Here is a 41,184-nt window from a genome sequence, read left to right as displayed (position 1 = left end):
ACCCAGGCGCTGCGCGACGACCCGGCGCGCAGCACGGCGATCCTGGACCGCATCCCGGCCGGACGGTGGGGCAGCGCCGACGACCTCGCGGGCGCCACCGTCTTCCTCGCCTCGGACGCCGCCTCCTATGTGCACGGCGCGATCCTGCCTGTCGACGGGGGGTGGCTGGGCCGGTGACCGACGTGGTGGCCCTCGGCGAGGTGATGCTCCGCTTCGACCCGGGCGAAGGGCGGATCGGCACGACCCGCACCTTCCAGGTCTGGGAGGGCGGCGGCGAGTACAACGTCGTACGGGGACTGCGCCGCTGCTTCGGGCTGCGCACCGCCGTCGTCACGGCCCTCGTCGACAACGCGGTCGGCCGCCTCGTCGAGGACCTGATCCTCCAGGGCGGTGTCGACACCTCCCTGATCCGCTGGGCGCCCGGCGACGGCATCGGCCGCAGCGCCCGCAACGGCCTGAACTTCGTGGAGCGCGGCTTCGGGGTCCGCGGTGCGCTCGGCGTCAGCGACCGCGCCAACACCGCCGTCTCCCAACTGCGCAAGGGCGACATCGACTGGGACGCGGTCTTCGCCGCAGGACCCCGCTGGTTCCACACCGGCGGTGTCTTCGCCGGCCTGTCGGACACCACAGTGGACGTCGCCGACGAGGCGATGGCTGCCGCGAGAAGGCACGGCGTGACGGTCTCCTACGATCCCAACTACCGCGCCAGCCTGTGGGACGGCCGAGGCGGAGCCGACCGCGCACGCGAGGTGGACCTGCGGCTCGCCCGACACGCGGATGTCGTCGTGGGCGCCCTGGGCCTGGCGGGGGAGCGCCCCGGGCAGACACGCGTCGCCATCGACGAACTCCCCGACGCCCTCGCGGGGTTGGCGCGCCGACTGCCCGGCGTACGCGTTCTGGCCACGACGCTGCGCGAGGTGCCGTCGGCGGGCGTGAACGACTGGTCGTCGGCGGCCTGGTCACCCGAGAGCGGCTTCGTCACCGGCCCCACGATGGCCGGACTGCACGTACTGGACCGCATCGGCTCCGGCGACGCCTTCGCCGCCGGACTGATCCACGGCCTGCTGACCGGGGCCGGCCTGGAACGCGCCCTCGGCTACGGCACCGCCCATGGCGCCCTCGTCATGACCACGCCGGGTGACGTCTCCATGGCCTCGCTCACCGAGGTCGAGGCCCTGATGACGGGCGGCTGCCCCCATGTCAGACGCTGACCGCAGGCGCGGGGAGCGCGACATGCGACACAGGAAGATCACGAACACCTCCGTCGAGGTCAGCGAACTCGGCTTCGGCGCCTCCGTCATCGGCAACCTCTACCGCGTCACCCCGGCCGAGGAGGCGGCAGCCGCGATCGAGGCGGCCTGGGCGGCGGGCATCCGGTACTTCGACACCGCACCCCACTACGGCCTCGGCCTCTCCGAGCGCCGCCTGGGAGCGGCCCTGCGCGAGCGTCCGAGGCAGAAGTACGTCGTCTCGTCCAAGGTCGGCCGACTCCTCGTGCCCAACGAAAAGCCGCACGGCATGGACACCGAGGGCTTCGTCGTACGGGACGACCTGCGCAGACAGTGGGACTTCAGCCGCGACGGAGTCCTCCGCTCCATCGAGGACACCCTGCGGCGCACCGGACTGGACCGCCTCGACATCGTCTACCTGCACGACCCGGACGAGCACTGGCCGCAGGCCGCCGACGAGGCCATGCCCGCACTCGCCGAACTGCGTGACCAGGGCGTGATCGGAGCCGTCGGCGCCGGCATGAACCAGTCGGCCATGCTCGCACGCTTCCTGCGCGAGACGGCCGCCGACGTGGTGATGCTCGCCGGGCGCTACACCCTGCTCGACCAGTCGGCGCTGGACGACGTCCTGCCCGCCGCGCAGGAACACGGCAAGAACGTGGTCGCGGTCGGCGTGTTCAACTCAGGACTCCTCTCACGCGACCGGCCCGCCGAGGGGATGAAGTACGACTACCGGGAGGCGCCCGCCGACCTGGTCAGCCGTGCACTGGCGATCGCCGGGGTCTGCGAACGGCACGGCACCACTCTCCCCGCGGCGGCGATCGCGTTCCCCTTCACACACCCCAGTATCATCAACGTCACCCTGGGCATGCGGAGTCCGGAACAGGTCGAGCGGAACGCGGAACTCCACCGTCGGCACCTCCTCGAAGGCCTCTGGGACGATCTTCGCTCCCAGGGCCTCCTCAGGCCGGACGTGCCGACGGAGAACGACGGCGGAAGGAGTCCCAGGTGTCCCTGACGGACAAGGCCATCGCGCAGATCCGTGAGCTGATCGGCTCCGGCGCGCTGCCTCCCGGTTCCAAGCTGCCCCCGGAGCCGGACCTGGCCGCCCAGCTCGGCCTGTCCCGCAACCTCGCCCGCGAGGCCGTCAAGGCCCTGGCCGTCGCCCGGGTCCTGGAGGTACGGCGCGGCGACGGCACGTACGTCACCAGCCTCGCGCCGAGCCTGCTCCTGGAGGGGCTGGGCGGCGCGGTGGAGCTCCTGCAGGGCGACGCGGGCGCGCTGCAGGACCTGATGGAGGTACGACGGCTCCTCGAACCGGTCGCCACCGCGCTGGCCGCGACCCGTATCACCGACGGCCAACTGGCCACGATAAAGCAGCACCTGGACGCCATGCGCGATGCCCGCGACGACGTCGAGCAGCTCAACGCGCACGACGCCGCCTTCCACCGCGCGGTCGTCGCGGCCACCGGCAACGAGTCGCTGCTCACCCTCCTGGAGGGCATTTCCGGCCGCACCCTGCGTGCCCGCATCTGGCGCGGCCTGGTCGACTCCGACGCCTCGGGCCGGACCCTCGCCGAGCACGAGGCGATCTACACGGCGCTGTCCCACCGCGACGCAGCACTCAGCCAGGCCGCGGCGTTGCTGCACGTGAGCAACACGGAGCAGTGGCTGAGAGAACACCTGCGCGCCACCGAACCCCCGGCTTCGAACGGGCGTGGCCGAGTGACCCCGGCGGCGGACTGAGGACCCCGCTCCTGCGTAGGGCGTGAACCGGTCACCGCACCAGGGATGGCGCGGTGCGCCGCTGGGCCGGCCGGGTGCGTCTGATGAGGGTCTCCGAACCCATGCCATGAAGCAGAACGCTGCCCAGGACGCACAGGACGGTGGTCTGCAGGACGGTGTCGGCGCCGGTGCCGTCCGGGAGGCCGTTGTAGGCGATGAGGCCGAAGACGATGGTGGTGGTGCCGCGCGGGCCGAGGAGACCGATCAGGAGTCGGTCGCGGTGGGGCAGGGACGAGCCGGTGAGGGCCGCCAGGACCGGGACGATACGGACGATCGTGAGGGCCGTCAGGCAGAACAGGACGGCCGGCCAGCTCACGCCGATGGAGAAGGTGACGACGGCCGCGAGGCCGACCACGAACCACATGGTCATCGTCATGAGGGCGGTGGCGTCTTCCAGGAGGCCGACGTCCTGGGGGCCGGCGGCCGAGTGACGGGCGGATCGCGGCGCGGGCGAGGTGCGGATGCGGCGGGCGGCGAGGACACGGTGGACGTAGCGGAACGCGATCCCGCACACGAAGGACGTGACGAAGCCGTTGCCCCCGATCTCGACGCCTGCCGAGTAGGCGATCAGGGGCGTGAGCAGCACGGCGGTGCGGCGCGACTGCTCGGTCGTCCACCCGGCCCGGTCGGCCCGGTGCAGCAGCCAGGCGACGAGGCCGCCCAGGACGAGCCCCGCGACCACGGCCTTCGCGGCCTGCGCGGCGGCGGTCGTCAGGGCGTCGACCGGCGTGTGGACGGTGGAGCTGCCGCCGGCCAGCAGCAGCGCGAACAGGAAGAGGGGAGAGACGATGCCGTCGTTGTAGCCGCTCTCGACGTTCAGCACGCTCCGCACCCGCGCCGGCAGCCGGGGATCGCGCACGACATGCTCACTGGGAGCGAAGTCGATCGGTACGACGACGCAGGCGACCACCAGCATCAGCGCCCAGGGCAAGGCCGGGAACGCCAGCTTGCCCAGCAGCATCGCCGCGCCGACGCTCACCGGGAGCGCCACCAGTAGCACCCTGGAGACCAGCCGGGGCGAGTTGCCCCACAGCCTGCCGCCGCGCACCTCCGTGGCATCGACGAACAGCAGAAAGGCCAGGATGATCTCGGCGACGTGCTGCGCCACTTCCGTGTTCAGCACGGCTACCACCGAGTCCTCCACGCTGAGCCCGACCAGGATGCCGGCCAGCACCATGGTCGCGGGCGCGCCGAGGTGCCAGCGCTGGAGCCGGAGCGCGGCGAGCGAACGGATCAGGGCCATGACCGCGGCGGCCAGGATCGTGGGGAGCACTGTGGTCGGACTTTCGTCGAGTGTGCGGAGGGGGCCGGCCTGAACGACCCGGTTGCAGCGAGCGTGACCGTCGGCCGGGGATCGGGCAAGCGGAGGGATCCGGCTGCCCTCCGGCAGATGGCCGGAACACCCCGCCGGTCGGCGGGGGCTCATCCCCCGGCCGGGGGATGGTTCGGACGCCGCAAGGGCTCACCGACAATTTCAGCCGAACGGGCCCTGAGCGCCGCCCAGTCGGCGGTGCCGGGGCGCGTCGGGACGGCGGGTGGTATCAACCGGAGGCGCCCGGCATCACGGGTCACCAGGCACGTCTCCGGTCGCCGGGGCACCCGTACGTGGTCACCGATTCAATGGAGCCATCTTCAGATCTCAAGCACAAATTCCACACGTTCCCCTCTTCAGACCGGTTCCGATGGTCTAGATTGATCGTGCTTCACATGCTGGGACACGAGGCGACAAATGATGATCTATGGGCTGGTGATACAGGCGGCCCGTAGCCGCATCTCTGGCGCTGACGTGGGGGTGATCGATTCTTGTAGCCCGAGAGGGGCTTCGGGTGCGGGGAGCACCTGAGGTTTCGACGGGTTTCCGTGCAGCCCGGGTCCGGCCGGACAGGCGAGTCTGCTGTGGCCGGAGTGGGTTGCTCAGGCAGCGCTGACGTATCCGGGATGTCGTGCGCGGGAGGCGGGGGTCTCTCGCGGGAAGGGGCAGCGCGTCGCGGGGGGCGGGGGCCTCCCGAAGGAAGCGTGCGGGAGGCGGGGGCCTCCCGGGGGGAGGGGCAGTGATGGACGAAGACGTCGTACCACTGGGGACCGGGGGGTTTCTGTGCGGCAGGGGGGAATAGTCGACCCTTTTTCGTCGGCGCGCGGGCGTCTGGCGGAAGAGGCGATCAGCACGCCCGCGAGCGACTGGGAGCAGCGGTACCGCCGTACCGTCATCACCAGCGACACCGTGGCCACCGCCTGCGTGGTGGCAGCGATCGGCAACTTCTTCGGGGCACGGGACGCGGCCAACTGGCATGAGAAATGGGGAATTCTCGCCTTCGGCACCCAACTGCTGGTGCTCGGAGCGCTTGCCGTGAGCCGGGCATGGGCTCCGGCCGTGCTCGGCCAGGGCGCCGAGGAATTCCGCAGGCTCGGACGCTCACTGTTCACAGCGACCGTCGTCCTCGCGCTCGGCGGCATCGCCCTCACCTCGCGCAACATCAAGCTCTGGATATTCGTCGCGGTTCCCGCGATCGCGCTCGTCACCATGACCGAGCGCTATCTGCTCCGCCTCGGGCTGCACAAGCAGCGCAAGGAAGGGCGGTGTCTCAGACCGGTGCTCGCTGCCGGGAGCCCGGCCACCGTGCGCGATCTGATCACCCGGACCCGGAAGTTCCCGCACCTCGGATGGCGGGTGGACGGAGTGTGCACGACGGACGGTCGCGGGCACGACGGTGACCAACTGGACGGCGTGCCGGTCGTCGGGCGGCTGACGGACGTCGCCAAGCACGTCCACCACGACGGCTACCGTGTCGTCGCGGTCACCCCGGACCCGCACTGGACACCGGACCGGCTGCAGCGGCTGGCCTGGAACCTCGAGGGCAGCGATGCCGAGATGGTCGTGGCCCCCGTGCTGATGGAGGTGGCAGGCCCGCGGCTGCACGTCGACGCCGTGCTCGGGATACCGCTGTTGCGGGTCAGCATGCCGACCTTCACCGGTGGCCGACGGGCGATCAAGGGGGTCGTCGACCGGGTGGGCGCGGCGGTCCTGCTGATGCTCTTCGCGCCGCTGATGGCGTTCGTCGCGCTGCTCGTGCTGGCGGACAGCCGGGGCGGGGCGTTCTACCGCCAGCGCAGGGTCGGCAAGGACGGCCGCGAGTTCACCATTCTCAAATTCCGCACGATGGTGTCCGGGGCGCACGGCGCACGTGCCGAGCTCGCCGACCGCAACGAGGGCGCGGGGCTCCTGTTCAAGGTCCGCCGGGATCCGAGGGTGACCCGGGTGGGAGCGGTGCTGCGCCGGTACTCGATCGACGAACTCCCGCAGCTTTTCAACGTACTTGCCGGATCGATGTCGCTCGTCGGTCCACGGCCTCCACTGCCGGAGGAGTGCGCCGCGTACGACCCGGACATCCGGCGGCGGCTGCTGGTCAAGCCCGGGCTCACCGGCCTGTGGCAGATAAGCGGACGCAGCGACCTGCCGTGGGAGGAGGCGGTCCGCCTCGACCTGCGGTACGTGGAGGACTGGTCGCTCGCCCTCGACACGGTGATCTTGTGGAAGACGATGCGTGCGGTGCTCCACGGGCAGGGGGCCTACTGATGCGCGGGGGGCGTCGGCCGGCCGACGCGCGGACCGCAGGCCACCAGGGCCTGACGTGGGGGACCGCAGGCCACCAGGGCCTGTCTGGGGGGAGGAACGGGACATGAGAGTCAGCGTTTTCGGGCTCGGCTACGTGGGCTGCGTGTCGGCCGCGTGCCTGGCCAGCATGGGGCACGAAGTCATCGGGGTGGACGTCAACCAGGTGAAGGTCGACCTGGTCAACGACGGCAAGGCCCCGGTGGTCGAGGAGCGGATCGGCGAGCTCATCGCCGACGTCGTGCGGACCGGAGCCTTGCGCGCCACCGCCGACGTCCGCGAGGCGATCATGGACAGCGAGATCTCGCTGATCTGCGTGGGCACGCCGTCGGAGCCCAACGGCAGCCTGTGCACCACGTACTTGGAGCGGGTCACCGAGCAGATCGGCGCCGCGCTCGCCGAGCGCGGCGGACGCCACACCGTCGTGTTCCGCAGCACCATGCTCCCGGGCACCTGCCTGAACCTGCTGGTGCCGATCCTGGAGAAGAACGTCGGCGGCATGGCCGGGGTGGACATCGGGGTCGCGGTCAACCCGGAGTTCCTGCGCGAGGGCACCAGCGTGCGGGACTTCTTCGACCCGCCCAAGACCGTGATCGGCGAGCTCGACCCGGCCAGCGGCGACGCGGTGCTGGCCCTGTACGACGGCCTGCCCGGCGAGGTGTTCCGGGTGCCGGTCCCGACGGCAGAGGCGATCAAGTACGCGGACAACGCGTTCCACGGCCTCAAGATCGGCTTCGCGAACGAGCTGGGCGCGGTGTGCCAGGCACTCGGGGTGGACTCGCACCAGGTGATGGACGTGTTCCTGGCCGACCGCAAGCTGAACATCAGCCCCGCCTATCTGCGGCCCGGCTTCGCCTTCGGCGGCTCCTGCCTGCCCAAGGACCTGCGCAGCCTGGTCCACGCGGCGCAGCGGGCCGACGTCTCGGTGCCCATCCTCTCCCACGTGCTGCCCTCCAACTCCGACCATCTGCAACGTGCGGTGGAACTGGTCGAGCGCACCGGCAAGCGCCGGGTGGGAATGTTCGGGCTGTCCTTCAAACCCGGCACCGACGACCTCCGCGAGAGCCCGCTCGTCGAGCTGGCGGAGCGTCTCTTCGGCAAGGGGTACGACCTCAAGATCTACGACGCCAATGTGAGCCTGTCCCGGCTGCTCGGCGCGAACCGCGAGTACATCGAGAACCGGCTGCCGCACCTCGCGCAGCTGCTCGCGGAGTCCGTCGAGGAGGTGCTCGACCATGCCGAGGTGTGCCTGGTCGGGACCAGGGACCCGGCCGTGCTGTCGGTGCTGCCCCATGGGAACGCCCCGGTGATCGTCGACCTCATCCACCTTCCCGACGCCGATGCGCGCCGGACCGAACCGGGGTACGTGGGCCTTGCTTGGTAACGCAGTCAGCGGTGACGGGTCGGGGCGACGCGCTCTGATCCTGGTGGAGAACCTGTCGGTGCCGTTCGACCGGCGGGTGTGGCAGGAGTGCACGACGCTGCGCGACGCGGGCTGGACGGTGCACGTCATCTGCCCGCAGGGCACCAAACGCGACACGGAGCCGGAGGCCGTGATCGACGGGGTGCGGATCCACCGCTACCCGCTGCGCGCGGCCACCGGAGGACCGGCCGGCTACCTGAAGGAGTACGGAACGGCGTTGTGGCACACGGCCCGGCTGGCCCGCAAGGTCGGCCCGGTCGACGTGGTCCACGCCTGCAACCCGCCCGATCTGCTGTTCCTGCCGGCCCTGTGGCTGAAGCGGCAGGGCGCGCGGTTCGTCTTCGACCAGCACGACCTGGTGCCCGAGCTGTACCTCTCCCGGTTCGACCGCGGCAAGGACCTGCTCTACCGCGGCGTGTGCGCGCTGGAACGGCGGACCTACCGGGCCGCGGACATCGTGCTCGCCACGAACGAGAGCTACCGGGACGTCGCGGTGCGCCGTGGCGGCCGGCGGCCGGAGGACGTGTTCGTGGTGCGCAGCGCGCCCCAGATCGACCGGTTCCAACCGGTGCCGCCGGAGCCGGAGTTGAAGCGCGGCAAGCCTCATCTGCTGTGTTACCTCGGCGTCATGGGCCCCCAGGACGGAGTCGACTACGCCCTGCGGGCCCTCGCCAAGCTGCGCGACCAGCTCGGACGGACCGACTGGCACGCGGTGTTCGTCGGCTCCGGTGACGCCTTCGACGCGATGGTGGAGCTGTCCAAGCGGCTCGGGCTCACCGAGCAGGTGCAGTTCACCGGGCGCATTCCGGACGCCGACCTGGTGCGCTACCTGTCCACCGCGGACGTGTGCCTGTCTCCCGACCCGCGCAACCCGCTCAACGACGTGTCGACCATGAACAAGGTCCTGGAGTACATGGCGATGGGCCGGCCGATCGTCTCCTTCGACCTGAAGGAGGCGCGCGTGTCCGCCGGCGACGCCGCCGTCTACGCGCCCGCCAACGACGAGGCCCGGTTCGCCGAGCTCGTCGCGGCGCTGCTGGACGATCCGGACAAGCGGGCCCGGATGGGCAAGATCGGCCAGGAGCGGATCAGCGGGCCGCTCTCCTGGCAGAACTCGCAAGCGTCGCTGCTCGCCGCCTACGCCGCCGCCTGCCGTGATCAGACCCCGGTGTCGGCGGGCGACCCGGTCCGCACAGGGAAGAGGCAGCGCAGTTGAGCGAGGACACGATACGCCTGGTCACCATCGGGCGAATATTCCGTCGGCGCTGGCGGCTGCTCGCCGTCCTCGCCGTCGTAGGTGCGCTGGTCGGCTACGGCGCCTCAGTCGTGGTGTTCCCACCGCGTTACACGGCGTCGGCACCGGTACTGCTGCCGGGCCTGTGGGAGGAGCGCGAGCTGCTCACCCAGGTGGACCTCGCGACCAGTTCGGCGGTGATCGACCGCGCGGCCGACGCCCTGCACTGGTCCGGTGTCAGCACCGCCGGGCTACGGGACCAGGTGAGCGCCAAGGCCGCCGACGGGAACATCATCACCATCTCGGGTACGGCCGACACCCCGAAGCGTGCGCAGCAGCTCTCCGACGAGGTGGCCCGGCAGTTCGTGCAGTACACCGCGCAGATCACGGGCAGCAGCACCGACTCCGCGTCAACCACGGTCTCCGACACGCTGCGGAAGCAGGTCGATGAGACCAACCGCCGCATCAGCGACCTGGCCAAGGCGGCCGACCCGGGTCGGACCGTGGAGAGCGTGCAGGCCCGCACCGCGCTGGAGAACCTGCGCACCTCGCTGGAGGAGGCCATGAAGAAGGTGGACGAGGCCAACCCCGCGACCAACAAGGCCGGCATGGTCGTCATGGGGCCGGCCGCCCCGCCGACCGGCGAGGCGGCGCCGACGAGGATGCAGCTCATCCTCGGTGGAGCGCTGCTGTTCTTCCTGCTCACCGTCATCGGCCATCTCGTCGCCGCACGGATGAACCGCCGACTGCGCACCGAACCGGACATCACCGCGGCACTGGGCTCGACGCTCCTCGGCACCGTCGACGTCCCCGGCGAACGGCGCACGCACCAGCCGGACGGCGGTGGCTCACGAGCCCGGATCCGCCGGCTCCTCGGCGTCGACACCCGGTGGGACACACCGGCTCCGCAGAAGTCCGGCGACGAGGCCGGCAGACGGCTCCGCTACCGGCGGGTGTGCGCTCGCCTGCGGGACCGACTGCCCGGCGCCCAGCGGCTGTTGGTCGTCGTACCGGAAGGCGACGAGATCGCCCGCCGAGCCGCAGGGCAGCTCGTGGCGGAGGCCAGGAGCGGTCCGACGCTGCGGGTGGTGGAGGTCTCGGTGGACCGGCCGATCGTGCCGGACCGCGACATCGAGTCCGGCGCCGTGGTGGTCCTCAGCGCCGACAGCTGGACCGCGGAAGAGCTTGCCGGCATCGCGGAGGCGTGCGCGGACGGCAGGCACGAGATCGTCGGCATCGTCGTCGCCGGCCTGGTCCAGTCACGCCCCACGCGGGCTGCCGGCCAACTCCCGGACGACGCCACTCTGGCGCTCGCCGTGCGCGGCCACGCGACGGGAGGTTCAGCGTGACGACGAGCACGACTTCGGAGGCCTCGGCCGCCACTCCGCTCATCGACCTGCAGGGTCTGGTGGTGGCGGTGCGCAGGCGCCGTCGCCTGTGGACCGCCCTGGCGCTCCTCGGCCTGCTGGCCGGCGCCGCGGTGGCGGTCCTGATGCCACCGCCGCCGACCGCGGTGACCAAGGTGCTGGTCGCTCACGCGGAGGACCAGCCGAACGACACCGGAACGCTGATCCGCACCGACGCCCAGCTGCTGCAGACCACCCAGATCGCCGACAAGGCCCTGCAGTCCCTCAAGTCCCCGGAAAAACCGGCGGACTTCATGCGGGAGTACTCGGGTGCCGGCCTGACCAACAACCTGCTGCAGATCACCGTGACAGGCGACAGCGACGCGCAGGCGGTGTCCCGTGCCAAGGCGCTGGCCGACGCGTTCGTCGCGGACCATGTGCGGCGGATGCAGGAAACCGCGCAGGCCGAGTCCAAGGCCCTGCTCGACCAGCGTGACCGGATGCGCGTCGAACTCGCCCAGGTCAACAAGGAGATCGGAAACCGGTCGCCGGACGCCGACCCGAAGGCGTCGGCTGGCATCGAGTCGCTCTTCGCCCGCCGCGCCGAACTCAACTCGCGCATCTCCGATTTCGACCAGCGTGCCGCGGACGCGCGCACCGGCACGCCCCAGGTCATCGCCGGCACGCAGACCGTGGACGCCGCGCGAGCCGTGCCGCACTCCCTGCCCAAGGCCCTGGCCACCGACGCCGCGGTCGGGTTCGTCCTCGGGCTCGTCCTCGGGCTCGCGCTGGCCGCGGTCGGCACGGTGGTGGCGGACCGCCCCGTGCTGCGCCGGGACATCGCCGCGAACCTGGGCGCCTCGGTCATCGCGGAACTGCCCCGCCGGTCGGGCAGGCCGTGGCAGCGCCGACGGACCCGGGTGACACGCGAACGGCTCACCACGACCCTGGCCCGCACGACGCGTGACTCCACGGAACCGGTGTCGCTGCTGGAACTGGGCTGTGCGCGCGGCACCAGCGTCATTGCCCTGGACCTCGCCAGGGCCATGGCGGGGGAGGAGCCGGTGACCGTCATAGACGGCCTGCCCGGCTCGGAGCTCGCCGGCCGCCGCCCGAAGCCAGGGGACCCGACGGTGGTCAGCGGCGAGCGTGCCGCGACCGTGTCGCCTCAGGCGCGCCGGATCGGCGTCGGCTCGGTGGCGCCCGGCACGGCCTGGACCGACCTCCGGTACCTCGGCACCCAGACCGTGCTCGTCGTACGCGCCGGACACGGCAGCGCCGCATGGCTGCACACCGTGGCGCGGCAGCTCGCGGACCAGCGCATCCCGGTGATCGGTGTGGTGCTGATCGACCCCGATCCGCGCGACCGGACCGACGGCACACTGTGGGACGGCCTGCACACCGCGCTGCGCGGCCGCGCCGAGCGGCTGCCCCAGCAGAACGGCACGAACCAGCCGCGGACGGAGCGGCAGCCGATGTGGGCCGCACACGCTCCGGGCAACGACCAGGAGGCGCGGTAGCACATGTGTGGCATCGCAGGCACTTACCGATGGCCCGACGGCAAGGCCGTGACCGACCGGCTCACCGACACCCTCGCCCACCGCGGCCCGGACGGCGCGGGCCGGTACGGCCACCCCGTCGGTGACGGCGAAGTGCAGCTCGGGCACCGCCGCCTCTCCATCATCGACCTGTCCGAGGCCGGCGCCCAGCCGATGGTCTCGGACGGCCTCGCCCTGACGTACAACGGCGAGCTGTACAACGCGCCCGAGCTGCGGGCCGAGCTGGCCGCCACCGGGGTGCGCTTCCGTGGCACCTCCGACACCGAGGTGCTGCTCGAGGCCTGGCGGCGCTGGGGCACGGACTGTCTGCCCCGGCTGCGCGGCATGTTCGCGTTCGGCATCTTCGACGAGCGCACCGGTGAACTGGTGCTCGCCCGCGACCAGTTGGGCATCAAGCCGCTGTTCCTGCTCCGGCGCGGCGAGGGCCTGGTGTTCGCCTCCGAGCTGAAGGCACTGGCCGTCGCGACCGGCGGAAAGCTGGAGGTGGACCACGCGGCGCTGGTGGCCTCGCTCCTGTACTACTGGGTGCCGGACTCACGCTGCGCGTTCCGCGAGGCGGAGAAGCTGCCGCCGGGGAGCTGGCTGAGACACCGCCCCGACGGCCGCGTGGAGAGTGGCCGGTTCTGGAACCTGAAGGACGTCGCCGCCGAGGGCCGGGAGCGGGCCCGGGCCGGCGAGCGGCCGGACCTGGCAGCCATCGTCGAGGAGTCGACCCGGCGCCACCTGCTCTCCGACGTACCGGTGGCGACCTTCCTCTCCGGCGGCCTCGACTCCAGCTACCTCACCGCTCTGGCGGCCCGCCACCAGCCCGGGATCTCCGCCTACACGATCGGCTTCCGCGCCGAGGACGCCAGGTTCGAGGCGATGCCGGACGACCTGCGCTACGCCCGGCAGGTGGCCGAGCGGTTCGGCGTCGACCTGCACGAGATCGAGATCGCCCCGAACGTGCTCGACCTGCTGCCGCAGATGACGTACTCCCTGGACGAGCCGATCGGCGACCCCGCCGCGATCAACACCTTCCTGATCTGCTCGGCCGCCCGGGAGGCCGGGGTCAAGGTGATGCTCTCGGGGATGGGCGCAGACGAGCTGTTCGCCGGGTACCGCAAGCACCTGGCCAACCTGATCGCGCTGCGCTACCAGCGCGTCCCGCGACCCCTGCGGCGCGGCCTGTCCGGGGCCGTGGACCGGCTGCCGGTCGCCACCTCCCGCCGCGGGTACCGGTCGGTGCGCTTCGCGAAGCGGTTCCTGTCCTTCGCCGACCTGCCCGAGGAGACCGCCTTCCGGCGCAGCTACACCATGTACGACCAGGCCGAGCTGCTCGCGCTTCTCGATCCGGACCTGGCCGGAACGGTCGACGACGTGCTCACCGAGCACGCGGACGTCTACCAGGACAACGACCTCGACGACTTCGTCAACCGCATGTGCCTGACCGACGCCCGCATGTTCCTGCCGGGCCTGAACCTCACGTACACGGACCGCTCCAGCATGGCCGCGTCCACCGAGGTACGGGTGCCGTACGTGGACGTCGAGGTGGTCAAGGCGGCGTTCGCCGTGCCCGGCGATCGCAAGATCGTCGGACGGCAGGGCAAGCACGTCCTCAAGGAGGCGGCCACCTCCATCCTGCCCCGGGAGATCGTGTACCGGCCCAAGGGTCTGTTCAGCGCCCCGCTGCGCGCCTGGATGAGCCGGGACCTGGCGCCGCTGGTACGCGAGGTGGTCAACGACGGGGAGCTCGTCCGCTCCGGGTTCCTGCGCCGCGACGCGCTGACGCGGATGGTCGCCGAGGACGCCGCCGGGCAGCAGGACTACTCCAAGCATCTGTGGCACGTACTGACCCTCGAGTACTGGTATCGCGACGCGACCTCTGGGTCCGGCCAGAGCACTCGTTTGACGGCTTAGGAATTTCAGAGGAGTTCGGGTGAAGCAGGTAGTACAGAACTACAAGAGCGGCGAGCTGGCGGTGCTCGACGTTCCGGTGCCGGGGTGCAAGCCGGGCGGTGTGCTGGTCCGCAGCGCCTATTCGCTGATCTCCACCGGCACCGAGCTCATGAAGGTGTCCGAGGCCGGCATGTCGATGCTGGGCAAGGCCCGCTCGCGCCCGGACCAGGTGGCCAAGGTCATGCAGAGCGTGGCCACCAACGGGGTGCCCGCCACCTACCGCAAGGTGATGGGCAAGCTGGACTCCTACACGCCGCTGGGCTACTCGCTGTGCGGGGTGGTCGAGCAGGTCGGCGCCGGCATCGACGACGTGAAGGCCGGCGACCTCGTGGCCTGCGCCGGCAACGAGCACGCGCTGCACGCCGAGCTGAACTGGGTGCCGAAGAACCTCTACGCCCCGGTGCCGGACGGCCTCGCGCCGCAGCACGCGGCCTTCGGCACCGTCGGGTCGATCGCGATGCAGGGTGTCCGCCAGGGCGAGCCGCAGCTCGGCGAGGTGGCACTCGTCATCGGCCTCGGCCTGATCGGGCAGCTGGTGGTGCAGCTCCTCACCGCCGCGGGAGTCCGCGTCCTCGGCGCCGACCCCGACCCGGCGCGCTGCGAACTCGCCGAGCGCCTGGGCGCCGACGCCTGCGGCGACCCCGCGTCCGCGGCCCTGGAGACCGCTGTCGCCGAACTCACCGACGGTCACGGTGTGGACCAGGTGTACCTGGCCGCCGGCGGCGGCAGCAACCAGCCGGTCGAGCTGGCCGCCCGGCTCTGCCGGGACCGCGGCCGGGTCGTCGACATCGGCAAGTGCCGCCTCGACCTGCCGTGGAACGCGTACTACGAGAAGGAACTCGACGTCCGCTTCTCCCGCTCGTACGGTCCCGGGCGCTACGACCCGTCGTATGAACTGGAGGGGCGCGACTACCCGATCGGCTACGTGCGCTGGACCGAGCGCCGCAACCTGGCGTGCTTCCTCGATCTCGTCGCCTGCGGCAAGGTCGACGTGGAGCCCCTGATCTCCCACGTCGCCGACTTCGACGACGCCGTCGAGACCTATCAGCGCCTGAAGGACGGCGAGCTGAAGGCCATCACCGCGCTGTTCCGGTACCCGGAACAGGCGCAGGACACGGAGGATGCGGCGGCCCCGACGGTGGCCGTGCCGACAGTGAGCGTGAAGCCGGGGCCGGGCCGTGCCACCAGGACTCCGGTGAAGCTGGCGTTCGTCGGCGCGGGCAACTACGCGACGTCGATGCTGCTGCCGCACCTGGCGCAGCGCGACGGAGTGGAACTGTCGACGGTCGTCACGACGACGGCGCTGTCCGCGGCCAACGCGCAGCGGAAGTTCGGCTTCGCAGAGGCGACCACCGACCTCGACGCCGTGCTCGGCGACAAGTCCGTCGACGCGGTCTTCGTGGTCACCAGGCACAGCTCGCACGCCGAACTGACCCGCAAGGCACTGCTGGCCGGCAAGACGGTGTTCGTGGAGAAGCCCCTGGCCCTCACCGAGGACGAGCTGGCCGGCGTGCTCGCGGCGGTGGAGGAGTCCGGCAACGACCGGCTGCAGGTCGGCTTCAACCGCCGGTTCGCGCCGCTGCTGCAGGAGGCCCGGAAGCAGTTCGGCGCCCGGACCGGACCGGCGAGCCTGCGCTACCTGGTCAACGCGGGCCGACTGCAGCACGGCAGCTGGTATCTGCAACAGGGCACCGAGGGCTCGCGGTTCGCCGGTGAGGGCGGGCACTTCATCGACACGGCGAGCTGGCTGCTCGACGCCGACCCGGTCTCGGTCTACGCGGTCGCCCCGGCCGGCAACGAGGACCTCCAGGTCGTACTGCGCTACCCGGACGGATCCACCGCCACGATCAGCTATGTCACGACCGGCGCGCCCGGCTTCCCCAAGGAGACGCTGGACCTGGTCGCGGACGGCAAGGTGCTGCGGCTCGACGACTTCGTACGTGCCTCGGTGTACGGCCGCAAGAAGTGGGTCAGTTCGCGGCTGCCCAAGGCCCGGGACAAGGGCCAGAACGCCGAACTGGCCTCGTTCATCAAGGCCGTTCGGACCGGTGGGCCGATGCCGGTGCCGCTGGAGTCGCTGGTCGCCACCACGGCGGCCACCCTGGCCGTGCAGGCCGGCCTGGCCGGCGGTGCGCCGGTGACGTTGGAGCGGGCACGATGACCATGAGCGCGAGCTGGTACCTGCGGCGGCTGTCCCGGATGGGACCGCAGGAGGTCGCGGGCCGGATGGGCGACACGGTGCGCAGACGGCGCTGGCGGTCGGCGCCGTCTGACTGCCCGAGCGTGACCGGCGCCCGGTTCACCGCGGTACTGCCCGCGGGGACGATCGCGGACATCCCCCCGGACGCCGCGAAACATCTCATCGCCGAGGCGGACCGGCTGATGGCCGGGCACGCCGAGTACTTCGGCGTGGTCCGCGACGACCTGGCCGACCCGGACTGGTGGTACGACCCGAAGACCGGTCGCCGGGCCCCGTCCGGCTACGCCTTCGACGTGCCGTACCGCAGCGAGGACGCGGTCGGGGACGTCAAGCAGATCTGGGAGCTGTCCCGGCACCACCACCTCACCCAGCTCGCCGCCGCCTACGCGATCACCGGGGACGAGCGCTACGCCGAGCGGGTGACCGAACATCTGCGGTCGTGGTGGGCGGCCAACCCACCGCTGCGCGGCGTGCACTGGATCAGCGGCATCGAGCTGGGCATCCGCCTGCTGTCCTGGGTGTGGGTCCGCCGGCTGCTCGACGGCTGGCCGGGCGCGGCCGGGCTGTTCGAGGACAACCCGGTGGCACTGAACCAGATCTGGCACCACCAGCGCTGGCTGGCCGCCTTCCCCAGCCGGGGATCGTCGGCGAACAACCACGTCATCGCGGAGGCCGCCGGGCAGTTCGCCGCGGCCTGCGCGTTCGGCTGGTTCCCCTCCTCGGAGCGCTGGCGGGCCGACGCCCTGCGGTCGCTGGATCGGCATTTGCGCGGCAACACCTTCCTCTCCGGCCTCAACCGCGAGCTGGCCTCCGAGTACCACGGACTGGTGCTGGAGCTCGGTCTGGCCGCGGTGGCCGAGGCGGACGCCGCGGACGTGCCGGTCCCCGCGACCGTCCGCCTGGTGCTGCTGCGGATGACCGACGCGCTCGCGGCCGTCGTGGACAACCGGCTGCGGCCGCCGCGCCAGGGCGACGCGGACGACGGTCACGGTCTGGTCCTGGACGGCGCGGGCACCGACCGCTGGGGCTCGCTGCTGGCCACCGGGGACGCCGTGTTCGGCCGGCTCGACTGGTGGCCGACGGTGACCGCCACCGATGTGCGCACCCCGCTGCTGGCCGCGCTCATCCGGCCGCACGCGAAAAACGGAACCGGAGGGGCCGTGTCCCGCCCGGCAGGCAGGCCGGCCCACTTCGCCGACGCGGGGCTCACCATCCTGCGCGGCCCGGAGGAGATCTGGTGCCGCTGCGACGGCGGTCCGCACGGTTTCCTGTCCATCGCCGCGCACGCCCACGCGGACGCGCTGTCCGTGGAGGTCCGGCACGACGGGGTCGACGTGCTCGCCGATCCGGGGACGTACTGCTATCACGGGCAGCCCGAGTGGCGGCAGTACTTCCGCTCGACCCTCGGCCACAACACCCTGCAGCTCGACGGCGCCGACCAGTCCGTCTCCGGCGGCCCGTTCCTGTGGACCCGGCATGCCCGGAGCCGGGTGCTGACCGCGGACACCTCGGGCGCGGGGGTGGCCCGCTGGTGTGCCGAGCACGACGGCTACGAGGGCTCGGTGCACCGCCGCCGGGTGGAACTGACGGCCGCGAGCCGGGAGTTGAGGGTGGTCGACGAGGTGCGCGGTCCGGGCGGGGCCGTACGCCTGGCGTACCACCTCGGCCCGGAGATCACCGCGGACCTGGTGGACAACCGGGCGGAGCTCACCTGGACCCGGGACGGCGAGGACCGCTCCGCGACGCTCGACCTGCCCGGGCAGCTGACCTGGCAGGCGCACCGCGGCGAGACCGACCCGCCGCTGGGCTGGTACTCCGGGGGATTCGGGCGCAAGGAACCCGCCACCACGCTGGTCGGAACCGGTATCACCGACGGCACGGAGGGCTTCACCACCGCGCTCGGGTTCCACGGCTAGGAGGGGCGCGTGGGGATCAAGAAGCGGCATTGGGCGTGGGCGGCACCGCTGGCGGTGGTCCTGCTGGCGGCGACCGGCTGTGAGAGCACACAGGGCGCCCCGGCAAGGACGACCGCCGCGCCGACCACGTCCGGAGCGCGGTCCACGCCCGTGGCGCGGGTGTGCGACACGCCCGAGGCCGGCCCGGCGAAGGCGCCGGCGGGCGCGGTGACGGTCGACCCCGCGAAGGTCGGTGATCTGGCGGCGAAGACCAAGAGCAACCCCCCGGACACCACCTTCTGGCTTCGGCCGGGCAAGCACAGGCTCGACGCCGACCGCTACGCCCAGGTCATCCCCAAGAAGGGGGACCGGTACCTCGGCGCGCCCGGCGCGGTGCTCGACGGCCGGAAGATCAACGAGTACGCGTTCGCCGGCACCGCCCAGGGCGTCACCATCCGCTACCTGACCGTGCAGGCTTTCGTCCCGCCGCAGAACGAGGGCGTGGTCAACCACGACTCGGCCGACGGGTGGGTGATCGAGCATGCGACGATCCAGGACAACGCCGGTGCGGGGCTGATGGCCGGTGCCCGCCAGCAGGTCCGCGACAACTGCCTGCGCGCCAACGGTCAGTACGGCATGAACGCGTACAAGGGCAGTGGCCGGATCAGCGGCCTGGTGGTCGAGGGCAACGAGATCACGGGCAACAACACCGGCGACTGGGAGCGGCGGCAGGAGGGCTGCGGCTGCACCGGAGGCATCAAGTTCTGGGCCGTCGACGGAGCCGACGTACGCGGCAACTGGGTGCACGACAACCGCGGGACCGGGTTGTGGGCGGACACCAACAACAACGACTTCCGCATCGAGGACAACGTGCTGGAGGCCAACGACGGTGCCGCGCTGATCTACGAGACCAGCTACAACGCGGTCATCCGGAACAACACCATCCGGCACAACAACTGGGTCGAGGGCCGCAAGGCGGCCGGCCGCGGCGACACCTTCCCGTTCGCGACCGTCTACCTGTCCGAGTCCGGCGGCGAACCACGGATCAAAGCCCGCACGGACAAGATCGAGATCTACGGGAACCTGCTGGAGGACAACTGGTCCGGGATCACCCTGTGGGAGAACGCCGACCGGTTCTGCAACAGCCCCGCCAACACCTCGTCCGGTGACTGCACGCTGCTGGTGAAGAAGACCAGCCGCTGCGCGAACCCGGCGATCGCCAAGGCACCGCTCTACGCCGACTGTCGGTGGAAGACCCAGCGGGTGGACATCCACAACAACCGCTTCGTGCTCGACAAGTCCGTCATGAAGTGCACGACGAAGTGCGACCGCATGGCGGTGCTCTCCAACTACGGCACCTATCCGGACTGGTCGCCGTACAAGGGCGAGCAGGTGGCCGAGGCGATCACCCTCAAGCAGCACAACCTCTGGCACGACAACGTGTACGTGGGGCCGTGGACCTTCGTCGTCCACGACCCGAGCAAGGTGCTCACCTTCCAGGACTGGAAGGGCATGCCGTACCAGCAGGACGCGGGCAGCACCTTCCGCGCATCGGACGGTGGTTGAGATGGACGGGAGGCACACACCGAAGATCGTCGGGATCGTCTGGGGGCTGCTGGTCCTCAACACGCTCGGCTCCGCCGGGGCGAAGACCATCATCCCGCTGCCCCGCTCCCTCATCCAGATGGTCACCATGGGTGCCCTGGTCGCCGCCTTCGCGCTGGCGCTCGCGGTCAACCTCCAGCTGCGCATCCGGCCCAGTGCGTACGTGTCCCTGCTCACCCTGCTGCTGGTGACGAGCGTGATCTCCAGCGCGAACCTGGAGTCCGGGTTCGGTGCGCTGTTCCGCTGCTTCCGGCTGACTCTCTTCGTCTGCACGCTGTGGTTGCTCACCCGCTGGTGGGACGGCAGTCTGACATTCGTCCGGCACCACATCCGGATGTACTTCGCGGTGCTCGGATCGGTGGCCGCCGGCCTGGCCGTCTCACCGGGCGCGGCGCTGCCCGACCTCTACGGCGGGCGGCTGGTCGGCGATCTGTGGCCGCTCACCCCGCCGCAGATCGGCCAGTACGCCGCAGTGATCATCGGGCTGACCGTGCTGCTCCTCCTGGAGCGACGGACCGACCGGACCAGCGCGGCGGTGGTCATCGTGCCCTCCCTCGTGCTGCTCGCGCTGACCCATACCCGCACGGCCACCCTCGGCCTGCTCGTCGGGCTGGTGGTGGCGATCGGCTCGCTCCTCCTGACCAGCGCCGCCGCCCGCCGGTTCTTCACCTGGACGGTGGCGTGCGCCGCGGTGGCCGCCGTGGCGCTCGGTTCCGTGCTGCAGGCCTGGTTCCTGCGCGGACAGAGCAAGGAGAACTTCTCCAGCCTCACCGGCCGGGCCAAGGTCTGGGACGCCCTGCTGGCCGCGCCCCGGTCGGCCTCGGAGCAGTTGTTCGGAGTGGGCCTGGGCGACAAGTCGTTCGGCGGGCTGCCGATCGACAACAGCTGGCTGGCCGTCTACAACGAGCAGGGTCTGATCGGCGTCACCCTCGTCGCGATCATCATCATCGTGCTGGGCGGCGTCGCGTTGCTGCGTCCACCGTCGCTGCAGAGGGCCTGCGCGATCTTCCTGATCAGCTACTGCGCGATCGCCTCGTACACCGAGGCCGGTCTGGGCGACGCCTCGCCGTATCTGCTGCATCTGGCCCTGGCCGCCTCGCTGTTGGCGACACCTGCCGAGGCAGGCCCCCTCGCGACGCCCGAAGTCCCACGACGGCACGTCCCGCGCTGGGCCCGTAGATCGGAGGTGGTCTGAGCATGCACGTCCTCGTGGTGCACAACCGCTACGCCTCGGCGCAGCCGAGCGGGGAGAACAAGGTCGTCGACCAGGAGGTGGAGCTGCTGCGCGCGGCCGGCCACCGGGTCGAGGTGTTCGAGCGGCGCAGCGACGACATCGCCGCCCGGTCCCTGCCGGGCAAGGTCGCGGTACCGCTGCTGGTGCCGTGGAACCCGGCGGTCCGCAGGGAGCTGACCCAACGGCTGCGCAGCGAGCGACCGGACGTGGTGCACGTCCACAACGTCTTCCCGCTCCTGTCGCCCGCGGTGCTGGCCGCCTGCGCGGACGCGGGAGTGCCCGCCGTCGCCACGCTGCACAACTACACCCAGGTCTGCCCGCCCGGCACACTGCAGCGGGACGGCCGGCCGTGCACCGAGTGCGTCGGCTCGGCACCGCTGCCCGCCGTCCGGCACGGCTGCTACCGCAACTCCCGCCTGGCGACGGTGCCCCTCGCGGTCAGCCTGTCGGTCAACCGGCGGCGGTGGTGGTCCGGCGTGGAGCGGTTCTTCTGCATCTCCGCGGCGCAGCGCGACGTCCTGGTGCGTTCCGGCATGCCGGCCGAGCGGCTGGCGGTGAAGCACAACTTCGTACCCGACCCGGGAACCACCCGACAGGGCGGGGGAGAGCACGTGCTCTATCTCGGCCGGCTCGCGGAGGCCAAGGGCGTACGGCTGCTCATGGTCGCGTGGGACGAGATCGCCGCCCAAGGCGGTGTGGGCGTACCGCTCGTGATCGCCGGCACGGGGCCGCTGGAGCGGGAGGTGACCGCCTGGGCGGCGGGCCGGGACGACGTGCGCTACGTCGGCCTGTACGACACGGCGGAGTGCCAGAAGGCCATCGCGCGATCGGTCGCCGTGGTGGCTCCCTCGACCTGGCTGGAGGCGTTCGGCCTGGTGGTCGTGGAGGCGATGGCGGCCGGGGTCCCGGTCGTCGCCGCCGGTCACGGCGCCTTCGTCGAACTCGTCGAGGACGGCGTCACCGGGCTGCTGCACCAGCCGGGCGAGTCCGCCTCGCTCGCGTCCTGCATCCGCCGGATCGCGGCCGAGCCGGACCACAACCGGGAGATGGGCCACGCGGCCCGGCTCCGTTACGAACAGGGTTTCAGCCCGGCGGTCGGCCTCGACCGCCTGGTTGACGAGTACCGCACCGCGATCGCGGGTCGGTCAGCACAGACTCGCGGCGGGCAGACCCGCGCGAGCAGGGGGGATGGGGACAGCAGATGACACGATGCCGACTGTGTGGCTCGGAGGCGATGGCGAGCGTCGTCGACCTCGGGGCGACGCCACCATGTGAGAGCTTTCTCGCCGCGGACCGACTCGACCAGCCGGAACCGGCGTACCCGCTGCACCTGCGGGTCTGCACCGACTGCTGGCTGGCGCAGATCCCGCCGCTGATCAAGCCGGAGGAGACGTTCACGGAGTACGCGTACTTCTCCTCGTACTCGACGTCCTGGGTGGAGCACGCCCGCACGTTCGTCGCCGACGCCGCAGAGCGGGTGGGTCTCGGCACCGACGCCTTCGTCGTCGAGGTCGCGAGCAACGACGGATACCTGCTCAGGCACGTGGTGGACCGGGGGATCCGCTGCCTGGGCATCGAGCCGTCGGTGAACGTCGGCGCGGCGGCACGGGACGCGGGCGTGCCCACGCTCACGGCGTTCCTGTCACCGGAGACCGGTACCGCCGTGCGCGCCGAGCACGGCCCGGCCGACCTGGTCGTGGCCAACAACGTGTACGCGCACATCCCCGACGTGATCGGGTTCACCCAGGGGCTGCGCGCCCTCGTGGCCGACGACGGGTGGGTCTCCATCGAGGTGCAGCACCTGCTGACCCTGATCGAGGAGAACCAGTACGACACGATCTACCACGAGCACTTCCAGTACTACACGGTCGCGGCCGCGATCCGAGCCCTCGCGAGCGGCGGACTCGCGCTCGTGGACGTCGAGTTGCTGCCCACGCACGGCGGCTCCATCCGGCTTTGGGCCCGACCTGCCGAGGTGGCCGGCGAGCCGACGCAGCGGGTGGCCGACGTGCTCGCCCGGGAGAAGGCCGCCGGGCTGCAGGAGCTGTCCGGATACACCGAGTTCTCCGCCCGGGTCGCCAAGGTGCGCCGGGACCTGCTCAAGTTCCTCATCGAAGCGGCCGAACGCGGCGAGACGGTCGTCGGCTACGGCGCCCCCGGCAAGGGCAACACGCTGCTCAACCACTGCGGCATCCGGCCCGACCTGCTCCCGTACACGGTCGACCGCAACCCGTACAAGCACGGCAGGTTCACCCCGGGCACCCGCATCCCGATCCTGGCGCCCGAGCAGATCGCCGCCGACAGACCGGACTACGTCCTCGTCCTGCCGTGGAACCTGCGGGCCGAGCTCGTGGGGCAGCTGTCCTTCGTGGGCGACTGGGGCGGCCGGCTGGTCTTCCCCATCCCGGAACTGAGCATTGTCGAGGTCAAGGCATGAAGGTCGTTCTGTTCTGCGGCGGTTACGGAATGCGGATGCGCAGCGGTGCCGCAGACGACGTGCCCAAGCCGATGGCGATGGTCGGCCCGCGACCGCTGATCTGGCACGTCATGCGCTACTACGCGCACTTCGGGCACAAGGAGTTCATCCTGTGCCTCGGTTACGGGGCCCACCACATCAAGGACTTCTTCCTCAACTACGAGGAGACGACGTCCAACGACTTCGTGCTGCGGGGCGGGAAGACCGAGCTGCTGTCCACCGACATAGCCGACTGGACGATCACGTTCGCGCAGACCGGCATCGAGTCGCCGATCGGGGAGCGGCTGCGCAGGGTGCGGCACCACCTGGACGGCGACGAGATGTTCCTCGCCAACTACGCCGACGTGCTCACCGACGCCCCGCTGCCGGAGATGATCGACCGGTTCGCCCGGCGTGACGCCGGTGCGTCGATGATGGTGGTGCCGCCGCAGTCCTCCTTCCACTGCGTGGAGTTGGGCGAGGACGGGCTGGTGGGAGGCATCACCGCGGTCAGCGAACTGCCCCTGTGGGAGAACGGCGGCTACTTCGTGCTCCGCCAGGAGGTCTTCGACCACATACCGGAGAACGGCGACCTGGTCGCCGACGGATGCGGCGGCCTGGCCAAGGAGGGCCGTCTCGTGGCGCACCAGCACCGCGGTTTCTGGAAGCCGACCGACACCGTGAAGGAGCGGGCCGCGCTCGACGACGCCTACACCCGGGGCGACCGCCCATGGGCCGTGTGGGAGCGGGACAACGCCGGGGTGAGCGCGTGATCCGGCTCGGCGCCGGGCGCCTGGACCGGATCGTCGCGGTGGCCGCGCACTGCGACGACATCGCCATCGGCGCCGGCGGCACCCTGCTGACGCTGTGCCACGCGCGACCGGGCATCCGTGTCGACGCGCTGGTGCTGTCCGGTGGCGGCAGCGAGCGCGAGCAGGAGGAGGCGGCCGCGCTCGCCGGCTTCTGCCCGGGCGCCGACCTGCGGCTGACCGTGCACAAGCTGCCGGACGGCCGGCTGCCCGCGCACTGGGAGGAGGCCAAGGCCGCCGTCGAGGAACTGCGCGCGCAGACCGAGCCGGACCTGGTGCTGGCCCCGCGCACGGACGACGCCCACCAGGACCACCGCGGCCTGGCACAACTCATACCCACCGCGTTCCGCGACCACCTCGTGCTCGGCTACGAGATCGTCAAGTGGGACGGCGATCTCGGCCGCCCGGCGGTGTACCAGCCGCTGTCGCCCGAGATCGCCGAAGAGAAGGTACGGCTGCTGCAGGAGCACTACCCCTCGCAGCGGCACCGTCCCTGGTACGACCGGGAGGCCTTCCTCGGGCTCGCCCGGATCCGTGGCATCGAATGCCACGAGCGATACGCCGAGGCGTTCGCCACCACCAAACTCACGCTCAACCTGGGGGGTTGAACCTTGCGCGTACTACTGACCGGACACCAGGGATATCTGGGCACCGTCATGGCCCCTGTCCTCGCCGCCGCCGGACACGAGGTCGTCGGCCTCGACGCCGGCCTGTTCGCCGACTGCGTCCTCGGCGAGACCCCCGCGGACCCGCGGGGGCACCGGGTGGACCTGCGTGACGTCACGGCCGAACACGTGGCCGGGGTGGACGCCGTGATCCACCTGGCCGCCCTGTCCAACGACCCGCTGGGCTCGCTGGCGCCGGAACTCACCTACGACATCAACCACCACGCGTCCGTACGGCTGGCCCGGCTGGCCCGCGAGGCCGGAGTGCGGCGCTTCCTGTATGCCTCCACCTGCTCGGTCTACGGCGCCGCCGGCGGCGAGGACCTGGTCGGCGAGGACGCCCCGCTGCGCCCGGTGACGCCGTACGCGGAGTCCAAGGTGCGCGTGGAGGACGACCTGCACGCGCTCGCCGACGACGACTTCACCCCGGTGTTCATGCGCAACGCCACCGCCTTCGGCTACTCGCCCCGGCTGCGCGCCGACATCGTGCTGAACAACCTGGTGGGCCACGCGCTGCTGTCCGGCGAGGTGCTGGTGCTCTCCGACGGCACCCCCTGGCGCCCGCTGGTGCACGCCGCCGACATCGCCCGGGCCTTCACGGCCGCGCTGACCGCGCCGCGCGAAGCGGTGCACGACCGGGCGTTCAACATCGGCAGCGAGACCAACAACGTCACGGTCGCCGAGATCGCCGAGCAGGTCGCCGAGGCGGTGCCCGGCGCGAAGGTGAGGATCACCGGGGAGAACGGGGCCGACCCGCGCTCCTACCGGGTGGACTTCTCCCGGTTCCGCGCCGCGATCCCCGGCTTCGACTGCGAGTGGACGGTGAAGCGCGGTGCCCTCGAACTCGCCGACGCCTACCGGCAGTTCGGGCTGACCAAGGACGACTTCGACCGGCGCTTCACCCGTCTCGCGGTGCTGCGCGCGGCCTCCGACGCCGGCACCGTCGACGACACCCTGCGGTGGCGCCGATGACCAACCCCGGCGAGGAGATGTACGCCCTGGTGGAGCGGCTGTACCCGCTGTGCCGGAGCATCACCGGCGACGGTGTGCGCGCCACCCTGGACATCGTCGGCGAGTACCTCCCGCTGCAGGTGCACGAGGTGCCGACCGGGACCCAGGTGCTCGACTGGACGGTGCCGCAGGAGTGGAACATCCGCGACGCGTACATCGCCGACAGCGCAGGCCACCGGGTCGTCGACTTCGCCGCGTCCAGCCTGCACGTGCTCGGCTACAGCGTGCCGGTGTCGGCGACCATGCCGCTGGCCGAGCTGCGCGAACACCTGCACACCCTGCCCGACCAGCCGTCCTTGGTGCCGTACCGCACGAGTTACTACAAGCCGGAATGGGGGTTCTGCCTGTCCCAGGAGACCCTGGACGCGATGCCGGACGGCGAGTACGAGGTGCGCATCGACTCCACACTCGCCGACGGCCACCTCACCTATGCCGAGCACGTGGTGCCCGGGCAGGTCGCCGACGAGGTGATCGTCTCCTGCCACGTCTGCCACCCGTCGCTGGCCAACGACAACATGGCCGGCGTCGCGGTGGCGACGTTCCTGGCCAGGGCGCTGGCCGAGCAGACGCCGTACTACACCTACCGGTTCATCTTCGCGCCCGGCACCATCGGGGCGATCACCTGGCTGGCCCGCAACGCCGAGCGGGTGGAACGAGTCAAGCACGGCCTCGTGCTGGCCTGCGCCGGGGACCGGGGCCAGGTGACGTACAAGCAGAGCAGACGCGGCGACGCGGAGATCGACCGGGTGATGCGGCACGTGCTGGCCGCATCCGAACGCCCGCACCAGGTCAACGAGTTCACTCCGTACGGCTACGACGAGCGGCAGTTCTGCTCGCCCGGGTTCAATCTCGGCGTGGGCTCGCTCACCCGGACCCCGTACGCCGGTTACCCCGAGTACCACACCTCGGCGGACAATCTGGACTTCGTCTCCCCAGAAGCGATGGCGGACACCCTCTCCGTCTGCCGCGAGGCGTTCGCCGTCCTCGACCGCAACCGCCAGTACGTCAACCTCAGCCCCTACGGCGAACCACAGCTGGGCCGACGCGGGCTCTACGACGCGCTCGGCGGCCGCAGCGACACCAAGCAGGCCCAGATGGCCATGCTCTGGGTGCTCAACCTCTCCGACGGCGAGCACAGTCTGCTGGACGTGGCCGAGCGGTCCGGGCTGCCGTTCGACACCGTCGCCCACGCGGCCGACGCCCTGCACGCCGCCGGACTGATCAAGGCATGACGCGGATGACCATCGAGGGGGAGAAGACGACACCATCGGCCGGATCCGCCCGGCGGGCCATCGCCGGCCGGCTGTCCTGGGGGCTCGCCGACCAGGCGGCCTCCAGCATCAGCAACTTCGCGGTGGGCATCTACGTGGCCCGCTCGCTGGGGGTCACCGCGTTCGGCGTGTTCAGCCTGGCCTGGGTGACCTACGGCGTGGTGCTCAACGTCTCCCGCGGGCTGGCCACCGATCCGCTCGTGGTGCGCTTCAGCGGCGTGCCGGAAGCGTCCTGGCGAGGGGCGGTGGCCCGCTCGACGGGCACCGCACTCGGTGTGGGCGCGGTCATCGGCGCGGTGTGTCTGGTGGTCGGACCGGCCCTCGGCGGCCGCGTGGGGCCCGCGTTCGTCTGTCTCGGGGCCATGCTGCCGGGGCTGCTGCTGCAGGACGCCTGGCGGTTCTCGTTCTTCGCCGCCGGTGCCGGGCGCAAGGCGTTCGTCAACGACGTCGTGTGGGGCGTCGCGCTCGTCCCGGCCATGGTCGTGGCGGCCCACGTAGGCACCGTGGCCGCTTTCGTGCTGGCCTGGGGCGCCTCCGCCACGGTGGCGGCGGTGTACGGCTACTTCCAGTCCGACATCCTGCCCCGGGTGACCGGGGCGCGCGGTTGGCTGCGCGAACAGCGCGATCTCGGCTACCGGTACCTGGTCGAGAACACCTGCCTCAGCGGCGCGAGCCAGCTGCGGGCGTACGGCCTCGGCGCGATCGTCGGGCTCGGCGCGGTGGGTGCGGTGCGCGGCGCCGAGCTCCTGATGGGCCCGTTCCTCGCCGTACTGATGGGCCTGTCGCTGGTCACCGTCCCCGAGGCGGCACGGGTACTGAGGCAGGCCCCGCACCGCCTCGGCACGTTCTGCCTCCTGCTGGGCGGCGGACAGGCCGCCGGCGCGCTGCTCTGGGGCGGGGCCCTGCTGCTGATGCCGGACCGGCTCGGCCACCTCGTGCTCGGCGACGTCTGGCACTCCTCCTCGCAGCTCATCGTCCAGATCACCCTCGGCGTCGCGGGAGCGGGCCTCGGCACCGGCGCGGCGGCCGGGCTGCGCGCGCTCGGCGCCGCCCGGCGCAGTCTGCGCTCCCAGCTGTTCGCCTCCGCCTGCTACGTCGGCGGCGGGCTCGGCGGAGCGGCCCTGGCCGGCACGGTCGGCTCGGCCTGGGGCGTCGCCGCCGCGACCGTCAGCGGCTCGGCCGTGTGGTGGCTGCAACTGCGGTCCGCCCTGCGTGAGCACCACGACAACCTCGTTCCCGAAGTGAGGACCTCATGACCGACCGACCCAGGCTGAGCATCGGCCTGCCCGTCTACAACGGCGAGGAGTACCTGGCCGAGTCGCTCGACGCCCTGCTCGGCCAGACCTACGAGGACTTCGAGCTGGTCATCTCCGACAACGCCTCGACCGACGGAACCGAGGACATCTGCCGCAAGTACGCCGCGCAGGACCCGCGCATCCGGTACATCCGGCTGCTCCGGAACGTCGGCGCCACGCCGAACCACAACTACGTGTTCACCCAGTGCCGCGGCGAGCTGTTCAAGTGGGCCTCGCACGACGACCTCTACGCCCGCGATCTGCTGCGGCGCTGCGTCCAGGCGCTGGACGAGCGGCCGGACGTCATCCTCGCGCACGCCGACCAGGCGGTCATCGACGGCGACGGCCAGGTGACGGTCCCTTACGAGTACACGCTCGCCACCGGCTCGCCGCACGCCCCGGAGCGCTTCCGCAGCCTGCTGTTCGAGCCCGGCGGTGACGACTTCTACGGGGTGATCCGGGCCGACGCCCTGCGCCGGGTGAAGCCGATGGACAGCTACCACCACGCGGACCGCACGTTCGTCGCCGAGATCACCCTGCACGGGCGCTTCCACCAGGTGCCGGAACTCCTGTACTTCCGCCGCGACCACCCCACCCGCGCCGAGCGGGCGAACCCCAGCAAGCGCGCCCGGTGCGTCAATCTGGACCCGCGCCGGGCCGGCCGGCTGCACCCGACTCCCCGGCTGCTCGCCGAGTACGTCTGGGGCTTCGCCTCGGCGATCCGGCGGGCCCCGCTGTCCCCGGCCGACCGGCGCGCCTGCTACCGCCACCTGGCCGCCTGGATGACCAGCCGGGTCCGGCCGGGCGCCGGCGAGCGGGTCGAGGACCGCGCCCCGGTCGACCCGGCCGCGCTCACCGTCTCCGTGGACGCCCTCGTCGCGGGCCGCGAGGGGCGGCGGGCATGAAGACGGCACCACGCGTGGGGGTGTTCGGCCTCCTCGGCTCGGGCAACCTCGGCAACGACGGCTCGCTCGAGGCCGTCCTCGGCTATCTCCGCACCGAGCATCCCGACGCGGCCGTGGACGCCCTGTGCGGCGGACCCGAGGCCGTGACGACCCGGTTCGGGATTCCCGCGACCCGGCTGCACTGGTACCGCGGCGAGTACCGGACCGCGTCGCGGGCGGGCGCGATCGCGGGCAAGGGGCTGGGCAAACTCGTCGACGTCTTCCGTACCGCCGCCTGGGTGCGCCGGCACGACGTGGTGATCGTGCCGGGCATGGGCGTCCTGGAGGCCACACTGCCGCTGCGGCCCTGGGGCTTCCCGTACTCGCTGTTCCTGCTCTGCGCGAGCGGCCGGCTGCTGGGCACCCGGGTCGCGCTGGTCAGCGTCGGTGCCGCCGCGATCGGCAACCGGCCGACCCGGGCCCTGGTGCGCTGGTCGGGGCGACTGGCCGCGTACCGGTCCTACCGGGACGCCCCGTCCCGCGACGCGATGCGCGCGATGGGCGTGGACACCAGGCGCGACGAGGTCTACCCCGACCTCGCGTTCTCCCTGCCGACGCCGCGGGCGAGCGCGCCCTCGGGCTCGCCGGGCACGGTCTGCGTGGGTGTCATGGACTTCCACGGCGGCAACGACGACCGCGCCCGGGCCGAGGAGATCTACCGGCGCTACCTCGACGGGACGATCCGGTTCGTCCGCACGCTGGTCGAGGAGGGCAGGCCGGTCCGGCTGCTCACCGGCGACCAGTGCGATCTGTCCGTGGTCGCCGCGATCCTCGACGCCGTCGGCTCACCGCTGGTCACCGCTGCCGAACCGGCCTCACTGGCCGACCTGATGACGGAGATGGCGGCCGCCGACACCGTGGTGGCGGTCCGCTACCACAACCTCATCTGCGCGCTGAAGACCGGCACACCGGTGCTCGCCCTCTGCTATGCGGCGAAGAGCGACGCGCTCATGGACCGGATGGGGCTGGGCGCGTACTGCCATCCGGCGCGCGAAGTCGACGCCGACCGGCTGCTCGAACAGTTCCGGGACCTGGAGAAGCACTCGGCGGAGCTAAGACAGACCCTCACCGAGCGCAACCAGGCCGCCGCGCAGCAACTCGCCGACCAGTTCGCCGCGTTGACCGCGGCCCTGTTCCCGGCGGCCGACCCCATCCAGACCCCGCGGAAGGCTCCATGAAAGCGACCGAAGTCCCGGAGATCGCCGGCGCGTACCTGTTCGAGCCGACGCCGTACGCCGACGAGCGCGGTTTCTTCTGCCGTACCTTCGACGCCGATGTGGTCCGCTCGGTGGGCCTCGACCCGCACGCCTTCGTCCAGGACAGCGTGTCCCGTTCGGTCCGGGGCGTGCTGCGCGGCATGCACCTGCGTTCCGGCGCCGGCGAGGCCAAGCTGGTGCGGTGCTCGTACGGGAAGATCTTCGATGTCGTCGTGGACCTGAGGCCCAACTCGCCGACGTACTGCAACCGGGCCTTCTTCGAACTGTCCGGCGAGACGCAGAAGACCGTGTACATCCCCGCAGGATGCGCGCATGGTTTCCAGGCTCTTACCGAAGTCGCGGACACCTCTTACCGTATCGATCGTCAGCACGATCCGTCCGAGGACGTGACGATCGCCTTCGACGACCCGGAACTCGCCATTCCCTGGCCACTGCCGGTCACGTCGATGTCCCAACGGGACCGGGAGGCACCGAGCCTCGCCGAGGTCCTGAAGCACAAGGAAGGGTGAAGCGGGCTTGGACACCGAACACACCGAGGAGACCGCCGAGTTCCTCCTCCCCCGGTCGCGGTCGGCGAACGAGCGGCTGCACGCCATGATCCCCGGCGGCGCGCACACCTACGCCAAGGGCGACGACCAGTACCCCGAGAACCTGGCCCCGGTCATCAGCCACGGCCGCGGTGCCCATGTGTGGGACATCGACGGCAACCGCTACGTCGAGTACGGCTCAGGCCTGCGCTCGGTCAGCCTCGGCCACGCCCACCCACGCGTGACGGAGGCGGTACGGCGGGAACTCGACCGCGGCAGCAACTTCGTCCGGCCGTCCATCGTGGAACTCGAAGCCGCGGAACGCTTCCTGGCCACGGTACCGACAGCCGAGATGGTGAAGTTCGCGAAGAACGGCTCCGACGCCACCACCGCCGCGGTGCGCCTCGCCCGCGCCGCCACCGGGCGCCCACGGGTGGCCCTCTGCGCCGACCACCCCTTCTTCTCCACCGACGACTGGTTCATCGGCACCACGCCGATGTCCGCCGGTATCCCGGCGGCGACCAACGAACTCACCGTGTCCTTCCCTTACGGAGACCTGGCCGCCACGGAGGAACTGCTCACCCGGTACCAGGACGAGGTCGCCTGTCTGATCCTCGAACCCGCCACCCACACCGAACCGCCGCCCGGCTACCTCGCCGGCCTGCGCGAACTGGCCGACCGGCACGGCTGCGTCCTGATCTTCGACGAGATGATCACCGGCTTCCGCTGGTCCGAGGCGGGCGCCCAGGGCCTGTACGGCGTCGTCCCCGACCTCTCCACGTTCGGCAAGGCGCTGGGCAACGGATTCGCCGTCTCCGCGCTGGCCGGGCGACGCGAGCTGATGGAGCGCGGTGGGCTGCGGCACTCCGGCGACCGGGTGTTCCTGCTGTCCACCACGCACGGCGCGGAGACGCACTCACTGGCCGCCGCGATGGCCGTGCAGACCATCTACGCCGAGGAGGGCGTCACGGCACGGCTGCACGCCCTTGGCGAGCGCTTGGCCGCCGGTGTCCGCGACGCCGCGGCCGGCATGGGCGTCGGCGAGCACATCGTCGTCCGGGGCCGGGCCAGCAACCTGGTCTTCGCCACCCTCGACGAGAACGGGCAGCCCTCGCAGCGGTACCGCACCCTGTTCCTGCACCGGCTCCTCGCGGGCGGGGTGCTGGCCCCGTCGTTCGTGGTGAGCAGTGCGCTCAGCGACGCCGACATCGATCACACCGTCGACGTGGTGGCCCAGGCATGTGCGGTGTACCGGAAGGCACTGGACGCCGCCGACCCCACCCCCTGGCTGACCGGACGACCCGTGAAGCCCGTGTTCCGCCGCTTGGCGTGACGTCAGCGACGCTCCCGCCGACCGGCGCCGGCCATCCGATGGGCCAGCCGGTCGGCGATCCGGTCGACCAGCCACGCGGTCGCCGGAACCACCGCCAGCGCGGTGCACCAGCCGCCGAGGGCGTCGGTCGGGTAGTGCGCGCCCAGGGCGACCTCAGCCCATCCCATCGCCGCGCCGGCCAGCAGCGCCGCGGCGAGCACGAGTGACCGGCCGGCCGTCCTGCCGAGGCCGAGCCGGCCGGCCGCGAGCAGCGCTGCGATGAGAGCGAGTCCGGTGAAGAAGGCGGTGTGCCCGCTCGGATAGGACAGGTTGCCGGCGCCATGGATGGTGCGTCCCACCACATGCTTGAGCAGCGTCGCCGTCCCCACGGTCACGGCGGCGCCGGCGACGACGAGCACCGCCGCCCGAGGGCGCCGAAGCAGCAGGAAGCCCGCGACGATGGCCCCGATCAGCATCGCCGACCCGGCGGGCTCCCCCAGGAAGTCCAGGGTCAGAGCGACGTACCGCCACGGCGGCCGCACACTGTCCGCCGTCGGCGGGACGATCCACCGGTCCACCCTGCCGGGCTCGCTGTGGCCGGCGTACATGACCCCGATCACTGCGACCACCAGCGCGGCGAGGACCGCGATCGGCCCGAGCCACGCGGCCGGCGACCGCGGCAGCACGGCACGCGCCGACCGGCCGGTCACAGGCCCACCGCGTCCGGTCGTCCTGCTGCGGTGACCTTGCCGTGACGACGGACGAGCCCCGCGGGAACTCCCCGCAAGAGGGTGAACCCGTCAAGCACGAACTGGGCCGGACCGACTTCCGGGTCCGCTCCTGCCAGGCGATCCAACGCGAGCCCCCTCGTCGTGTCCGACTCACCCTTCCGCGATCATAACTGCCCCGCGGACACCCGTCCTTGGCCTTGACGACTCCGTGGGAGGCCCGGTGGGGGCTGCCCCGTGCTAACGTGGGACGTTTGCAGCGTCGCTGTGCCGGTTCCCCGTTCGGGTCCCTGGCCGGTGGCCGCGTCCCCGCCGCGCCTTCCTCGGTACGGTCCCTTCGGAGGAAGGCTTTCTGTGAGCGAATCAGCACGTGCCGATGCCGGGCAGCAGGACTCCGTGTCCGAGGCGTCGGACGCGACCTCGGCTCCGCGCGCGGTGGCGTCCTTCGGGCAGCTGGGGCTGCCGACCGCGATTCTGCGGGTGCTCGACGAGCACGGAGTGACTGTGCCCTTCCCCGTCCAGGCGGCGGCGCTGCCGAACGCGCTCGCGGGTCGGGACGTCCTGGGCCGGGGCCGCACGGGATCCGGCAAGACGCTCGCCTTCGGCCTGGGGATGCTCGCCCGGACCGCCGGGCAGCGCGCGCAGCCCAAAGAACCACTGGCGCTCGTTCTGGTACCCACCAGGGAACTGGCGCAGCAGGTCGGTGAGGCACTCACCCCCTACGCCGAGGCCCTGCGGCTGCGGCTCGCGACCGTGGTGGGCGGAGTGTCCGTCGGACGGCAGACCGCCGTGCTGCGGGAGGGCGCCGAGATCGTCGTCGCCACGCCCGGCCGGCTGCACGACCTCATCGAGCGCAAGGGCTGCCGACTGGGACGGGTGCGCATCACGGTCCTGGACGAGGCCGACCAGATGTGTGACATGGGGTTCCTGCCCCAGGTCACCGAGATCCTGGACCAGGTGCGCCCCGACGGGCAGCGGATGCTGTTCTCCGCCACCCTCGACCGCGACGTCGACCAGCTGGTGCAGGACTACCTGCGCGACCCCGCCGTCCACTCCGTGGACCCCTCGTCCAGCGCGGTCCCCGCGATCGAGCACCACGTCTTCGTCGTCCACGGTCCGGACCGGTACGCCGTGACCACGGAGATCGCCGCCCGGGACGGGCGCGTCCTGCTGTTCCTGGACACCAAGCACGGCGTCGACCTGCTCACGCGGCATCTGCGGGCCAACGGCGTGGCCGCCGCCGCCCTGCACAGCGGGAAGCCCCAGCCGCAGCGCACCCGGACCCTTGCCCAGTTCAAGAACGGCCAGGTCACCGCGCTCGTGGCGACGAACGTCGCCGCACGCGGCCTGCACATCGACGACCTCGACCTGGTGGTCAGCGTCGACCCGGCCACCGACCCGAAGGACTATCTGCACCGCGCGGGCCGCACGGCCCGGGCCGGCCGCTCAGGCACCGTCGTGACCCTCGTCCTGTCGGGACAGCGCCGTGAGACGAGCCAGGTCATGGCGGACGCCGACATCGCCCCCACGGTCACCAAAGTCCGTTCCGGCGAGGCCGAGCTGAGCCGGATCACCGGCGCCAAGGCCCCCTCCGGAAAGCCTCTCGACGGCAGCCCGGCCGTACCGCGCCCCAAGAACCACAACGTCCCGTTCGGCGGCCTGGGCAGTACGAAGGACGCGAAGAGCGCCTCAGGCGGCAGGACTTCACGCAGGAACAGCGAGGCCCGCAAGCTCGCGGAGGCCCGAAAGGCGGCCCGGGTACGGCGCGGCGGCTGAGCCTGGCTTTCCGGACTGCCGTGTGGTGTCTTCGTCCACGAGGGCCGTCGACCGTGCCGCGTTGAGCTGCTCGCGACCCCCTGGTTCGATGAGAACCCCGATGTGGAGTAATACTGACGCTCGCGCCGATCCCGGCGGATGACACGGACAAGCCCGCAGCGCGCAACACCGCAGCCTGGTACGGAGCCCAAGGAGCAACCTCCGGTGATCGACGAACCCATCTTCCGGACCTTCGAACCGGCCGGCGAGCGAGAGTCCGCCGACTCTCCCGTGCACCGCCTCGCCGGGATTTCGGTACCGCGCAAGGTCGGCCCCTATTTCTCCACGCTCGACCGCGACTTGGTGGCGCTGGGCGCGTACGCTGCCGCAGCCGGGCACCGTGTCGCCCGCGAAGAGTGCGCCTCCTGGGCGCGGTTGGGCAGCGACGGCGGTTTCGAACTGTGCGCCGACCCGCAAGGCGCCGTATGGGCGGTGCTGTTGGACTACGACGAGGAGCGGCGGTTCGTGAGCTCCTCCCCGGAGGCCTTCGCCGCGTGTCTCGTGGAACTGGGTGACGCCTTGCGCGTCATCCTCACCACCGACCAACCTGCCGTGGCCTCCTCGGCGTTCGAGACCCTTCAGGAACGCCTGCATGCCCGCGACCCGTCGGCTTTCGCGGACCCGGAGGACTGGTGGCCCAGGGTCCTGGACGACATCCGCGACACCGCGAGCGCGGAGAACTACGCTGCCTTCGAGTATGTCGACGCCGAGCACGGCAAGCGGATCGTCACCCAGGCCGGCACGATCACCGCCCACCCCGAAGAGCGGTTGTGGGACAGGCTGCGCGCCGCCGGCATCGGCCCGGAGCAGGTCCTGCGCATCCATACCGACCTGCAGCCCTGCTTCATGCCGGGCCACTACTGCTCCATGTGGCTGGCCGAGGTCTTCCCGCACGTGGAGGTGACGCACACCATCTCCTACGGCGAGTCGGCCGACTCCCGTGCGGAGGGCATCCGCCTGCTGCGCAGGAACGCCGGCGGCACGGACGACGGCACGGCGGCGGAACGGTGAGTCTCTCGCCGGCGTCCACGGGGCCGGACATCACGCAATGGCCGCCACTCGACGGGGTCACCGCCACCCACGGACCGGCACTGCTCGCGTGGGCGGCCCGCGCCCGGCCGGAGGAGTCCAGGCTCTGCCTGGTCCGCGGCGCACGAGGCAGCGGCAAGAGCCAGTTGATGGCCTGGTTCCTCGCCGGCTCCGCGAGCCGTCCGTCGACCACGGTCCACGCCACGGTCCTGTCCGAGGGCCTCTTCACGGACGCTGTCGCCTGGGAACTCGGGCGCCAACTCGGCTACGGGCCACTGGCGCCGGAGCGGCTGCTGGAGCGGCTGGCGGTGGACCGAAGGCCGCTGTTGGTGCTGGTGGTTGATCTGCACCGATCCGGCCGTGGCCCGGCCGACCGCCCGGCGGCCGATCCGGCGACCCTGGTCCGTGATCTTCTTGCGCCTCTTCTGGCCCTGCCGCAGACCCGCGCTGTCGTCGAGGTCGGCGACACCGCTCTGCTCGACGGCCTGGAAAGCGTCGGGGTCGTCACGACCATCGACGTCGGCGACGAGCCGTTCACGGCCGCCGGCGCGGCTCCGACCGCGGAGGACGGCTTTCTGCTGCCACGCACTCCTGAGGGGCACGTGCGGTGGGACCACGCGTCCGAGACCGCCCGTGAACATGCCCTGGACCGGGCACTGACCGCGCCCGATCCAGAGACCGCCCTGGTGGAGCTCGTCAGGGACCCCGGGTTCCTGGTCCATGGGTCGACCGTTTCCCTCGCTGCGTGTCTGGCGGATGAGCGGACTCCCGCTCCGCGAGGACTTCGGCAGACGTGGAGGCTGGCGGCGCCCCACCTCTCGGACGCGCAGTACGAGACCTCTGACCGTGCGGCCGTACTCCACGCGGCATCCCTGGAGTCCAGCTCCCTCCTCGCCCGCTACCTGCTGCCCCTCCTCGCAGACCACTCCTGGGCGGCGGTCTGGGCCCGGCGGGACACGACCGTGAGCGCCCTGGCAGCCGTTCCCGGCAAGCCGGGAACGATCCTGGCCGCCGATCCTCTGGGAAACGTCTTCGAGATGGACGCCGGCACCGGCAGGTACGGCGTCTCCGTCCCGCAGTCCGCAGCCGGCGTGCCCTGCCTCGACGGCATGGCGGCCTGCGCTGAGCATGGCGCGCTTCTGCTCAGTGACACCGGCGCCCTTCACCACACCGGTGAAGAGCCGGGTGGCGTTCTCGGCCGCATCGCGGCCCACCACGGCCGGGCCGGTCTCGCAGATGCGGATCTGCGGCCCACTGCTCTCGGACACAGCCCCTGCGGCAGGTTCGTGGTGATCGGGGACGAGCAGGGAGGTGTTCACGTATGGAGCCTGGAGACCTCTGAGGCTGCTCCCCTCTCACGTGTGCTGCACTCCGCTCCGGTCACTGCCGTCACGTCCCTGGCTCTGCCCGGCGAAGGGCAGACGCTGGTGATGAGCACGGCCATGGACGGCACCGTCCGACTCTGGAAAACCTCGGCAGACCCCATGCCCCGTCCCGTCGAGCAGCGGCCCGCCCTCGCCACGGCCATCAGCGCCCAGCAGACTTCTGTCGGCCCTCTCCTCGCCGTCGCCTGGAACGACGCCTCACTCCACCTGTGGCATCTGCCTTCCGGCAGGGTTCGTGTCCTCCCGCTCCTCCTGCCGTGTTCCTCCCTCGCCTGCACCTCCGCGCCGGTTGTCGCAGACCAGCAGCCCCCTTCTGATTCCCGGCTCCGCCTCACGATCGGGGGCAGCGAGGGCTCCTACGCACTGAGCCTCAACGCCGCGCGGCTGTGGAGTGACGAGTGAGACCGAGCCCGGCCCCGGGGATGCCGGACAGCTGAGCCGCCCGGCGCCCGTTTCATTGTCGAACTTTTGCCCCGCCATGGCGTCGAACGATCAGATCCGCGCGAACCTGGTTCAGTCTTGGCCGACTTGACGGGGGAGCGGGAACTTGGCCATTGAACTACCCGAAGAAGTCGTATCGTTGCTCCAGTTCATCGGCGTCAACTGGCCGAATGTGAACGAGGACAAGGTACGGGAGTTCGCCAAGCACGTACGCGACTTCGCCACGAAAGTGGACGAGACACACCAGGACTCCACGGCCACCATCAAGAAGATGGCTGACGTGTACCAGGGCGCCTCCTACGACGCGTTGCTCGCCAAGTGGGGGCAGATGTCGAACGGCCACATGTCCGAGCTGCTGGCCGCCTGCCACGCAGTGGCGACCGCGCTCGATGTGGCTGCCGACGTCATCGTGGGGATGAAGGAGGCCGCCATTGCCGAACTCGTGGTCCTGGCCGCGTCGTTCGTAGCCGATCAGGCGGCCGCTGTTGCCACGCTCGGACTGGCGGAGGCCGCCGAGGCACTGATCGTGGAGGCGGCGGAAAAGGCCGTTGACTACCTTGAGCAACAGTTGGAGCAGTACATCATCGGCGCGGTCATCGAGGCCGCGGTCAACCCGCTGGTCGAGGTTGTCGCGAGGGCGGCGAGCGGCTTGATGTTCAAGGCCACCGAGTCCGCGCTCGGCATGTCGGCCGATGGCGCGGGAGCGGGGACCGGCTTCTCCGTCCATCCGGAGGAACTCCAGACCCGTGCCGAGCTGATGAAGGCCCACGCCGGCACGGTCGCCTCGCATGCGGAGGAGTTCAGAATTCGGGCCGCCGGGATGTCGTTCGAATGACCAACAAGATCACCACGGCGCTGGAGGACGGCGCGAAGAAGCTGGGCAAGGCACTCGGTGAAGACGCCGGTAAATCCATCAAGGCGCTTTATCACGATACGCATGCCCGCCTCAATAAGGTCTCGCACAACTATCTTGAGACCGACGCCAAGCATGCGGCGGAAATCGAGAAGCTCGCCAAGGGTGAGACGCCGGTCTACCATATGGCCGACGACGGAAGTATTCGCCGACTGCATCCCGGTGGTGGTCATTCCGAGCTCACGGCGGAGGACAAGGAGCGTCTGGGCCTCGACGAAGCCAATATTGGGCGCCCCAGGCTGGGTGAACAGAATGCCAGGCTCAAAACGGACCAGGAGGGCAAGGAAACTCCGCGTCCGAAGGTTTCGTCGCAACAGGTGACGGCGGGGAGTACCGATCTCTCCGTGGCCACCCAGCTCGCCCGCCACGCGGACGAGGGCTACGGCGGCCTGGACCGGAAGGGAAATTTCACAAGCAACAACTATGCCGCGGCCAAGGTGGACGGCGCGAACGGCAAGGGCGATTTCATACTGGTCGCGCGCAGTAATGGGTACCGGCATTCGGAGCGCATGATCGGTACGCCATTCCTGAGACAGGGCGAAGAAAACAGAATAACCCAGTTGTACACAGAACGAGCGCCATGCGAAACCGGGGTGAACTGTAGTGCCTGGATGGCGGAGAGATTACCCAACACCGCAGTCACGCACAGTTTTGGCGCGGGGAACGACGAGATGCAACTTTATCTCCCCGAACTGCAGGCCAGTAGATGATACGTTTGCGCCTCGGAGCACCGGACATAAATGACAGGGAAAGAGTATGAATCGCCCCCCCGCCCTCACCCGTGCGATGCTGGAGACCGTGTTTGACCCGGCCGAACTGATCGTGGCCCCGGCAGAAAGTCTTTCTGCTGTCGCCGACCCTGATTCCAGGGAAGTCCTGGGAACATTGGGAATCCCTGTCTGGGACAATCCGTGGTTCGACATGGAAGAAGGGATCGCAGAGCGCCTGGGGCGCGTCGAGGAGTGGGACGAGAAACTCGAGGACCGATATTCCGTCGTCCCGCCGGGAGCGGGCAAGTGGATCGGCCTGGGCATGGTCCCCTATGACGGCATCGCCTTCGATCCGGACACCGGCAAGGTCTACTGCCTGCCCGACGACTCCGAGATCTACCTCTGGAACAGCTCACTCCGGTCTTTCGTGCACTTCCTGTATCTCCTCCAACTGGAACGCCCGCACTTCGACGCGGAATGGGAGAGCGAGATCGAGGTGCCTTACGACCCCCAGGCCGCCCAGATCCGTGTCCGGAGTGCGATGATGTCTGTGGATCCCGTAGCTCTGGAGAACCCCGAATCCGGCTGGCACGGAATCCTCACGTACATCGTGGACCCTGAGCACCATTTCCTTTGAGTACCGCGCACGTCTCTGAGCGGGACTGATGGAAGGCGCCTGCGTTCCGGAGCGGGCTTTCCGGACGTCGGAGGCGGCCGAGAGCGTCCTGGAAGCGAACCTCGCCGTACCGGGGGCCATCCCCGCAGGCGCAGGGATGGTCGCGGCAGCGGGCATCGGTTCGTGGTCCGCAACGGGTACCAGCAGCCCAGGAGGGTCACCACCGCGGCCGGGGTGGCCGAGGTGAAGGCGTCGAGGGTGAACGGCAAACGCCTCGACGAGGTGAGCGGCGAGCGCAAGCGGTTCTCCTCGGCGATCATGCGGCCCTGGTGCCGCAAGTCCCCGGTGACTTCGTGCCCGCCGTGGAGCAGTTCCTCGGCTCCACAGCCGGCCTGTCGGCGGCCGCGGTCAGCCGCCACCCGGCAGTGGCAGGCCGACCATGCCGCGTTCGGCGAACGCGACTTGTCCGGCAGCGACTACGTCTACATCTGGGCGCCTTTTCCGGACTGAGAAATCGTCCTTGGCTGTACCCGGCTCAGGGCCCGGACGACTTCGAGGGTTCGCCCGCCATTGCCGGTGAGGGGCTGCAACCCCTTCATTTGTGATCGCACAGGAAGGTAGGGATCTCGTCGCGGGTCGGGTAGTTCGGCAGGGGCGCTGCCTTGTCCTGAAGGAACGCCGTGATGACGGCGGCGGCTCGATCGTTGTTGTCGTCCAGGCCGTTCCACATGTGGTGTCCGACTCCGGGCATGTACTGCGTGCGCTGGATGGCGGGGTCATTGGCAAGGACGGTGGTCTCCCATTGACGGACCTGGGAGGAGCACTCGGCGATCATCAGCATCGCGGGGGTCCGGGACTGCCTCAGTGCGTTGTGGCAAAGGAAGCCCCTGTTCGATGAGCAGGGGCTTCTTCGTGTGTGGGGCATGACCGCGACGGTGTAGGGGCAGGCAGGGGACGGCTTGTTGTGGATCAAGGAGGGTGCG

At 70.8% G+C, this 41,184-nt stretch carries 34 protein-coding genes and 1 pseudogene; 32 read left to right on the top strand and 3 right to left on the bottom strand.

Features of this window, described 5'->3' with window-relative positions:
- The 4 genes from LJ657_RS46220 to LJ657_RS46205 all read left to right on the top strand — a co-directional run.
- Positions 1-177, top strand: a 177-nt coding sequence (locus LJ657_RS46220) for an SDR family oxidoreductase (RefSeq protein WP_232655737.1), incomplete at its 5' end; no start/stop codon positions are given.
- A complete protein-coding gene (locus LJ657_RS46215) occupies positions 174-1,211 on the top strand; it encodes a sugar kinase (protein WP_232655734.1) in 1,038 nt (345 codons plus the stop codon). The genes LJ657_RS46220 and LJ657_RS46215, both read left to right, overlap by 4 nt.
- 22 nt (positions 1,212-1,233) lie before the next feature.
- Complete coding sequence (locus tag LJ657_RS46210) at positions 1,234-2,247, top strand: aldo/keto reductase (protein WP_232655733.1); 1,014 nt, start codon at positions 1,234-1,236, stop codon at positions 2,245-2,247.
- A complete protein-coding gene (locus LJ657_RS46205; RefSeq protein ID WP_232655732.1) occupies positions 2,238-2,975 on the top strand; it encodes a FadR/GntR family transcriptional regulator in 738 nt (245 codons plus the stop codon). The genes LJ657_RS46210 and LJ657_RS46205 overlap by 10 nt, the downstream gene beginning before the upstream one ends.
- Before the next feature lie 31 nt (positions 2,976-3,006).
- On the opposite strand, the gene LJ657_RS46200 is transcribed toward LJ657_RS46205, so the two are convergent.
- Complete coding sequence (locus tag LJ657_RS46200; RefSeq protein ID WP_232655731.1) at positions 3,007-4,287, bottom strand: cation:proton antiporter domain-containing protein; 1,281 nt, start codon at positions 4,285-4,287, stop codon at positions 3,007-3,009.
- Positions 4,288-5,109: 822 nt separating this feature from the next.
- On the opposite strand from LJ657_RS46200, the gene LJ657_RS46195 reads away from it, so the two are divergent.
- The 21 genes from LJ657_RS46195 to LJ657_RS46095 all read left to right on the top strand — a co-directional run bounded on the left by LJ657_RS46195 (position 5,110) and on the right by LJ657_RS46095 (position 32,585).
- Positions 5,110-6,588, top strand: a complete 1,479-nt coding sequence (locus tag LJ657_RS46195) for a sugar transferase (RefSeq protein ID WP_232655730.1) — start codon at positions 5,110-5,112, stop codon at positions 6,586-6,588.
- Between the two features lie 103 nt (positions 6,589-6,691).
- Positions 6,692-8,008, top strand: coding sequence for a nucleotide sugar dehydrogenase (locus tag LJ657_RS46190; RefSeq protein WP_232655729.1), 1,317 nt, complete (start codon positions 6,692-6,694; stop codon positions 8,006-8,008).
- Complete coding sequence (locus LJ657_RS46185) at positions 7,965-9,263, top strand: glycosyltransferase family 4 protein (RefSeq protein WP_232655728.1); 1,299 nt, start codon at positions 7,965-7,967, stop codon at positions 9,261-9,263. Before LJ657_RS46190 ends, LJ657_RS46185 begins: the two co-directional genes overlap by 44 nt.
- Positions 9,260-10,630 carry a YveK family protein gene (locus tag LJ657_RS46180; protein WP_232655727.1) on the top strand — a complete coding sequence of 457 codons (1,371 nt, stop codon included), beginning with the start codon at positions 9,260-9,262 and terminating at the stop codon, positions 10,628-10,630. Before LJ657_RS46185 ends, LJ657_RS46180 begins: the two co-directional genes overlap by 4 nt.
- Entirely contained in the window at positions 10,627-12,147 is a 1,521-nt protein-coding gene (locus tag LJ657_RS46175) for a Wzz/FepE/Etk N-terminal domain-containing protein (RefSeq protein ID WP_232655726.1), read from the top strand. Before LJ657_RS46180 ends, LJ657_RS46175 begins: the two co-directional genes overlap by 4 nt.
- A gap of 3 nt (positions 12,148-12,150) precedes the next feature.
- On the top strand, positions 12,151-14,085 hold the full coding sequence (gene asnB / locus LJ657_RS46170; protein ID WP_232655725.1) for an asparagine synthase (glutamine-hydrolyzing): 1,935 nt from the start codon (positions 12,151-12,153) through the stop codon (positions 14,083-14,085).
- Positions 14,086-14,104: 19 nt separating this feature from the next.
- Positions 14,105-16,285: a bi-domain-containing oxidoreductase gene (locus tag LJ657_RS46165; RefSeq protein WP_232655724.1), complete on the top strand. Its 2,181-nt coding sequence runs from the start codon at positions 14,105-14,107 to the stop codon at positions 16,283-16,285.
- Positions 16,282-18,240 carry a heparinase II/III family protein gene (locus LJ657_RS46160; protein ID WP_232655723.1) on the top strand — a complete coding sequence of 653 codons (1,959 nt, stop codon included), beginning with the start codon at positions 16,282-16,284 and terminating at the stop codon, positions 18,238-18,240. The genes LJ657_RS46165 and LJ657_RS46160 overlap by 4 nt, the downstream gene beginning before the upstream one ends.
- Positions 18,241-18,249: 9 nt before the next feature.
- Positions 18,250-19,785, top strand: coding sequence for a right-handed parallel beta-helix repeat-containing protein (locus LJ657_RS46155; protein ID WP_232655722.1), 1,536 nt, complete (start codon positions 18,250-18,252; stop codon positions 19,783-19,785).
- Position 19,786: 1 nt separating this feature from the next.
- Positions 19,787-21,019, top strand: coding sequence for an O-antigen ligase family protein (locus tag LJ657_RS46150; RefSeq protein WP_232655721.1), 1,233 nt, complete (start codon positions 19,787-19,789; stop codon positions 21,017-21,019).
- A 2-nt stretch (positions 21,020-21,021) separates the two neighbouring features.
- On the top strand, positions 21,022-22,263 hold the full coding sequence (locus tag LJ657_RS46145; protein ID WP_232655720.1) for a glycosyltransferase: 1,242 nt from the start codon (positions 21,022-21,024) through the stop codon (positions 22,261-22,263).
- On the top strand, positions 22,260-23,495 hold the full coding sequence (locus LJ657_RS46140; protein WP_232655719.1) for a class I SAM-dependent methyltransferase: 1,236 nt from the start codon (positions 22,260-22,262) through the stop codon (positions 23,493-23,495). The genes LJ657_RS46145 and LJ657_RS46140 overlap by 4 nt, the downstream gene beginning before the upstream one ends.
- Positions 23,492-24,286, top strand: a complete 795-nt coding sequence (locus LJ657_RS46135) for a glycosyltransferase family protein (protein ID WP_232655718.1) — start codon at positions 23,492-23,494, stop codon at positions 24,284-24,286. Before LJ657_RS46140 ends, LJ657_RS46135 begins: the two co-directional genes overlap by 4 nt.
- Positions 24,283-24,930, top strand: coding sequence for a PIG-L deacetylase family protein (locus tag LJ657_RS46130; protein ID WP_232655717.1), 648 nt, complete (start codon positions 24,283-24,285; stop codon positions 24,928-24,930). Before LJ657_RS46135 ends, LJ657_RS46130 begins: the two co-directional genes overlap by 4 nt.
- Positions 24,931-24,933: 3 nt before the next feature.
- Complete coding sequence (locus LJ657_RS46125; protein WP_232655716.1) at positions 24,934-25,959, top strand: NAD-dependent epimerase/dehydratase family protein; 1,026 nt, start codon at positions 24,934-24,936, stop codon at positions 25,957-25,959.
- The gene (locus tag LJ657_RS46120; protein ID WP_232655715.1) at positions 25,947-27,230 is read left to right on the top strand and encodes a DUF4910 domain-containing protein; all 1,284 of its coding nucleotides are present in this window, start codon (positions 25,947-25,949) and stop codon (positions 27,228-27,230) included. Before LJ657_RS46125 ends, LJ657_RS46120 begins: the two co-directional genes overlap by 13 nt.
- Positions 27,227-28,525, top strand: coding sequence for an MATE family efflux transporter (locus LJ657_RS46115; RefSeq protein WP_232655714.1), 1,299 nt, complete (start codon positions 27,227-27,229; stop codon positions 28,523-28,525). The genes LJ657_RS46120 and LJ657_RS46115 overlap by 4 nt, the downstream gene beginning before the upstream one ends.
- A complete protein-coding gene (locus LJ657_RS46110) occupies positions 28,522-29,469 on the top strand; it encodes a glycosyltransferase family 2 protein (RefSeq protein WP_232655713.1) in 948 nt (315 codons plus the stop codon). Before LJ657_RS46115 ends, LJ657_RS46110 begins: the two co-directional genes overlap by 4 nt.
- Positions 29,466-30,686 carry a polysaccharide pyruvyl transferase family protein gene (locus tag LJ657_RS46105; RefSeq protein WP_232655712.1) on the top strand — a complete coding sequence of 407 codons (1,221 nt, stop codon included), beginning with the start codon at positions 29,466-29,468 and terminating at the stop codon, positions 30,684-30,686. The genes LJ657_RS46110 and LJ657_RS46105 overlap by 4 nt, the downstream gene beginning before the upstream one ends.
- Positions 30,683-31,234 (top strand): dTDP-4-dehydrorhamnose 3,5-epimerase, encoded by a 552-nt coding sequence (gene rfbC, locus LJ657_RS46100; RefSeq protein ID WP_232655711.1) that lies wholly within the window; start codon positions 30,683-30,685, stop codon positions 31,232-31,234. The genes LJ657_RS46105 and rfbC overlap by 4 nt, the downstream gene beginning before the upstream one ends.
- Positions 31,235-31,241: 7 nt before the next feature.
- Positions 31,242-32,585, top strand: a complete 1,344-nt coding sequence (locus tag LJ657_RS46095; protein ID WP_269787710.1) for a glutamate-1-semialdehyde 2,1-aminomutase — start codon at positions 31,242-31,244, stop codon at positions 32,583-32,585.
- Positions 32,586-32,587: 2 nt separating this feature from the next.
- Here LJ657_RS46095 and LJ657_RS46090 read toward each other — a convergent pair whose 3' ends face one another.
- Positions 32,588-33,274 carry a phosphatase PAP2 family protein gene (locus LJ657_RS46090; RefSeq protein ID WP_232655710.1) on the bottom strand — a complete coding sequence of 229 codons (687 nt, stop codon included), beginning with the start codon at positions 33,272-33,274 and terminating at the stop codon, positions 32,588-32,590.
- Positions 33,275-33,646: 372 nt separating this feature from the next.
- Here LJ657_RS46090 and LJ657_RS46085 point away from each other — a divergent pair, with 372 nt between their 5' ends.
- The 7 genes and pseudogenes from LJ657_RS46085 to LJ657_RS46055 all read left to right on the top strand — a co-directional run.
- Positions 33,647-35,068: a DEAD/DEAH box helicase gene (locus LJ657_RS46085; protein ID WP_372488070.1), complete on the top strand. Its 1,422-nt coding sequence runs from the start codon at positions 33,647-33,649 to the stop codon at positions 35,066-35,068.
- A gap of 204 nt (positions 35,069-35,272) precedes the next feature.
- Positions 35,273-36,118, top strand: coding sequence for a nucleic acid/nucleotide deaminase domain-containing protein (locus LJ657_RS46080; RefSeq protein ID WP_232655709.1), 846 nt, complete (start codon positions 35,273-35,275; stop codon positions 36,116-36,118).
- Positions 36,115-37,923 (top strand): WD40 repeat domain-containing protein, encoded by a 1,809-nt coding sequence (locus LJ657_RS46075; protein ID WP_232655708.1) that lies wholly within the window; start codon positions 36,115-36,117, stop codon positions 37,921-37,923. Before LJ657_RS46080 ends, LJ657_RS46075 begins: the two co-directional genes overlap by 4 nt.
- Positions 37,924-38,068: 145 nt before the next feature.
- Positions 38,069-38,797, top strand: a complete 729-nt coding sequence (locus LJ657_RS46070) for a WXG100-like domain-containing protein (RefSeq protein WP_232655707.1) — start codon at positions 38,069-38,071, stop codon at positions 38,795-38,797.
- Complete coding sequence (locus tag LJ657_RS46065; protein ID WP_232655706.1) at positions 38,794-39,585, top strand: nucleic acid/nucleotide deaminase domain-containing protein; 792 nt, start codon at positions 38,794-38,796, stop codon at positions 39,583-39,585. The genes LJ657_RS46070 and LJ657_RS46065 overlap by 4 nt, the downstream gene beginning before the upstream one ends.
- A 46-nt stretch (positions 39,586-39,631) precedes the next feature.
- Positions 39,632-40,222: an SUKH-4 family immunity protein gene (locus LJ657_RS46060; protein WP_232655705.1), complete on the top strand. Its 591-nt coding sequence runs from the start codon at positions 39,632-39,634 to the stop codon at positions 40,220-40,222.
- 147 nt (positions 40,223-40,369) lie between these two features.
- Positions 40,370-40,693, top strand: a pseudogene (locus tag LJ657_RS46055) (IS256 family transposase); the annotation flags it as partial.
- A gap of 103 nt (positions 40,694-40,796) precedes the next feature.
- Here the strand turns inward: LJ657_RS46055 and LJ657_RS46050 are convergent.
- The gene (locus tag LJ657_RS46050) at positions 40,797-41,042 is read right to left on the bottom strand and encodes a hypothetical protein (RefSeq protein ID WP_232655704.1); all 246 of its coding nucleotides are present in this window, start codon (positions 41,040-41,042) and stop codon (positions 40,797-40,799) included.
- Between the last annotated feature and the right edge of the window lie 142 nt (positions 41,043-41,184).

Origin of the sequence: Streptomyces guryensis (genome assembly GCF_021261325.1) — a bacterium.
Classification (GTDB): domain Bacteria; phylum Actinomycetota; class Actinomycetes; order Streptomycetales; family Streptomycetaceae; genus Streptomyces; species Streptomyces guryensis.
This window is presented reverse-complemented; position numbering and strand designations above follow the sequence as displayed.

What these genes read in the sequence shown, in the direction of transcription:
- LJ657_RS46210 (WP_232655733.1), top strand. Translation starts at nt 1,234, where the DNA reads ATGCGACACAGGAAGATCACGAACACCTCCGTCGAGGTCAGCGAACTC.
- LJ657_RS46190 (WP_232655729.1), top strand. Translation starts at nt 6,692, where the DNA reads ATGAGAGTCAGCGTTTTCGGGCTCGGCTACGTGGGCTGCGTGTCGGCC.
- LJ657_RS46185 (WP_232655728.1), top strand. Translation starts at nt 7,965, where the DNA reads ATGCGCGCCGGACCGAACCGGGGTACGTGGGCCTTGCTTGGTAACGCA.
- asnB (WP_232655725.1), top strand. Translation starts at nt 12,151, where the DNA reads ATGTGTGGCATCGCAGGCACTTACCGATGGCCCGACGGCAAGGCCGTG.
- LJ657_RS46160 (WP_232655723.1), top strand. Translation starts at nt 16,282, where the DNA reads ATGACCATGAGCGCGAGCTGGTACCTGCGGCGGCTGTCCCGGATGGGA.
- LJ657_RS46150 (WP_232655721.1), top strand. Translation starts at nt 19,787, where the DNA reads ATGGACGGGAGGCACACACCGAAGATCGTCGGGATCGTCTGGGGGCTG.
- LJ657_RS46145 (WP_232655720.1), top strand. Translation starts at nt 21,022, where the DNA reads ATGCACGTCCTCGTGGTGCACAACCGCTACGCCTCGGCGCAGCCGAGC.
- LJ657_RS46140 (WP_232655719.1), top strand. Translation starts at nt 22,260, where the DNA reads ATGACACGATGCCGACTGTGTGGCTCGGAGGCGATGGCGAGCGTCGTC.
- LJ657_RS46135 (WP_232655718.1), top strand. Translation starts at nt 23,492, where the DNA reads ATGAAGGTCGTTCTGTTCTGCGGCGGTTACGGAATGCGGATGCGCAGC.
- LJ657_RS46115 (WP_232655714.1), top strand. Translation starts at nt 27,227, where the DNA reads ATGACGCGGATGACCATCGAGGGGGAGAAGACGACACCATCGGCCGGA.
- LJ657_RS46110 (WP_232655713.1), top strand. Translation starts at nt 28,522, where the DNA reads ATGACCGACCGACCCAGGCTGAGCATCGGCCTGCCCGTCTACAACGGC.
- LJ657_RS46105 (WP_232655712.1), top strand. Translation starts at nt 29,466, where the DNA reads ATGAAGACGGCACCACGCGTGGGGGTGTTCGGCCTCCTCGGCTCGGGC.
- rfbC (WP_232655711.1), top strand. Translation starts at nt 30,683, where the DNA reads ATGAAAGCGACCGAAGTCCCGGAGATCGCCGGCGCGTACCTGTTCGAG.
- LJ657_RS46065 (WP_232655706.1), top strand. Translation starts at nt 38,794, where the DNA reads ATGACCAACAAGATCACCACGGCGCTGGAGGACGGCGCGAAGAAGCTG.
- LJ657_RS46060 (WP_232655705.1), top strand. Translation starts at nt 39,632, where the DNA reads ATGAATCGCCCCCCCGCCCTCACCCGTGCGATGCTGGAGACCGTGTTT.
- LJ657_RS46050 (WP_232655704.1), bottom strand. Translation starts at nt 41,042, where the DNA reads ATGCTGATGATCGCCGAGTGCTCCTCCCAGGTCCGTCAATGGGAGACC.